The 57,671-nt window shown below is 46.0% G+C and carries 50 protein-coding genes, 3 tRNA genes and 1 pseudogene (1 of these 54 running past the window's edge); 33 read left to right on the forward strand and 21 right to left on the reverse strand.

The features are described 5' to 3' along the window. From QUB56_RS19895 to QUB56_RS19935, 9 genes are all read left to right on the forward strand, one after another. On the forward strand, positions 1-2,670 hold a 2,670-nt coding region (locus tag QUB56_RS19895), incomplete at its 5' end, for a WD40 domain-containing protein (protein ID WP_332957498.1). Between the two features lie 515 nt (positions 2,671-3,185). Continuing rightward, positions 3,186-5,069: an RICIN domain-containing protein gene (locus tag QUB56_RS19900; RefSeq protein WP_332957499.1), complete on the forward strand. Its 1,884-nt coding sequence runs from the start codon at positions 3,186-3,188 to the stop codon at positions 5,067-5,069. A 228-nt stretch (positions 5,070-5,297) separates the two neighbouring features. After that, a complete protein-coding gene (gene sph / locus QUB56_RS19905) occupies positions 5,298-6,767 on the forward strand; it encodes a sphingomyelin phosphodiesterase (protein WP_332957500.1) in 1,470 nt (489 codons plus the stop codon). Between the two features lie 2,521 nt (positions 6,768-9,288). Further along, positions 9,289-9,513 (forward strand): hypothetical protein, encoded by a 225-nt coding sequence (locus QUB56_RS19910; protein ID WP_006635912.1) that lies wholly within the window; start codon positions 9,289-9,291, stop codon positions 9,511-9,513. Positions 9,514-10,170: 657 nt separating this feature from the next. Continuing rightward, positions 10,171-10,422 carry a TIGR02450 family Trp-rich protein gene (locus QUB56_RS19915; RefSeq protein WP_190742582.1) on the forward strand — a complete coding sequence of 84 codons (252 nt, stop codon included), beginning with the start codon at positions 10,171-10,173 and terminating at the stop codon, positions 10,420-10,422. 65 nt (positions 10,423-10,487) lie between these two features. Continuing rightward, the gene (locus QUB56_RS19920; protein WP_332957502.1) at positions 10,488-11,159 is read left to right on the forward strand and encodes a hypothetical protein; all 672 of its coding nucleotides are present in this window, start codon (positions 10,488-10,490) and stop codon (positions 11,157-11,159) included. A 364-nt stretch (positions 11,160-11,523) separates the two neighbouring features. Further along, positions 11,524-12,375, forward strand: coding sequence for an ABC transporter ATP-binding protein (locus tag QUB56_RS19925; protein WP_332957503.1), 852 nt, complete (start codon positions 11,524-11,526; stop codon positions 12,373-12,375). A gap of 374 nt (positions 12,376-12,749) precedes the next feature. After that, a complete protein-coding gene (scpB, locus tag QUB56_RS19930; protein WP_332957504.1) occupies positions 12,750-13,265 on the forward strand; it encodes an SMC-Scp complex subunit ScpB in 516 nt (171 codons plus the stop codon). Positions 13,266-13,307: 42 nt separating this feature from the next. Then, the gene (locus QUB56_RS19935) at positions 13,308-13,655 is read left to right on the forward strand and encodes a DUF760 domain-containing protein (RefSeq protein ID WP_332957506.1); all 348 of its coding nucleotides are present in this window, start codon (positions 13,308-13,310) and stop codon (positions 13,653-13,655) included. 313 nt (positions 13,656-13,968) lie between these two features. Here the strand turns inward: QUB56_RS19935 and QUB56_RS19940 are convergent, their stop codons facing one another. Further along, a complete protein-coding gene (locus QUB56_RS19940; RefSeq protein WP_332957507.1) occupies positions 13,969-15,189 on the reverse strand; it encodes an HhoA/HhoB/HtrA family serine endopeptidase in 1,221 nt (406 codons plus the stop codon). 316 nt (positions 15,190-15,505) lie between these two features. Between QUB56_RS19940 and QUB56_RS19945 the strand changes: the two genes are divergently transcribed. Then, positions 15,506-16,420, forward strand: coding sequence for a M23 family metallopeptidase (locus QUB56_RS19945; protein WP_332957508.1), 915 nt, complete (start codon positions 15,506-15,508; stop codon positions 16,418-16,420). A gap of 65 nt (positions 16,421-16,485) precedes the next feature. Here QUB56_RS19945 and QUB56_RS19950 read toward each other — a convergent pair. The 4 genes from QUB56_RS19950 to QUB56_RS19965 form a co-directional block, all read right to left on the reverse strand. Then, positions 16,486-16,557, reverse strand: a tRNA-Thr gene (locus QUB56_RS19950). Between the two features lie 79 nt (positions 16,558-16,636). Then, positions 16,637-16,721 (reverse strand) — tRNA-Tyr (locus QUB56_RS19955). 206 nt (positions 16,722-16,927) lie between these two features. After that, positions 16,928-18,748 carry an ABC transporter ATP-binding protein gene (locus QUB56_RS19960; RefSeq protein ID WP_332957510.1) on the reverse strand — a complete coding sequence of 607 codons (1,821 nt, stop codon included), beginning with the start codon at positions 18,746-18,748 and terminating at the stop codon, positions 16,928-16,930. Positions 18,749-19,037: 289 nt separating this feature from the next. Continuing rightward, a complete protein-coding gene (locus QUB56_RS19965) occupies positions 19,038-19,178 on the reverse strand; it encodes a hypothetical protein (RefSeq protein WP_332957512.1) in 141 nt (46 codons plus the stop codon). Between the two features lie 218 nt (positions 19,179-19,396). On the opposite strand from QUB56_RS19965, the gene QUB56_RS19970 reads away from it, so the two are divergent. From QUB56_RS19970 to QUB56_RS19985, 4 genes are all read left to right on the forward strand, one after another. Beyond that, positions 19,397-19,468: transfer RNA gene (locus tag QUB56_RS19970), tRNA-Gly, on the forward strand. Between the two features lie 262 nt (positions 19,469-19,730). Next, the gene (locus tag QUB56_RS19975; protein WP_332957514.1) at positions 19,731-20,135 is read left to right on the forward strand and encodes a hypothetical protein; all 405 of its coding nucleotides are present in this window, start codon (positions 19,731-19,733) and stop codon (positions 20,133-20,135) included. Positions 20,136-20,139: 4 nt separating this feature from the next. Next, positions 20,140-21,405, forward strand: a complete 1,266-nt coding sequence (locus QUB56_RS19980) for a glutamate-5-semialdehyde dehydrogenase (RefSeq protein WP_332957516.1) — start codon at positions 20,140-20,142, stop codon at positions 21,403-21,405. A 932-nt stretch (positions 21,406-22,337) separates the two neighbouring features. Next, complete coding sequence (locus QUB56_RS19985) at positions 22,338-23,468, forward strand: fatty acid desaturase (protein ID WP_332957518.1); 1,131 nt, start codon at positions 22,338-22,340, stop codon at positions 23,466-23,468. A 59-nt stretch (positions 23,469-23,527) separates the two neighbouring features. Here QUB56_RS19985 and QUB56_RS19990 read toward each other — a convergent pair whose 3' ends face one another. Together QUB56_RS19990 and QUB56_RS19995 are read right to left on the reverse strand one after the other, a co-directional pair. Continuing rightward, a complete protein-coding gene (locus QUB56_RS19990; RefSeq protein WP_332957520.1) occupies positions 23,528-25,243 on the reverse strand; it encodes a lipoxygenase family protein in 1,716 nt (571 codons plus the stop codon). 543 nt (positions 25,244-25,786) lie between these two features. Then, positions 25,787-26,695 (reverse strand): class I SAM-dependent methyltransferase, encoded by a 909-nt coding sequence (locus QUB56_RS19995; protein ID WP_332957522.1) that lies wholly within the window; start codon positions 26,693-26,695, stop codon positions 25,787-25,789. Positions 26,696-26,951: 256 nt separating this feature from the next. Between QUB56_RS19995 and QUB56_RS20000 the strand changes: the two genes are divergently transcribed. From QUB56_RS20000 to QUB56_RS20050, 12 genes and pseudogenes are all read left to right on the forward strand, one after another. Next, entirely contained in the window at positions 26,952-27,110 is a 159-nt protein-coding gene (locus tag QUB56_RS20000; protein ID WP_332957523.1) for a hypothetical protein, read from the forward strand. A 250-nt stretch (positions 27,111-27,360) separates the two neighbouring features. Continuing rightward, positions 27,361-27,666, forward strand: coding sequence for a hypothetical protein (locus QUB56_RS20005; RefSeq protein WP_332957524.1), 306 nt, complete (start codon positions 27,361-27,363; stop codon positions 27,664-27,666). A 33-nt stretch (positions 27,667-27,699) separates the two neighbouring features. Then, a complete protein-coding gene (locus QUB56_RS20010) occupies positions 27,700-27,933 on the forward strand; it encodes a hypothetical protein (RefSeq protein ID WP_332957526.1) in 234 nt (77 codons plus the stop codon). Positions 27,934-28,863: 930 nt separating this feature from the next. Next, entirely contained in the window at positions 28,864-29,076 is a 213-nt protein-coding gene (locus tag QUB56_RS20015; RefSeq protein WP_332957527.1) for a hypothetical protein, read from the forward strand. A 48-nt stretch (positions 29,077-29,124) separates the two neighbouring features. Continuing rightward, positions 29,125-29,322 (forward strand): annotated as a pseudogene (locus QUB56_RS37340) (glycosyltransferase 61 family protein); the annotation flags it as partial. Next, complete coding sequence (locus tag QUB56_RS20020) at positions 29,274-29,510, forward strand: hypothetical protein (RefSeq protein WP_332957528.1); 237 nt, start codon at positions 29,274-29,276, stop codon at positions 29,508-29,510. The pseudogene QUB56_RS37340 and the gene QUB56_RS20020, both read left to right, overlap by 49 nt. A gap of 62 nt (positions 29,511-29,572) precedes the next feature. Next, a complete protein-coding gene (locus QUB56_RS20025; protein ID WP_332957529.1) occupies positions 29,573-30,166 on the forward strand; it encodes a serine acetyltransferase in 594 nt (197 codons plus the stop codon). Positions 30,167-30,187: 21 nt separating this feature from the next. Next, positions 30,188-31,201 (forward strand): glycosyltransferase family 2 protein, encoded by a 1,014-nt coding sequence (locus QUB56_RS20030; RefSeq protein WP_332957583.1) that lies wholly within the window; start codon positions 30,188-30,190, stop codon positions 31,199-31,201. A gap of 497 nt (positions 31,202-31,698) precedes the next feature. Then, a complete protein-coding gene (locus QUB56_RS20035; RefSeq protein WP_332957530.1) occupies positions 31,699-32,247 on the forward strand; it encodes a transposase in 549 nt (182 codons plus the stop codon). A 379-nt stretch (positions 32,248-32,626) separates the two neighbouring features. After that, complete coding sequence (locus QUB56_RS20040) at positions 32,627-33,682, forward strand: adenylate/guanylate cyclase domain-containing protein (RefSeq protein ID WP_332957531.1); 1,056 nt, start codon at positions 32,627-32,629, stop codon at positions 33,680-33,682. 36 nt (positions 33,683-33,718) lie between these two features. After that, positions 33,719-34,144 (forward strand): NUDIX domain-containing protein, encoded by a 426-nt coding sequence (locus QUB56_RS20045; protein WP_332957532.1) that lies wholly within the window; start codon positions 33,719-33,721, stop codon positions 34,142-34,144. 183 nt (positions 34,145-34,327) lie between these two features. Further along, positions 34,328-34,783, forward strand: coding sequence for an HD domain-containing protein (locus QUB56_RS20050; protein ID WP_332957533.1), 456 nt, complete (start codon positions 34,328-34,330; stop codon positions 34,781-34,783). 61 nt (positions 34,784-34,844) lie between these two features. Here the strand turns inward: QUB56_RS20050 and fabG are convergent, their stop codons facing one another. Further along, entirely contained in the window at positions 34,845-35,609 is a 765-nt protein-coding gene (fabG, locus tag QUB56_RS20055; protein WP_332957534.1) for a 3-oxoacyl-[acyl-carrier-protein] reductase, read from the reverse strand. Between the two features lie 73 nt (positions 35,610-35,682). Here fabG and trxA point away from each other — a divergent pair, with 73 nt between their 5' ends. After that, the gene (trxA, locus tag QUB56_RS20060) at positions 35,683-36,000 is read left to right on the forward strand and encodes a thioredoxin (RefSeq protein WP_332957535.1); all 318 of its coding nucleotides are present in this window, start codon (positions 35,683-35,685) and stop codon (positions 35,998-36,000) included. Positions 36,001-36,229: 229 nt separating this feature from the next. On the opposite strand, the gene QUB56_RS20065 is transcribed toward trxA, so the two are convergent. Next, positions 36,230-36,385, reverse strand: a complete 156-nt coding sequence (locus QUB56_RS20065) for a hypothetical protein (RefSeq protein ID WP_332957536.1) — start codon at positions 36,383-36,385, stop codon at positions 36,230-36,232. Then, entirely contained in the window at positions 36,366-37,244 is an 879-nt protein-coding gene (locus tag QUB56_RS20070) for a hypothetical protein (protein WP_332957537.1), read from the reverse strand. Before QUB56_RS20070 ends, QUB56_RS20065 begins: the two co-directional genes overlap by 20 nt. 138 nt (positions 37,245-37,382) lie before the next feature. Between QUB56_RS20070 and QUB56_RS20075 the strand changes: the two genes are divergently transcribed. Then, on the forward strand, positions 37,383-37,976 hold the full coding sequence (locus QUB56_RS20075; protein WP_332957538.1) for a hypothetical protein: 594 nt from the start codon (positions 37,383-37,385) through the stop codon (positions 37,974-37,976). A 54-nt stretch (positions 37,977-38,030) separates the two neighbouring features. Here the strand turns inward: QUB56_RS20075 and prmA are convergent, their stop codons facing one another. Then, complete coding sequence (gene prmA, locus QUB56_RS20080) at positions 38,031-38,921, reverse strand: 50S ribosomal protein L11 methyltransferase (RefSeq protein ID WP_332957539.1); 891 nt, start codon at positions 38,919-38,921, stop codon at positions 38,031-38,033. Between the two features lie 184 nt (positions 38,922-39,105). Then, the gene (gene serA, locus QUB56_RS20085) at positions 39,106-40,689 is read right to left on the reverse strand and encodes a phosphoglycerate dehydrogenase (RefSeq protein WP_332957541.1); all 1,584 of its coding nucleotides are present in this window, start codon (positions 40,687-40,689) and stop codon (positions 39,106-39,108) included. A 289-nt stretch (positions 40,690-40,978) separates the two neighbouring features. Here serA and QUB56_RS20090 point away from each other — a divergent pair, with 289 nt between their 5' ends. Together QUB56_RS20090 and QUB56_RS20095 are read left to right on the forward strand one after the other, a co-directional pair. Beyond that, positions 40,979-41,485: a hypothetical protein gene (locus QUB56_RS20090; protein WP_332957542.1), complete on the forward strand. Its 507-nt coding sequence runs from the start codon at positions 40,979-40,981 to the stop codon at positions 41,483-41,485. A 77-nt stretch (positions 41,486-41,562) separates the two neighbouring features. Next, entirely contained in the window at positions 41,563-42,153 is a 591-nt protein-coding gene (locus tag QUB56_RS20095) for a Uma2 family endonuclease (RefSeq protein ID WP_332957543.1), read from the forward strand. Positions 42,154-42,228: 75 nt separating this feature from the next. On the opposite strand, the gene QUB56_RS20100 is transcribed toward QUB56_RS20095, so the two are convergent. Both QUB56_RS20100 and QUB56_RS20105 read right to left on the reverse strand, forming a co-directional pair. Beyond that, entirely contained in the window at positions 42,229-42,960 is a 732-nt protein-coding gene (locus QUB56_RS20100) for a PaeR7I family type II restriction endonuclease (protein ID WP_332957544.1), read from the reverse strand. Next, entirely contained in the window at positions 42,957-44,003 is a 1,047-nt protein-coding gene (locus QUB56_RS20105) for a site-specific DNA-methyltransferase (RefSeq protein ID WP_332957545.1), read from the reverse strand. The genes QUB56_RS20100 and QUB56_RS20105 overlap by 4 nt, the downstream gene beginning before the upstream one ends. Positions 44,004-44,174: 171 nt before the next feature. Between QUB56_RS20105 and QUB56_RS20110 the strand changes: the two genes are divergently transcribed. Next, positions 44,175-44,954 carry a photosystem II S4 domain protein gene (locus QUB56_RS20110; RefSeq protein WP_332957546.1) on the forward strand — a complete coding sequence of 260 codons (780 nt, stop codon included), beginning with the start codon at positions 44,175-44,177 and terminating at the stop codon, positions 44,952-44,954. Between the two features lie 290 nt (positions 44,955-45,244). Here the strand turns inward: QUB56_RS20110 and QUB56_RS20115 are convergent, their stop codons facing one another. The 4 genes from QUB56_RS20115 to QUB56_RS20130 all read right to left on the reverse strand — a co-directional run bounded on the left by QUB56_RS20115 (position 45,245) and on the right by QUB56_RS20130 (position 51,295). Next, entirely contained in the window at positions 45,245-46,453 is a 1,209-nt protein-coding gene (locus QUB56_RS20115) for a hypothetical protein (RefSeq protein ID WP_332957549.1), read from the reverse strand. Positions 46,454-46,555: 102 nt separating this feature from the next. Beyond that, entirely contained in the window at positions 46,556-46,699 is a 144-nt protein-coding gene (locus tag QUB56_RS20120; protein WP_332957552.1) for a hypothetical protein, read from the reverse strand. A 90-nt stretch (positions 46,700-46,789) separates the two neighbouring features. Continuing rightward, positions 46,790-49,723, reverse strand: a complete 2,934-nt coding sequence (locus QUB56_RS20125; RefSeq protein ID WP_332957554.1) for a CHAT domain-containing protein — start codon at positions 49,721-49,723, stop codon at positions 46,790-46,792. A 783-nt stretch (positions 49,724-50,506) separates the two neighbouring features. Then, positions 50,507-51,295, reverse strand: a complete 789-nt coding sequence (locus QUB56_RS20130; protein WP_332957556.1) for an SDR family oxidoreductase — start codon at positions 51,293-51,295, stop codon at positions 50,507-50,509. A 205-nt stretch (positions 51,296-51,500) separates the two neighbouring features. Between QUB56_RS20130 and QUB56_RS20135 the strand changes: the two genes are divergently transcribed. Continuing rightward, positions 51,501-52,835 (forward strand): hypothetical protein, encoded by a 1,335-nt coding sequence (locus tag QUB56_RS20135; RefSeq protein ID WP_332957558.1) that lies wholly within the window; start codon positions 51,501-51,503, stop codon positions 52,833-52,835. A gap of 119 nt (positions 52,836-52,954) precedes the next feature. On the opposite strand, the gene QUB56_RS20140 is transcribed toward QUB56_RS20135, so the two are convergent. The 3 genes from QUB56_RS20140 to QUB56_RS20150 all read right to left on the reverse strand — a co-directional run bounded on the left by QUB56_RS20140 (position 52,955) and on the right by QUB56_RS20150 (position 56,377). Continuing rightward, positions 52,955-53,191, reverse strand: a complete 237-nt coding sequence (locus QUB56_RS20140) for a 2Fe-2S iron-sulfur cluster binding domain-containing protein (protein WP_332957559.1) — start codon at positions 53,189-53,191, stop codon at positions 52,955-52,957. A 62-nt stretch (positions 53,192-53,253) separates the two neighbouring features. Further along, complete coding sequence (gene cobQ, locus QUB56_RS20145) at positions 53,254-54,720, reverse strand: cobyric acid synthase CobQ (RefSeq protein WP_332957561.1); 1,467 nt, start codon at positions 54,718-54,720, stop codon at positions 53,254-53,256. 157 nt (positions 54,721-54,877) lie between these two features. After that, complete coding sequence (locus QUB56_RS20150; protein ID WP_332957563.1) at positions 54,878-56,377, reverse strand: Ycf66 family protein; 1,500 nt, start codon at positions 56,375-56,377, stop codon at positions 54,878-54,880. A 925-nt stretch (positions 56,378-57,302) separates the two neighbouring features. Between QUB56_RS20150 and QUB56_RS20155 the strand changes: the two genes are divergently transcribed. Next, positions 57,303-57,671, forward strand: partial view of a DUF6918 family protein gene (locus tag QUB56_RS20155; RefSeq protein WP_332957565.1) — the 5' portion only. 72 nt of this gene lie beyond the right edge of the window; only the first 369 of its 441 coding nucleotides appear in the window; the start codon lies at positions 57,303-57,305; its stop codon lies beyond the right edge, outside the window.

Consider the following 57,671-nt stretch of genomic DNA (forward strand, 5'->3'; position numbering starts at 1 on the left):
GAACACCTGAGAACGATTCGCGATCGCATTGAACGTAACGGTCAGCGGGCTGGTAGAATTCTCGGCATTTATCAAAAGATTTTGCAAGAAATTGAAATAAAAAGTGATGATAGTCAAGAACAGATTGAATTGTTACTTAGTGGCTTAGTAGTTAGAGACGAGGGAATATTAAAGGTAAAAAATCGCATCTATCAACAAGTATTTAATCTCCAATGGGCTGAAAAAAAATTAGCGGCATTGCGCCCTTACTCGCAGGTGTTTGATGCTTGGGTAGCTTCTGGGCAACAGGATAATTCCCGCCTCTTGCGCGGACAAGCCTTAAAAGACGCTCAAATGTGGGCGCAAGGTAAAAGTTTGAGCGATTTGGACTATCAATTTTTAGCGGCTTCTGGCGAATTGGATAGGCGGGAAATGCAGCAAACTCTAGAAGCAGAACGGCTCAAAGAAGTGGAAGCGCGACTGGCAGAGGAACAAAAAAGGTTAGCACTAGAGAAAAAAAGTTATAGGCGGCAAAGGCTTTTGCTTTTAGGAGTAAGTATGGCATTAATTCTAGCCTGTGCATTGGGGCTAGAGGTTTATGTTCAGTATCGACAAACTGCTGTCAGCGAAATAAAAGCGATCGCTCAATCTTCCGAAGCGCTATTCGCCTCAAATCAAAAATTAGACGCATTAATACAAGCCATCAGAGCAAAGCGACAACTGCAAAAATTAGGTGGTGTAGAACCAGAGCTCGAAGGCTCAGTTAAAGAAGTTCTCCATCAAGCTATTTATGGAGCAGTTGAGTATAACCACTTATTGGGGCATAACAATGTGGTGAATGATGTAACTTTTAGCCCTGATGGCGAACTCATTGCCTCAGCTTCTGCCGACAAAACGATCGATCTTTGGAAAAAAGACGGTACAAAGCTGGGGACGCTTCAAGGGCACGACAAGGCGGTTTGGGGAGTTAGATTTAGCCCCAGAGGCGATCTAATTGCTTCTGGTTCTGGGGATAACACAGTTAAAATTTGGCGCAAAAAAAGTACAAATTCACTAAAGGTCGAGCCTAGTTATACCTTGTTGCAGACATTAAAAGGACATACCAAAGAGGTTACACAAGTAGCGATCGCTCCTAACAATCAGATTATTGCATCTGCTTCTAAAGATAAAACCATTAAACTCTGGACTACAGACGGAAAACTACTGAGAACTCTCACCGGGCATACAGATGAAGTTGACAGCGTTGCCTTGAGCCCGGACAGTCAAATTATTGCATCTGCTTCTAAAGATAAAACCATCAAACTCTGGAGTACAGACGGTCAACTGATCAGAACCCTGACGGGACACACGGATAGAGTCAAGAATGTTGCCTTCAGTCCTCAAGGAAATCTCATCGCCTCGGCAAGTTGGGATAAAACGGTCAAACTTTGGCACCTTGATGGAACTTTAGTCCAAACCCTAACTGGACACAGCGATGCAGTAGGCAAAATCGCTTTTAACCCTCAAGGTGGTTTGCTTGCATCGGCAAGTCTTGACAGAACAGTCAAACTTTGGCAGCTTGACGGGACTCTGGTAAAAACCCTGCCAGTCGCTAAGGATGTTGTCTCTGGATTGGCTTGGAGTCCTGACGGGCAAATCTTCGCCTCATCCAGTTGGGATGGTCCGATCGCACTTTGGAAACTTGATGATAGTTTGCTCAAGACTCTTAACGGACATCAAGCATCAATTTACACCATCAAATTTAGTCCTGATGGTAAGACAATTGCCACCGCCAGCCGCGACAATACCGTTAAACTTTGGCGGCTTGATGGTAGCTTAATTCGCACTTTTCCCAAACAAGCTGATAAAGTTTTCGGAGTAGATTTCAGCCCAAAGGGAGACACGATTGCTACAGGCGGTTATGACAGCACTGTTCGATTGTGGCGACTCGACGGAACTTTACTCAAAACTTTTACTGGACATCAAGGCAGAGTCTTCGCCGTTGATTTTCATCCAGATGGGCAGTCACTCGCCTCGGTGGGTGAGGACAAAACGGTCAAAGTCTGGAGGATTGACGGTACCCAATTGGCAACTCTCAAAGGACATACCGATTACATTAACGGAGTTGCCTTTAGTCCCGATGGAAAGCTCATTGCTTCTGGTAGTGTGGACGGCACTGTCAAACTTTGGCAGTGGGATGGTGCGATCGCCTCTGGAAAGCCCAGTTACAAGCTTCTACACACCTTAAAAAGCCATCGCCGTCAGGTGGCTGGAGTCGCATTTAGCCCTGATGGCAAGACTCTAGCTTCAGCAGGGATGGATAGCATGGTGAGACTTTGGCGGCGCGACGGTACAGAAATCAGAGCCTTGAAGGGACACAAAAATGGGGTGTTCGCAGTGGCATTTAGCCCTGATGGAAAGTTAATCGCCTCGGCAAGTTTTGACGGCACTGTCAAACTTTGGAGGTACGACGGTAAAGAAGTTGAAACTTTAACGGGACACAGTGATGGGGTGTTCGGAGTGACATTTAGCCCTGATGGGAAGTTAGTCGCTTCAGCCAGTCAGGATAGAACTGCAATTTTATGGAATTTAGAGCGAATTTTCCAGCTCGATTTTCTCAAGTATGGTTGCGACTGGGTGCGGGATTATTTGCGGACGAATGCTGATGTGAAGGAAGAGGACAGGCATTTGTGCGATCGCTCTCCCCAATAGACAGTCCAGATAGTTCGACTATAGCAACTGCCTGCTTGGATTACACTGTCAAACTTTGGCGCGGGCGATCGCACTACAGGGTAGGGGCACGATATGTTGTGTTTCTACATTGTTTATGTACTCTATCAATCGTGAGAACCGATATATAGATGTGCGATCGCACAGCAGCCGTGAGCGATCGCCCGATCGCAACGTTCAGGGACATTAGTCATTCAGCTCCCCTGAGCCTCACAATTTTTGCTTTTTGTCGCTCTGTAATTCCTACTAACAACTTTTTTCTTCTTCCGCTCTTGAATTAGTATCTGTAATTCGCGATCGCGCCTCATGTAACCAACTTTTAGCTCTAGTTGGGGCATTAATTGGCTAATTTAGTATATTGACAAAAGCAACTAATTGTGAATTTTGGGACTCATAGCAATATAACTTTACACAAGCATACCAACTTTATCTATTTCGTGTTGAGCTAAAGAACTGAATAATTGATATGTTGTCAAAACTAAAAAAAGGCAGTTTCTATGTCAAGTTCAAGTTCTAACTTAAAAGAGAAAGGAATCAGTAGTGAATTTACTGTTCTTGGTCAACTTAAGGGAGCCTTAGCAGACGAAATTACATCCAAAGCTGGTGAAACCCGAAGCCTTGTCAAAGACACTCAGGGAACGCCAATTATCATTGCTGGAGAATACGTTGCAAGTTTGAATGAGCAAGAAACTGAAGCCATCAAGAAAGCTTTTAACTCGGGCACTCCACTTGCTTTGCTCAATGTTGAGAGAAACCAAATTCGTCAATTTACCAACCTGTTGGGGCCTGATGTACCAGACTCTGTTGGAGATGATTTTACCTACCTGGAAGCTTATGCAGTTCACAAAGACAAGGATAGAGTGGTATGGCAATCCACTTTCTACCCTCCAGTCAACCCAACCGAAGTCGAAACCTATCAACAGACTATACACAGATTTGACGATGGCACTCAACGTGAGTCTTCTGTTCGGGTAGATACGGCATCACAGCCGACAGGTAAAAACAAGGAAGCAACGATGGTTCTGGATTCGCCAGAAAGTGTTGCTCAACGAGCAGGACAAGTCCTGCAATGGCTTACTGTTGATGCTTCCGGAAAAACCCGATCTCAGTCTGTCATGGAGGAGTATGGTGAAGCGCAGTCGGCAAGAATACGAGAACTAAAGAGTGAAGCTCAAAATAATTTGGTTCAACTCGCATCAGCGTTCGTGCATGAAGCTAATTATCCCTGGGGTTGGACGATGGGCACAGCCAACTTTCAAGTCACATCTTTTGCTTACTCGTGTTACGTACAAGACACAAGAGAAAGTTGGTTTTATATAGAACAAATGGCTGTGTTAAATCCTTCTGTACTTTATGACACCAAGAGTGACCGGGAGCAAAGTTTGTATGTAGACTCTTACGAACTGGAGGCAAAACCGGGTGGGTATGAAAACAACTCTAGTGCAGTAACTATGATCCACTCAAGCCCTGGGACAACAACCGGTCAGAGGTCAGTTACCAGCGGTATTACCTGGAATATTGGTGGGAGCGTTAATGTAGGAGCAGATGCAACAAATGGTCCAAATGCGAGCATTGGCATTCAGGGAGGGATAAGCATTTCCAACAGTACTACCTTTGACATTCCTGATGTAAAAATAAATAACAAATCTAACGACAACGGCAATAATCCACATTGGGTCTACGAGATCCCTCGTGTTTATGGCGTGGAAGATGGTTGCGTAAACAGCATTTCCAATGCGGTAAACATTTCCCACAACACCTTTCAACCAGTTAACCACTGGCTCTGGAAAGTCAACGACTCTGTTCGTCGCAATAATTCTCGGCTAAAGGTGCGGAATACACTGAAAGTTCGCGCAATTCAATCATGGATTACTAACAACTGCAACTTCTTTGGCTGTAACTGTGATGTTGCTCATAACGAATACTTACACACAAAAAATTTTGATTTTTACCTGCCTTTCCCTGTGCCTTACTATGTAGAAATTGTCGCAAAACACAGTGGAAAAGCACTGGATGTTGATAATGCCAGCAGCGCAAGGGGAGCTAATGTCCAGCAATGGGAGCGGAACTACAGCCAAGCCCAACAATGGCGCTTGCAAGATGCTGGGGACGGCTATTTTTACATCATCAACAAAACCGGAAAAGCGCTAGAGGTTGAGGGTGGTAGCACAGAAAATTCAGCAAATGTCCGGCAATGGGATCTGAATAATACCAATGCCCAAAAATGGAAATTTGAAGATGCTGGGGAGGGCTATACCTACATCGTCAACAAAAATAGTGAGAAAGTGCTGGATGTTCGCGAAAGCGGCACAGGCAATGGAGTTAACGTTCTGCAATATCAACGGACTGGCAATGATAACCAAAAATGGAGAGTGCAATAGGTGCAGTCAAGTTGACTAACTAACCCTTGAAAGAATTGTTGGTTGGGTTAAGCGACAGCGAAACCCAATCAATATTCCTTTAACCCCTTAGTCAGTGTGAACGCTGATCTTGGAAGCTTTTGGAATTGAACCATGAATAACTTGTTGAAAAGGGTAGCGTTAGCTGCCACATTGTTGACGTTGACCTTCCTTCTTCTGTTTCTACCCCCTTTCTCAGGAAACAGAGCTTTGGCTCAGACCAATAACTATCCCGATGATTTTAAGCTATTGTCGCATAACGTCTATATGTTGCCTGTGACCAACTGGGGGCAAGCCCAGCGTGCTGATCTAATCGCCCAAGCCGACTATATCAAAGGCTATGATGTGGTAATTTTACAAGAAGCTTTTGACAACCCTGCATCAGATCAGCTACTTTCAGGGCTAAAAGGTAAATACCCCCATCAAACTCCAGTCCTTGGTCGCAGTCAAGATGGTTGGGATGGGACATTGAATTATGGAGAAGTCTTTGATGGCAAGGTTGAAGATGGTGGTGTTGCCGTTGTTAGCCGCTGGCCGATTGAGCAAAAAGTGCAGTATGTCTTTGATAGAGGCTGTGGTTTTGATGCAACAGCCAATAAAGGGTTTGTGTACGTCAAGGTAAACAAAGAGGGACGCTTCTACCACGTCATCGGCACTCATACTCAAGCTGAAGATAGTTTGTGTGGGAGCGGTAAAGCTGCCGAAATTCGTAGGTCACAATTCAGGACAATCAAGAAGTTTATTGAGGATAAGAATATTCCCTCAAATGAAATCATCTTCATTGGTGGCGACTTAAATGTAAATCGCAACAACCGCAGCGAATACTCTACCATGTTAACTGATTTGGAGGCTAATGCCCCAAATGCCTATGCTGGTTGGACGGCAACATGGGACCCAGCAACTAATGGTATTGCCAACGACAACTACCCAACATTACCGGCGGAATACTTAGATTACATCCTAGTTGCCAAAAAACACGCTCAACCAAGCTTCTGGCACAATCAAGCGTTGGATGTGCCTTCCCCAAGATGGAGGGTTGAGTCTGTAGGTGAACTCTATGAGTACAAGGACTATTCCGATCACTATCCAGTTGCCGCCTTTGCCTATGCTGATGACAAAACGCCAACCCAAAGCTTCAAGGCAATTAATAAACCCTATGGCTACATCACCTTGAAAAACGTCGGCAACAATCGCTACGTTCAAGTTGATTCTTCAGAGAAAGATGGCTGGCTGACAATCCAGGCTGACAGTTCAAGTGAAGGCAAAACCCACTTCAACTTATCTAATTGGTATTACCCCAGCAGCTCCTGCATTAGCTCGGAAGACTACGTCAAGGTAGAGTCTCTATACTATCCGGGCTATTACTGGAACTGGTACGGTCTTGGTACAGGCACGGGCGGATACTACCCTAAGGAGGGCGATCCCTCCAACCGCTTGCGTTTAGAAATTATCAATGGCAGTGGCAGTTGCCTGGAAGACGGCGATACTGTGGCATTTAAAGATACAGACACATTAGCTGGATTCAAAGATAAATATGTCAAGCGCTGGCCTAAGGGTTCTTGGCAGGACCACCTCTTCCTCTGGTCTGGGAGTGTTGGCAACGATCAAAAGTTTGTGGTGAGCGTCTCCCAACCCCATGAATATCAAAAGTGGTTGTCTAACTTGCACTATCCTAGCTGAAGTACTGCGATCGCTGGTAGGTAGGGTAGAGGGGTAGCTCTACCCTACCTACAGTTGTTTTGATTGAATTTTAGGGATAGGAATGCGATCGCGGCCGTGTTCGATCGTATGGCTGGAAAATCAAGGGTGCGATCGACCGTTTATCGATCGGGTACAGCAACTGTCTACCACTTAAAGCGTTTCAACCATTTTAGTCATAGGTGAGAGTGGTGATTAGTTTGATTTGACACTCACCTGCCTTTAAGCGAGATGACTCTTGGGGCGATCGGGCCCTTAGTTGCTTCCCGTCGAACCGAGTATACTTTCTCTTTCTGGACACTCCTCAAGCTTAAATTCCCGTGGGGCAAACGGTATTTGTGTGGCGAGTCCTTCCCCATGTATCAAGCTGCCTTCACTCTTACACTTGATACAAATTTCAATTCTCTTGCTTCGTTAAAGGGGAGTATGATTAACTTTAACATTTTTTTTATGTGAAGCCAAACTCATCTTGTATTATTATATTAATATACCATACTATCAAGATGAAAAATGGAAACTTTTTAAAAGTTTTCCGACTGGATAAAAAATAAAACTCAAGTCGTCAAGCTTATGACGAGGCTCTGACCCCTAATTTCTGGTAGGGGATACGGTAATTCGTCATCGCGCCTCTGGGAACCAACCTTTAGCTCTAGTTTGGGAATGAAATTACCCATTTAGATTATGGACAAAATCCACTAATTGTGAGTTTTGTGGCTGACAGCAATATAAATATACATAAATCTAACAACTTTATCTATTTATCGTCTATCTAAAAGACTGAACAATGCCTAGTGAAGTTAGCGATAAATAAACCTCCCCTAAATAAAAAACGATAGTGCGATCGCCGAGAGTATAAAATTTGATTTTACCGATTAAAACACATACAGCATTTTTTAGGTAAGTGAGGTACATAGCTTTCGATAGAGGACACGGCAGTGCCGTTTCCCTACAGCGATTGAACGCTTGACTTGCGTACTTGATCAACGTGGAATAGGCTGTATGAGTCAGCTTCAATAACTCATGCCCGTTCACAGTAAGGTACATAGCTTTCGATAGAGGACACGGCAGTGCCGTTTCCCTACAGCGATTGAAGGCTTGACTTGCGTACTTTATCAACGTGGAATAGGCTGTATGAGTCAGCTTCAATAACTCATGCCCGTTCACAGCCGATGACAATAGTTTCAGAACTAAAACCATTTTATGGAGACGCACTCATTCACAGCTATTGGCGCAATTAGTTTCAACAAACTATGGCAATTAATGACATAAGATGTTCTATAAATGAGCTGGAATTGTCGTATTTATTGAAATTTTTTATGTCTTAAAATAGGGATCATATCGGTAGTATCGATCGAGGAATTACGCGAACCTAAACTAGCATTAATTTTGCCAATAATTGAAACTTTAGGTGCAATTTTTATTTCTTTATTCTATAGTCTCTCATATTTTAATCACCTTGAATAAGGGTTGTCACCACTCATTTTTTTTCGCTCTCACTACCATGTACATGATTGTATTAATCATTGCACTTGCCCTCAATAAACATGAATCTTCAACATCTAAGAAATTGGGAAAGCTAATTGCTGATACTGTACCTCATAACAGCACGAACTGCTGTAATTGCTATCACACGAAAAGTGGGAAGGCAAAATCGAATTGACTACGCTGGTATGCAGAGTTGATTTGTTTTACCCCTCTCTTTGGGCTATTAGGATCGATCGACGGATGGAAGACTGTTTAAACTTGTGCTGTTTGTAAATTCTTAGCATTTACCGATATGTTATTAATTATACAAAATGAGCCGTTACTGGCAATGCTAGCCGAGGAGCGATCGCCCCCAATGAATTAAGAAAACAGATTCAGCGCCACACAGCGCAAAATATTTAAATTCGCAAGCTGCGAGTCTTCATTGGCGCGGACATTACAAAGCTGCCTTAATTAACACAAATCAGGGCTTTGCCAGAAAAGAAAAAAAATATATCATTGAGAAACAAGAATAAAAACTTGCTCGCTTATGGTAGCCCAGGTAACAACACGTATTCCTAAAGTTATAGTCCACAGCTAGACATACGGCAGATCTAAATCAATAGGGTGAGGTGGTTGTGTCTGAATGTTAAGAGGGGCGATCGAAGAGGAATATTAACAGGGGCGATCCCTTCCCAATCGGGGAGGGTAAAACCTAGGAAGGCAAGGAGCTGGAGAGAATGCTGAACTTTTTGAGTTCAGGAAAGTAGCGTTAGCACTAAACTCTGCCGTATTGTCGGAAGCGAACCAAATTTGTAACAGTTCTTAACTATGAAGAATTCTGCCAAAACTGGTAGCATAGTGACACTTTTGTTAGCAAAAACAGATAAAGTAAATAAAGTTGGCTAGCTCTAGACGCCTCGATCCCCATCCAGGGGAGGTTGAATCAATTTGATTCCTACCAAGTGGTTTTAGAGTTACAATCGAAACCAAAGCATCGCTATTTAACTGAGTTCTTTACTTACTTTTACTTTCAGCTATGAACGTGGATTTTATCAAAGCCCAAGTCAGGTTGCTACAGGGTGCAAGTTCATCGGAGCGAGAAACCCTTATTAAAAACATCGGCGTCTGTGCTGGCGTGATCAGGCCGGGAGAGTACGTGACTCCGCAGCGGAAGCACGCCATAACTCTCTGGCTGCAAACAAATGCGGTTCGGCTCCGGCTTCCCCAACTTCCTCTGGATTTATCGGGCCAAAAGCCTTAACAAGGAAGTAATCAAGGGGTAGCAACAGAATCAAAAAAATTAGTCAATCTTGCCTAAAAGTGTTTTTTTATTGAGCTGTACAGGATCAATGAAACACGATTAAGATTGAAAAAATGTTTGTAGGGAGAGTTGAGCTCGAAAAGACGCCTGCAGACAAGAAGCGGGTGACCGCCTTGCCAGAAGCAGGAAGTGAACGTCAAACCTGCTCGAAAAGTAGATTTGAGTAAGTTTCACTGAACGGATTATTGTGCACAACTATAACCAGGGTTATTTGCTTTTAGATTTGAGATTCACGATTTAGCTCGTGCTGCATAAATTTCCTATTTGTGGATCGAGTGAAAAATCATCCCTATTCAATAGGTATAACTAATTACAGGGGCAGTCATTGAACTGCCCTTACTTTTGAACCAGGAAGCGAATGTACTGCAACTTACAATAAACGCATCTACTTGGAGATAGAGTTTAGGTGAACTCTCATGTAAGCTGCAGCGCCTCTATATTGTTTGTTATGTTTGAGAGGGGAGGGGGAGAAGGGGATAGGGGGAGAAGGGGATAGGGGGATAGGATTTGACGAGTTTTGATAGGGTATTAATACGATCGAACAGAAGGAGTTATTACCTTAACTTGCTTTCTAATATATTTGTCAACCAAAATACTGTGCCGAAAAAACAAAAATTTCCTTATTTAGTTGGTTCGCGATGGACTTCACACCAAAAAACTTGGGGGTGGCGGCACTTTCAAGTAGTCAACCGAAAAAACGAAGGTAAATGGGTATTTGCAGAAATGGTGGCGGCTTGCGATCCCAATGTCCGTTTCTGGCTGAACGCCGCACAGCTCAAAGACCGATCGCTCTGGCAAGCTGGATGGCAGTCTACGCAAGAATTAGAGGAATTAGAAACAGCAGACTAAAAGACAGCGCTGTGGGGTAGAGTGAGGTAGGCATGGGTAATGAGTAATAGCAACAGGGTAAAATAATGAAAAAAAAAGTTGGGTTATTGGTGTGTTTGCTAATTAGTGCTGCATTGGGCGGTGGATTTTGCCAAGTGTCGATCGCAACTAAGGCGATCGATCGCAGCAATATTTTGTCAGCAGATATTCCTGAGCCGGCAGCGGACTTGTCCGGCCTAGTCCTGACTTTACAGAATTTGCCACCAGGTTTTACAGAGATGCCACCTGCCACTCTCAAAAACCTAGTCAGCGGTATCCCTAACTTTAAACCAGCAAGCGTGTTTGGTTATTACAAGAACGATGACCAGCAGTTTCAAGTAGTCACAGGATTTACAGCGCAACTGCCCAATCGGCTCGATCGAGCTAAATTTGATGCGGAAATCCGTGAAGGGAGTTTTGCACAACAGTTCTCCCAAGGTTTAAAAAGTAGTAACAAGGAATTTCAGTTTGCTAATCTTAGCGCTTTAACCTTAGAAGACAAGATTGGCGAGGTATCGGCTGGGTGGACCACTCAAGGAAAAATACAAGGTGTAACCATGAATGTCGAACTCGCGCTGTTTCGGCGGGGAAAAATAGGAAGTTTTATGGCGATCATGTATCTCGACGGCACTAAACCGACTATCACGATTAGCGAAGCAGCGCGCAAATTAGACAGCCGGATGCTGGAATTGAAACCCGACTTAACTCAACCGCAATAAGTGGGTGGTGCAAGCTGTAAAAAAAATCATTTTTCTACCTGCAGATGACACTCTGATTAGTTACACTAAAAAAATCGTCCACACATAGCAGATAAACTAGGTTTTTCTGCTGTCAGTACCGATGAATATCACCAGATATTTTACTAGATCGAACCCGGCTTCTGCGTCCAGGAATGATATCATGTTTGTTGAATTGCCCGTTATAAAATTTTGTCGCCCGGTTGGGGCGGGTTTATAAATATTGTGGATGTGAATTACCGATTGTTGGTGAAACTAGCCGCAACAAGTGTTGTGGTTAATTTACCGGACATGATATGACTGAGAAGAAAGAGCTTTGTTGCCAGTAAATTATACCGAAATACCTATGCCTGTCTCTGTTTCCCTGCAAAACGCCTGCAAGATTTACAACAAAATCCCCGTTGTCAATGACCTTTCGTTCACCATTGAAGCCGGAGAAATGTTCGGTCTCCTAGGCCCCAACGGTGCCGGCAAATCGACCACAATTCGGATGCTGACTACCCTGACTAAGCCCAGCAGCGGTCAAATCCAGGTAGCTGGATATGACGTGATGCGGCAAAGCTTGCAAGTGAAACAGTCTATAGGCGTCGTACTTCAACAAATCAGCGTCGATACTGAGCTTTCAGTATGGGAAAATATGGAGTTTCACGGGCGGATGCACCACATCCCAAACCCGAAACGGCAACAGTTAATTAAACAGTGGTTGGGATATGTAGAATTAGCAGAAAGGCGAGACGACTTAGTAAAAACTTTGTCGGGAGGAATGAAGCGGAGGTTGCAAATTGCCCGAGCACTTTTGCATGAGCCGCAAATCTTATTTTTGGACGAACCGACTGTAGGGTTAGACCCGCAAACGCGGCGCCGATTGTGGGAAATAATTTTAGATTTGAACAAGCAGGGAATGACAATGCTGTTAACAACGCATTATATGGATGAGGTGGAGTATTTGTGCGATCGCATCGGCATTATGGACGGCGGCAAGTTAATTCAACTGGGAACGTTGGCCCAACTGCGGCAGCTACACGGCCAAGGGTTAGTGATGAAACAAATAGGCGATCGCTGGGAATACAAGTTTTTCCCTACTCTGGAAGAAGCTAATTTATATCTGGATGCCAAAGATGATAAGACGGGGATGATGGTTCGTCCTTCTAATTTAGAGGATATTTTTGTAGAACTAACTGGCAGACAATTAGATTGAGCAATCAGTAATTGCTAATAGCAGTCCTGGGATGTTAGATTTTAGATTTTAGATTTTAGATTCCCCAAGCGGTGATTAAAACGGCAAAATTATTAATCAATAATCCTAGGATTAAAATCAAAAAATGAAAACAGAAAGAGTTTTGTTTTTTTGATAAATAACCCATACTATCAATCTATTGTGTAATGAGAAGGTTTTTTACAGATTCCCTTGATTCACGATCGGGAAGTCGCGGATAGACGGAGAGTTTTTTTGGTGCTGATTCCTTCTTCTTTGTTCACCCTTGACTTATTCCCTCAACATCCATCCGTTAAATCCCGTACACTGCTCGTTTCCGAACTTTAACGTCCCAATTTCTAATTACTAATTCCCCAATGACTCGCTTAGCCACAACAATAGAAGCCATACTTTACCTAAAAGGTCAGCCGGTCTCAATAGCAGAGATTGCCGAGATTGCCAAGTGCGATCGAGCCGAAGTGGAAGACGCCATCATCGAACTCATGTCTGACTCATCCCGCCGCGACAGTGCATTAGAAGTCGTAGAAACCCCCACGGGATACAGCCTGCAACTCCGAGAAGAGTTTGCCAGTTTAATGCAAACTTTAATACCTCCAGAATTAGGTGTTGGAGCTTTGCGAACGCTGGCGGCGATCGCCCTCAAAGGCGGCATCGCTCAGCCAGACTTAGTTAACTTGCGAGGTTCAGGAGCTTACCAACAGGTGCAGGAACTTGTAGAAATGGGTTTCGTCCGCAAACGGCGACCGAGTGAGGGGCGATCGTATTGGTTACAAGTTACCGATAAATTTCATCGGTACTTTCAAGTAGACCAACTGCCAAAACAATTGCAAATTGACTTCCAGGCAAATTTGTACCCAAGCAAAGACGAGTAGTTTAAAGTACAATGTAACAAGCCAGAAATTAAGAATCGCCAAATGGTTTTTCACCCTGACTTTGACAATTCCAATGCGCAACAAACCGCAGTCAATCCACTGCTGAAGTACCTCCAACACCAATCCCCGGAGGTTCTAGCCCACATCGCCAAGTCCGCCAGCCCAGAAATCAGAGAAATTATCTCTCATAACGTTCAAGGACTTGTCGGCGTCTTGCCTTCAGAACATTTTAACGTCGAAATTACCACGAACCGCGAAAACTTAGCAGGTTTGCTAGCTTCAGCGATGATGACAGGCTATTTTCTGAGACAAATGGAGCAGAGGATGCACCTAGAAGAAAATTTAGCAAGCACTAGCTCGATTCAACCAAACTCTCCCAAAGACAAGTAAAAAGATCGAGGGGTTGGGGAAGCCAGAAAGATGAAAGTTGTTCAAAAAAAATAAACAGTCCTGGAGGCACAGGGAATTAAGAAACCGGGTTTTTAACCGGCTATCCCTCGCCCTACACCTAGGGTTTTGGTGAAAATACCGGGTTGCTAGGTCCAGGACTATAAACCATCAGATTCATCTTTCATCCTCCACCGTTTGCAACTAATACCAGTTTCCCAAAATAATGCAACGGTAGGTAAGCTCCAAATCCTTATGCAGTAACTAATCCCCAATTCTTTAATCGAAAATCGATTTTCGAAAATCGAAAATGGTATTACCCACCCGTGGGGCTACCCGATAGGGGAAAAGCACCCGGACGTACTTTAACTATCTGAACTTGACCCAAACGGTTAATTTCCACTTCTAGTTCTTTGCCCACAACAGTGCTTTCCACCCGTTCTTGCACGTCCCCAGGAGTGTTCACCGCAATTCCGTCAACTTTTTGAATGACATCTCCGGCGCGCAAGTCCGCTTTTTGAGCGGGGGAATTTTCCACGACTCGCGTCACGGCTACGCCTCGATCGAGGGTAATTTTATTATTATCGAGCTGTTTATTGAGTTCGGCCTTGGTGGCTGCAGTCAAGCTGACCATTTGAATGCCGAGATAGGGATGTTCGGCTTTACCTTTGGCGAATAACTGATCGGAAACTCGTTTGGCGGTTTCGATCGGAATTGCAAATCCCAAGCCCTGAGCATCCGCGCGGATAGCGGTGTTGATGCCAATTACTTCGCCTTGGTCATTGAGTAGCGGCCCGCCAGAATTGCCGGGGTTGATGGCGGCGTCGGTTTGGATGAAGCGGACTCGCTTGTCGGGGATGCCGACTTGGGAACTCGATCGACCTGTAGCGCTGATAATGCCCACAGTCACGGTATTGTCGAGACCTAAAGGATTGCCGATCGCGATCGCCCACTGTCCCGGTACAATATTGTCCGATCGGCCCAAAGCCACCTGCGGCAGTTCCTTAGCATTAATCTTAACCACAGCGACATCCGTCAGCGGATCGACTCCCTGCACCTTACCCTCAAACTCGCGGCCGTCTTTGAGCGTCACCTTGACAGTATCCGTCCCGGAGACAACGTGAGCATTAGTAACGATGCGGCCGTCAGGAGTGAGAATAAACCCCGAACCCGTACCTCTCTTGACTCGTTCTTCCGGCTGCGGCAAATTCTCCCCAAAAAACCGACGAAACAAAGGATTTTTGAATGCTTCGGGCACTTGATTCGCCACCTTACTCGATGCGTCAATCCGCACTACAGCAGGGCCTACTTTTTCGGCTGCTTCAGCAATAAAATTGGGATTGCTGCGATCGACCGCCCGATTTTCCAGAACTGGAGGAGACGCATAGGGGGGGATTTGCTGGCGCACTACTGGCAAAACCAATCCGGTTTCCAGATTGTTCGAGCCTTGCAGATAGCGATTCCCCAACCATCCCACGCCTCCCCCTATAGACAGCAAAGTCACATAAAGGGTCGTTTGCTTAAAAGATAAACTCATTTAATAACTCCCGCTAAATACCTCATCCCCGCAGACAGGTTCCCAATCAAGCATTTTTGTCTTGGCGACGTGAAGGAAGCGGGGCGGGGCGTACCGCTTCCTCAAGAACATAGCTGTTAACAGGCAGGCGCTGATAGGCATCACAGGCAATTTTTGCCTGATTTTCCAAGAGCGACTAAAACTAATAATTCTCATCCTAACTTGGCTTAGCCTGGGATTTACAGTTTGGGGGGCGGCTAGAGCTTGCAAATATGCACCCCCCCACTCGGTTAGACAATTGTCAATAGTCCGAAATGAATACTTTTTTCTGTACGTAATGATTTTTAAACGCTTATTACCGCTGATTTCTGCACTACTTTGGTCCATCGCGCCCGTTGGGAAAACGGCGGATTATACCGAAGCCGCACCTGCAAATCTTCCCTCAGGTACACCTGTAGAAAACCCCGACCCCGGCCGCGATTGCCCGAGTCCGGCTATGTCTCGGTTGCGCCGCCACACAGCGGCCCAGGGCGAAACAATAGAAAGCATCGCGCGGCAGTACAATGTGAATCCTGCGGCGCTGATCGGCATAAATCCGATGTTGCGGGGAGGTCGAGTATCTGCCGGAAGTGCGATCGTGATTCCTCCATACAGTGGCATCGAGGTAGAAGTGCCTGCGGGCTGGAATTGGCAAAAACTGGCAGAAGCTTACAAAGTGCGCGCAGATTTGCTATTTGAGGCGAATGGGTGCAGGCCTTTGGGACAAACCGTGTTTGTGCCTGCGGTGAATAGGTCGCGAGAGTCTTCTGCAAATCCCGATGCAACGCCATCGGTGCAAGGATTTCCCCTACCCGCTGCAGCGGTTGAAGCTTTGGGTTACGGGCGGCAATTCCATCCTATGCGCCGCGAGTTTTTTTTCCACAGCGGCGTAGATTTTTTGGCGTCGGAGGGTACGCAGGTTTTAGCAACGGGCGAGGGAACTGTCGCCTTTGCCGGGCGGCAGGGAGATTACGGGAATTTAGTGGTCGTAAACCATCATGCGGGGAAGCAAACGCGCTACGCTCATCTGAAAGATATTGCCGTAAAAGTCGGTCAAAAAGTCCAGTTTAAAGAAGTTTTGGGAACAGTCGGGATGACGGGAAAACCGGACATTGCCCAAGTTCATTTGCATTTTGAAGTTCGGTACAATTCGGGTTTAGGCTGGGTTGCTGAAAACCCGCTGCTTTATTTGCAAGCTGCTGTTAAAAAATAGGATTTGCGGTGGAATTACTTCTTCAACCGCAAATCCTATTTTTAGGTATGGCATAATTTAGCAAAAGCCCGTGACGAGATTTGAACTCGTGACTTCCTCCTTACCAAGGAGGTACTCTACCACTGAGTTACACGGGCATAAAAAATTAATAATGTTAAATAAAAGTTTTCAACTTTTTATCTTTTTATTTTTAACTTTTTATTTTTATTTAAATTGTGGTGGGCCGGGCTGGATTTGAACCAGCGTAGGCGTAGCCAGCGGATTTACAGTCCGCCCCCATTAACCGCTCGGGCACCGACCCATTTGTACCCACAGTTATACATCCTAGCAGGTTCTTCTTTTTTTGCAACAATACATCAGAAACTCTAATCCCAAGTTGTGAATGTATAAGTTAAACCTGGGTCGGGCATCGGGAATAGGGCATCGGGAATGGGGAATTGGTAATTGGTAACTCTTGATAACAGTCAACAGTCAACAGTCAACAGTCAACAGTCAACAGACAACTGACTAATTCACTAATTCCCCGGTTTCTTGCAGGGAGTGCAGGCGGCGGTAAATGCCTTGTTGACTCAAGAGTTCGTCGTGGCTGCCAACTTCGACGATTCTACCGCCGTCGAGCACGACGATCGCATCGGCTTCGCGAATTGTACTCAGTCTGTGGGCAATAATTATCGTGGTGCGCGTACCGAGGATATTCTGCATGGCTAGCTGGATCGATCGCTCGCTTTCATAATCCAAACTAGAAGTAGCCTCATCAAAAATTAACACATCCGGCTCCACCAACAGCGCCCTGGCAATCCCCAACCGCTGGCGCTGACCGCCGGACAAGCGCATTCCTCGCTCCCCGACAACGGTATAGTAACCTTGGGGCAACAACCGCACAAAATCGTCTACTTTGGCAATGCGACAAGCATCCTCAACTTGCTCGAAAGTTGCATTTCTGTTTCCGTAAGTCAGATTTTCCAGCAAAGTACCGTTAAAAACGTCTACTTCTTGGTGGACAATCGCTAAACGCTGCCGGTAGCGAGTCACGTCTAAGCTGCGAATGTCTTCTCCGTCGATCAGAATGCGGCCGGAGTTTGGTTCAAAATAGCGAAACAGGAGTTTCACTAAAGTCGATTTCCCGGAACCCGATCGCCCGACTAATGCTACAGTTTGACGGGGATGAATCAATAAATTCACATCCTGCAACACCGGTTTTTGACTGTCGTACCCGAATGTCAAACCGCTGATCTCAACTTTGCCGGTAAATTTATAAGGTGGCTGTGCCGCGCGAGCATTTTCTGCTAAATTGACCGCATCAACACCGTCTGGCGTTTGCATAAACTCGTGGAAGCGGATCATGGAAGAATAGCGCCGCGCCAATAATTCGGCGATAATGCTAATCGGACGCAGTTGGGAATACGCCATGCTTGCTAACGTGTAGACGGTAACAAAATATCCGAGGGATATTTGGCCTCCTACGGTTGCTGCTAGGCTAAAACCGAGAACAGAAAACAAACACAACTCGACGATTGTCTGCTGGTATGTCCCCATGATGACGTAGGCTTTGTGAATGCGGTGGATCACGACTTTTAATTCGCGATCGAGTCTGGTTGTTTGCCTTTTTAGTTCATGGCTTTCAGTCGCAAAAGCTTTGACTGTTTTGATGTTGGTGATAATTTCCGAGTTGCGACTTTCGGTATCTTCGATGTATTCATCTAGAATTTCTTCTCGCGCAGTCACCCCTCGCAGGCTTTTGAGGGTGAAACTGAGGATAAATAGGAATGAAACCAAAATTATTAAGCCAATCCGCCACTCAATTAACCAGATAACGGCAAAAATGCCGATTAAGCGCACGACTTCGGGGATGAATTCGCCGGCAATTTCTGGATATGTCCAAGTATGGTTGGCGATACCTTTGGCTATGCGGCTGGCAATCCGTCCGGCGTTGTTTTCGTCGTAGAATTCTAGGGGTAAGGTGAGGATTTTCCCGATCGCACCTCTCATTCGATCGCGCCTCGCCCTCAATGGTATCGCCCAGTGGAACCAATTTCCTATCCAAGGTTGGATCGGTGCTTTGGCTACTGTTACCAGAAAAATTATGCCCAGCAAGACGGATAGCGATAATATTTTGTTGGGTGAGTGCTCGGTAAAAGAGGCGATCGCTGCTATCAGTTTTTGGGTTGTGGTATCTGTAGGTTGACCCGACAATACGTTTAATATTTGACCGATCGCGTAGGGAACAAGCAAATCGGCTAGTGCCAAAACACTGGATGCCGCTATGCTGTAAACTGATATTTTCCAGTAGCGGTTGTAGTATTTGAAGATGTCCTGAAAGCTGGCCATAAATTTTTGTTGAGATACAACCCTTGCAAACACTTGCATTTAACACTGCGCTCTCGACGCGCCCTGTAAACAATTGTACTACAAAAGTAGTTGCTCGGGGAGTCATCTGGGATAGTGCTAGCGACTCGCCCGATCGGATGATTTATGGCAATCATGCGCTCGTGAGCGCTCGCTCCGCAGTCCTGAGCAATAAACTCAAGACTAAGGGCAAAAAAATGCAGAAGACAGAATTTTTCGGGAATTCTGCCTTCTGAGCAATACCTTCTAGCTTTTAGGTTCGAGCAGTCTGTTAACTTAAGGCGTAGGCTGATTGTAGCGCCCACCAGATCAAGAAACTGATTCCCGAGGCAATGACGATCGCCGAAATGGCGATCGCTATAGGACTGTCAGCTCCCTTGAACTTCATGATTCCGCGATTTAAATCTGACATGACAGTGTTCTCTCACAATTCCAGCTTGATTGTAGCTTTGCCGTCGCCGGATGGCAGTCCCTCTTCACGGCAATTACTGATTTGGTTAATAATCTCGCTGCTGCAATTTCAGGTGGGGAGTGCCTTTGGGGGTTTTTATGGGGTTTGTGAAAAAAACTTACTAAAAAGACTTGACAGATTCTCGGAATTAAGACAATATTGTTAATACCGCAGGAAATGCGGGTGTAGCTCAGTGGTAGAGCGTCACCTTGCCAAGGTGAATGTCGCGCGTTCGAATCGCGTCACCCGCTTTAGAAAAGCAAAAAAAGCTCAAGAAAACCGGTCAAGAAAACCGGAAAGTACAGCAAGAAAGTTTTCGGTATACTTCTAAGGATGGTTGAAAATACTTAAGTTAGTGGTAAAGTGGAGTAGAAAACTTGCAAGTCAAAATTGCCACTTGGGCGCTCGCTCGGAACAGGCAGTTGAAATCCTCGATCGGGCAGAATTGACAAGTTTGATTAAGTGCATATTAACGCTTATTTTTGCAAAAACGCTTTTTTTATCCGATCGCTCGTGCCCTCTCAAAAACCTCCAAAGATTGACTTAAACGATGAGTACCCCTGTCCTTGCCGGCGGCGGGGTCGTCTCGTGCCCATAACGTTGACAGAAGCCTTTGGCTGCAACCGCTGTCAGCAAATATTTGTATTGGAGGAAAGCGGACACGTCATCGAGCAACTATCAACAAACTATCCTTACAAGCAGGCTTGGCGGTGGACGGGCCACCAATGGAGCAGAGCGCATCCGGGTTTGAAGGCCCATTACTTGCCACTGGCTTTGGGTATGATATTGGTGCCGCTAGTGATTTGGTTGCCCTTGGCGCTGCACTCGCCGGGCCCGAATATTATTCTGTGGGCAATGGTCGCCGTGCTGCTAGCAATGCTGCCGGCGCTGATGGTATGGCTGGCTTACAGGCGTTAGCTAGATGATAATAGAGGATTTTAGCCATTCATCAGATGCGGCAAATGTCGCCCGCCGGGCTTATCAAGCTTCTTTGGATCTGGCCGCGGCAAAGAGTACGGATCGCGCTGCGGCTTTGCAGGCGATGGCGGGTTCGCTGAAACGTCGGCAAAATGAAATTTTAGAAGCAAATACTCTGGATCTAGAAGCGAGTAGGGACATGGCGATTCCCGACTTGATTGTGGAGTGGCTGAAGCTGACGCCGGAACGGATCAAGACAACTGTGCAAATTCTGGAACGGTTGGGGGAAATGCCAGATCCGATCGGCAGGGTGATCAATGCTTCTTATCAGGTCGATCGGTGTCAGGTTTACTGTCAGTCGCTGCCACTGGGGGCGATCGCTCTAATTTACGAGGCGTTTCCGGAGTTGGGGGCGATCGCAGCCGGTTTGTGTCTCAAAAGCGCTAACAGTTTGATTCTCAAAGGTGGCAGCGAAAGCTGGCAAACTAATGCTGTAATTGGAGAAGCTTTGGTGTCGGCGATCGATGAGGTCGGTTTGCCGTCAGGATGTTTGCAGGTACTGCCGCCGGATCGGGGCGCTGCGATCCGAGAATTGGTCACTCAAGACCAATATCTCAATTTAATTATTCCCTACGGCAGGCCGAGTTTGGTGCAGCAGGTTGTAAGGTTGTGCACAGCACCCGTGTTGAGGTCGGCAATGGGCAATTGTTACCTCTATTGGTCGCCGACTGGCAGTTTGGAGATGGCAAGGTGGATGATTTTGGACAGCCATCAAAGCGTGCCCGATCCTGTTAACGCGATCGAGAAAGTGATCATCGATCGCAACCAAAAGCCTTCTTCTTTAGTGAGGCTGTGGAACTCTTTAAAAGAAAAAGGCTTTCAAATTAGCGCAGATGCGGATCTCGTCGCAGATTTCCCAGACTTGAAGCTGGCGGAACCATACGAGTGGACTCAACCTTATTTAAACAAAACCATAGCCTTTAAAGTTGTCGATAGCTTAGAGATTGCGATCGGCTGGATCAACCGCTACAGCAGCGGCCACGCTGACTGCATCGCCACTGAATCTTACTTAGAAAGCCGCCAATTTGCTCTGGATGTTAACAGCGCCTCAACTTTTATTAATGCCTCGCCTCGGTTTTGGCGTTATCAAAATCGGGGAGATGCGATATTTTTGGGAATGTCCAACCAAAAAGGTTATCGTCGGGGATTGATCGGGTTAGATACCCTGACGACAATTAAAGAAATAGTTCAAGGTAACGGACTATTTTAGTGAGTTAGGCCTTGCGGTTTGGCTTTTGAATTGAATTTAAGTATATGGAACCTTCGTGGGAAATTAAAACCGCGGCTGTATCGGTCAATTGCATGACTTACGCAGAAAGAGTCAGAAACCGGGTTTTTCAACCACAATATCGGGTTAAAGCCGTCAATATCTTTAAAAACCCGGTTTCTTTGTTCGCAGTGCGTAAATCATACAATTGAAGACGATGATTTAATATTAATATCAACTCCGGTAGCATCGGAATTAATATTACTCACAGTCAGGACACGGCACTGCCGTGTCCCTACCCCCATTAATTGTAGGGACTAAGGCACTCGCGGTGTCCTCTATATCATTCCGATGCTACCGGAAACAATATAACTTCCTTCTACAGGCAGATTTAAACATTTTTTTAAACAGCTAAACTAAAAAAATAAATGCAGAACATACATAAATATGATACATTTTAGCGTAGTAATTTAAGCGGGAAATCCTGTCATACCAGGTACACAGCAATCACATAATCCTGTCATTGCAGGCACACAGCAATTACATAATCCAGTCAGATCGTGTCTGTCTAAATACTTGTCGGCAGCGCCGCGTTTGCAACAGCAGATAAAAGCAGTCTCAAATCCCTGCGATTACTTGACTTAAATGCGTTGTGTTCTCTTCGGACATATCAGAAATTTCCCCGACATGATATAAAATGCGGACTTACGCATCAAGACATTAATAACTGGGTTTTTAAAATTCGGCGGGCTATGACGAAGTATTTTCGTAAAAAAACTCGGTTTTTGGCTACCCGTGCGTAATTCCTAAAAATGTCGGGTTCCCAGTTGTAAATATCTTCAACAAATATTTTTATAATCTTAAACAACCTCCAAAGCGCTATAATTAATATAGGGAAAATAATCTGACTGACAGTAGGGTGTTATTAGAAAAAAATGAATTCAGCAAAAATGCTCATTTCTTTAGACGAGACTGGAGAGGGGGAAACGCTAACTCATCAATCGGTATATGTTAAAAAATTGCGTCCGCTTCTGCCCTCAGATGCCTTTGAACCCGATCCTAGCAAGTTAGCAATACTGTTAATCAATATAGGAATTTTATTGCTGGGATGGGGAATTGCCGATAATCTCGATCGCTGGCCTGTGTATCTTTTATGGCTTTACTTACCTTTAGCCGCGATTATGGGCAATAGTATCATAGTTTTGCTATTTAGCTCCCACGACCTCATGCACGGCAGCGTGCAGAAAAAGTCTCCCCTGACTTATCCGATCGCCTTTTTAGGGCTAAGTATGCTATTGATGCCACCTACTCAGTGGAAATCTCTGCACAACCTTGTACATCACAATAACACCAATTCCTTAGCCGATCCCGATCGCAATTACCTGTACCAGCAGACCGATACTTGGGGAAAATGGATTCAAAATCTATTTGTACCCTCGGTGGAAGTCAATCCGCTGTGGTTAATTGTAGGAATGGCGGGCTCGTGGGCAGTACATAATTTTCGCAACCTGTCCTCGGTACTGTTATTTAATGATAAATCCGTAGATTACGTACCGGCTGCCTTTACAGTTAGTCCTAAAGATAGATTGAAGATCGCCCTGGAATGTCTGGGAATCTTAGGAATTCATCTGGGCGTCTTATTCTACCTAGAATTTAACCCGATTAAAGTTGCTCTTGCCTACATTTTGCCGATCGCAATTGGTCATGCAGGAGCAATGTTTTACATCTATACCAACCACATGGGTTGCCGGATGACTAGCATTAATGACCCGCTGATCAATAGTGCTTCGCTGCGGGTTCCTAAAATAATTGACCTGCTGCACTTTAATTTCTCTCACCACACAGAGCATCATATTTTCCCCAGCATCAACTCAAACTATTACCCAAGGGTGCAAGAGTTGTTGCAAATTCACTATCCCGATCGGATGAATTTAATCGATGCTGGCCAAGCTTGGCGGTTACTGATGGAAACCCCACGACATTATCAAGATCAAGTCACCTTCACTGATTCCTCTGGTACAATGGCAGTGAATTGCTCGATTGTTGAAGAATTCAAAAACGGCTAATACATAGTAAGGTGCGCAGTGCGCACCTTACGGTGAAATTTTGTGCTGAACTTTTAATTCTAGATACTGATGCTATTGAGCACCAACGAAGGCTTGAGAGAAAAGTAAGGGATTACTCGTTTTTGATTGTTGGCATCAATGTTTTGTTCTGCCATATTCAAATTTTGCTGGAACTCTCTGGCTAAAAGTTCGATCTGCGTTCCCTCAAAAACTTCCTCGAAGCTCATGCGGTAGAGTTCTCGGAAAGATTTATCGTAATAACCCAAACGGTCATATCGATAAGCGGATATAATAAACAGAATTTGCAGTTGGTCAGCGGCTCGTTTATGTGGAGGAAGCAACCGTAAAATGTCCTTTTCCGTAATCACTTCTAGATTACCCGACTCCGTAATTCTAGGAATATCTCGGTAGGCTGCCAAGGGCATATTGGCGGCAAAACTCATGTAGTCATACTGGGGAAAATTGACTGCTGAATGCTGGGGGCCGCACGTAAAAATTACAGTTGTGACAATTTCAATTAATTGTTCAACTGTGTCGATGTGGTCTGGCATTCCTTTGACTTTACCGCCATTATCAGACGCTAGTTCTTTTGCCCAGGTTTGCAGTTCCACATCTTGTGCGATCTCTTCTTTCGTCGGGTAAAAGAATTTGAGATAGCCCGAGACAAAGGTTTGAATCGCATTCCACAGCAGCAATCCATCATCTCGGTAAGGGTAGTGAGGAAGTTGATTTGGGTCATCCATTCCCCGATTTTTCAGTTCAGTCGGAAAGGCAAATTGATCGAGACTCCAGGTACTGTACGCCTCTTTAGCCAGTTCCATGCTCTCTAACAAGGTACCGCCTAGCAATTCATCGACGGGCCCGCCGGGATTGATCAATCGAGTACGTGCCAGCTCGTTGTTGGTTAACATAAAGCGAAAGTGCGGTTTCAGCAGTAGGCTAAGGGGATGATTTTTAGCCAACTGTCGGGCGGTGACGATCGCAATTGGTTCCATCACCAGATGAGTTCGAGCTAAATGCGTGCTCATTTCGTGGTGATTAGCATCTGCCACTTGTACGCAGAGTTTCGCAAACAGCCAATCGATAGGAGGATCTAATGGGGTATAGACATGGCTATCTGGATTCGGATCTAGTTGAATGGCCATAGGTGTCATTTCACCCCGATCGCGGACTCCCGTCCACCGCCAAGCGAAAAAAGCCCGGGGTTTTGGCAAGAATTTTCTGCCTTTTTCATAGGTTCCGCCTCCAACGCGAGCAGGCGCGCGATAGTGTTCGTCAGTACCTGTGTAATCGGCAATGTAAATGTTGTTATCCTGCAACTCTTGGCGCCGATCGACTAATGGGTGCAAAGTCGGAAGGTTCAGCAGTGTTTGTGCCCGAGGATCCCTCGCATCTAACAGGCGAAGCATCATCGGATTTGCTCCAGACAGGCGTTGTTCTGCAAAAGAGCGATCGGTTTGGTAAATTCTGGCAACGGCCGGTAGCCGCAGCACAGTAAAGAAGTCTTCATAGTCTTGGAGATCGTCAAGAGGATCGAGAAAAGATCTCGCATCGGAGGCCAACATATTTGCTGGAAGTTCCGATGTTGCTAATATCCGTTCTCCAATATACCTGCTCGAAAAGTTCTCCCCTGCAGGCACATCCTTCAATAATGCCAAAGGTGATAAACTCCCATAGTCAAACTGATAAGCTGTTTGCTGGCGATTCAAGTAATCTTTGCGCTCGTCTTGGTTCGGGTCGTTTTGAGGAAGAGAAGGTCTCACATTGTCTACCATTGTATAAATCTACCTTTTTTTTGTAGTAAAAGCTCGGAGATAGTCATTAGCGATCGACGATGGGATTTAAAAAGTATTGTGCGGCTAGAATCAGGCTTGACATAGAAATTCTTCGCCGCTCGATCGTCCTATTCCGGATTTTTTTGAACTCCGAAAAACTCCTCAAAAGAAGGCAACACTTGTCTATAGCCCTAAATCGACATAGAACTGTTTCATGCTCCAGATAAGTAGCTCGCACTTGATAACCCCGACTTATTTAAGAAGTCGAGGTTCCGGGTGTTCGGTTTTTTGAGCTTTTTGAGCTTGGCCTACTGATTAGCGGTTAGGCACGAACCATTAAATATTGACCGTTGCCGTTATATTCACCATCACAACTTGCGAAATTAGCCACAAACCACATCAAGTAAAACCGCCAGATGCGGCGAAATTTGGCATAGTCGATGCCGTAGTCTAAATCTTTGACTATTGCCTGAGAATCATCAAAGTTTTTCAGCCAGTTAGCAAAGGTTGTAGAGTAATTATATCCGTTGAGATACCATTCTTTTATGGTCCTGAGGTCTTTGTTGTGGCTGGAACATCGTATTTCCAGTAACGGCCGTGAGGGAAAATGTATTTGTGGGTGAAAACGCTGGATATATTGTTGGGAGTGCGAACTGTGATGATGTGAATGAAAACTTTGCCGTTATCCTTCAGGAAAGAGGCAAGCTTTTGGAAAGCTTGCGTTAAATTACCTACATGACAAAAAACGCCTATCGAGAGAATTTTGTCAAATTTTGTGTCAAAGTGGGCGTCGTTCAAATCGCCTTCATATAGGGTAAATCGACCGGAACTGAGGTAGCTTTCGGGGTCTTGCATCTTCTTACGCATATACTCGCATTGGTTGTGGCTCAAGTTAATCCCCGTAAAGGTGACATTGGGAAATTTGGCAAGAATGTAATTGGGGACGCAACCCCAACCGCAGCCAAAGTCTAAAATTCGATCGCCATCCTGAATGTCTAGCTTCTCAATCACATCATCAATCATCTGCATTTGCGATTGTTCAAGGTTTGCCGCTCCTTTTTCCCACAACCCCATGCTGTATTTAGGATAAATGAGTTTGCCGTCGCCTAACATCCGATTCAGCATTGCTTGAGGTAAGTCGTACTGAATTTTCATTAAATCCCGGGGCCCTTCGGCGGTACGATCTGTTTCTGTCAGTACCCATTCGTAGGGTGCAAGCAGGGAGGGAAAATGCTTAAAAAACACGGGCATACAGGTATCAAAAAGCGATCGCAATACTGAATCCGGTACTTCTAAGCCGTTGATGTAAGACTCTGCTACTGCCATTTGCAGCGTGTTAACTGCACTGACGGCGAGGCGGGTTGCTCCGTAGGCGATCGGACTTTTGGTATGCACATCTCCCACGATGGGAATGTGCTTTTCGATGCTTTGTAGGACGGTTGATGAACTCATGTTTATAGTCGTTTTAAAGATGCTGCTATTATCTCATTAAAATTGGCTTGTTTGAGGACCAAAAAGCTGAAACTATTGCCAAGTAAGGTTTGCACAGCAAAACTCCGCAAAATCATATCAAAAACCAGTAAGCTGTTCATCATTTAAATTTTCGAGGCTATCTAAGCAAGTATAGGGTTTCCACCTCTGAAACACGCATTTTAAATGCACAACAGCTTACACGCGAGAACTCCTATTCTCCAGCATCGTAGATTTAATGAGCCTGGTAGTATGTGGCATCTATTTTTCTGTGAATGCTGCATACCTAGCCAAAGCCTCATCCCTCAATGTTAGTCGAACTGCTGTCTATGGCAAACTTAATGGCATTTACCTGGTGTTAGTGCTGCGGTGTTACGAGAAACTCCCACATCTATGACTACTTTGATGCAGCTTGTGGGAGGTTGTCCACCAAAGTTACTCGCTTCTTAGGAATGAGAATTAAATAACTTCCACTCTTGAAAGTGGGATGGGCGTCCCGCCCGTCCTTTTTGGACAGGCGGGACGCCCATCCCACAATAACAATTAAAATTGTAAGTTATTTAATTCGCGATCCTTATCAACGAGCGAATCATTGATGGTAACTGTGAAAGCTGCAACAGATTATCGTCTAGAAACCCTCAAACCCTATGCTTCGATTGCTTTACCGGGACAGTATGCCGGTGGTACTAGACCCCGAATTACCCATGGCTATTGATGTGTTTCCCTGTGAAGATGGTCATGCTCAGGAATCTTCTTTATGTGAGGCGGTGTTCCAGACTGTCAAAGCTGATGAATTATGGATTGCCGATCGCAATATGTGTACCCAAGGGTTTCTCTTTGGTATATCTACAGCCTCTTCTGACTTTTTGATTCGAGAAGATAAAACTATGCCACCGCAAGCAATCAGTGAATTGCAATTCCCAGGTGATGTAGAAATAGGAGCTATTGAGTGAACAAACAGTTGCTCTGTCTTATGGGGTAACTGTTTGAAAGTTCGACGGGTGGTAGTGCGGTTGAAAACAGCTACTGGTGAGGCCGAGCGAGAGATTGCCCTACTCACAAGTCTATCTCAAACTGTTGCCCGTCCTGAATATGTAGCTCTGTTGTATCGGGTAGGTTGGAGTGTTGAGACTTGGTTTCCCACCGTAACTAAGAACTTTGAGGGTGAATTTTTTTCCTTGGGTTATCCCAAAGCTGAAAAATTTTATTTTTTGCCATAAAAAGGTTTCTTACAATATTTTAGTGGTTGTCCGAAGGGCTTTGGGCAGTGTACACGGTGTCGGTAAAATAGAGTCCCATCTATCGGAATTCTAAGAAAGTTGATGAAATTCAAGGAACTTATGGAAGAATGACGATCGCCTGTGACTCTGATATAGGGCAGCATTTTCAGGCTTGGTCACTGTCTCAAGAGCCCGATTTTCTGTTGGAAGCAGGCTGCACCAGTGAATTTGAAGTCTTTCCTCAAGCAGCCACGTTCGCCTAAGAAGAAAAAACCACCGGGGAATTGTAGACTTGCACCACCGTCATCTTTCTACAGCCAGACTTCGCTAGACTAGGCTCGGCATTTATCAAGACGCGGGCTGGCTATGCACACCGCACCTTACCACGTTAGACTAGCGTGTCAAACAACTTTTTGCGCAAGTCCTGTCGGATAATGGAAGACAGTTTCCGAGTTGAGTAAAATATACACAGAGACCGACCAGCGAATTCAGATGAACAGCAAACCAGAAAAAAGCACTTTATTGCACAATCCACCCATAACCGTAGCAGCATCAAAAATGTTTACCTACTCAAGGCGGTTGGCCAACGCGTGGAAACCACATTATGGAAATTAACTTGCCGGAATCTCAATTAAAAAGACCCGACTTAGAAATCAGCATCCGGCAATAATTAACGCGGACAGTTCCCAACAGCAGTAGCAATATTTATCGGAAAATATACAGAAAATTGGCAGCCCCGATGCAAATTGATGGAGAATACATAGCGGTTCGCGGAAAGATGAGGTATTCACCAATTAATTAACAATTCCCCAATCCCCCAATCTAAAATATAAAATCTAAAATCTAAAATCTCAACTTGTACCTCATTTATTTGAGAAAGGCTATATTTTAGATTGCCGGTACGAAACAGCGGGCAATATAGCCCACATCATGACAGGCGTAGTCCCCAGACTGTTAGCAGCGCAAAAAATTTGCGATAGAGTAACGCTGCTTTTGTGCTCGAACGGCAACCACATGGCGAAAAACGTCTACAAACTGCTGGGCTTATCCATACTTTGCAGGGACAAAGACATTAACGGCAAGCTGGTCCTCGCAGACGACCAATCTCAGGGCGCTTACGAAGCGTGTTACAATGCTTTATAGGGGGAGTTAACTTTTGAGGGATTTAACCCGTAGACTCCTGAAAAAGTCTTTATCTCTCGAAAAGACACCAGAAGTTTAATCAACCAAAGTGAAGTAGAACAGACTTTGCAAGCATATGGATTTAAGAAATATTACTTTGAAGACATACCGATTAGCGAACAGTTGTCGGTAGCAAGAAATGCTAAAGTTATTTTGGAATGCACGGTGCAGCGCTGTCGAGCTTTGTATTCAACAGCAACAAAGTGAAGCCGAGCGAATTATTTCACCCCGGTTACGTAATGGATATGTATCGCAACATGGCAAACGCTGTGGGCGGAATTTGGTGCGGTATTAGCGGTCAAATTACAGAAGATGTAATTGGCAAACTGGAGTTCAAGCAAGAAGCAAGAGCTTTTGCAGGGAGTCGCACCCAAATCGATATAAACTCTCTGTGAATGGCACTAGAATATTTGGGTGAATAGAAAATCAAATAAGTAAAAAAATAGGGCAATAACTTATGGTAGCGCCGCCGCAACTGACAGAAACGGCAACTCAAATAGAAACGCCAGAATTGGGACTGTGGCAACAAATAAAAGAAGACTGGAACGCTCACGGACGCGACTGGACAAAACCGGGATTTCGGGCCGTAGCAGTTCAAAGGTTCGGCGTCTGGAGGATGCAGGTAGAACCAAAACTGCTGCGGGCTCCGTTGAGCATTCTGTACAGATCGCTCTACCGAAAAGTCCGCAATACCTACGGCATAGATTTGCCGTACACTGTGAAGCTCGGCCGCCGGGTGGTGATTGAACATCAGAGCGCTATTATCATCCACGGAAACTGTACGATCGGTGACGACTGCATTATCCGCCAAGGCGTAACCCTGGGAAACCGCTATTTGGACAAACCGCTAGAATCGCCTCAATTGGGCGATCGGGTCAACGTCGGCGCTGGTGCAAAAATCCTCGGAAAAGTAAACCTGGGAGACGACGTAAATATCGGAGCAAACGCCGTAGTTTTATCAGACATTCCTGCTGGTCAAACTGCCGTTGGCATTCCGGCGAAGATGATTGCAGCAAAAAAAAATCAACACCAGAATACTTACATTATTTAGATAGTATTGATTATGTCTCAATTGCACAAAGTGGGATTAGTCGCGATCGGGCGGAATGAGGGCATGAGGCTCGGAGCGTGCTTGCGGTCAGCGCTCAGCCAAGTAGCTCTCGTGGTTTATGTCGATTCCGGCTCAACAGACGGCAGCTTAGAATTAGCTCGATCGATCGGAGCCGATACAGTAGAACTCGACCTATCTACACCTTTTACCGCAGCCCGCGGCAGAAATGAAGGCTTTGCCCGCTTGCGGCAATTAGCTCCCGATATCGAATTTGTTCAATTTGTAGATGGCGACTGCGAAATAGTTGACGGCTGGCTCCAGAGAGCCCAGCAAGAACTCGCAGCCAAACCAGAATTAGCTGTAGTGTGCGGACGCCGCCGCGAGCAGTACCCCGAAGCCACAGCATACAACCGACTGTGCGACATCGAGTGGGACACGCCTGTCGGCGAAGCCAAAGCCTGCGGCGGCGACTCCATGATGCGGGTCTCGGCCTTCGAGCAAGTCGGTGGCTTCAACCCCGCACTGATAGCCGGCGAAGAACCGGAACTCTGCGTGCGGCTGCGTCAAAAAGGCTGGAAAATCGAGCGCTTAGATGCAGAAATGACCCTGCACGACGCCCAAATGACACGTTTTGAGCAGTGGGCGAAGCGCTCTCAAAGAGCAGGTTACGCCTACGCCGAGGGTTTCTGGATGCACGGGAACACCCCCGAACGCCATTGGAGGAAAGAAACCGTCAGCATCTGGTTCTGGGGATTCGTTGTGCCAGTCCTAGCATTCGGTACAGCCTGGTTCACCCACGGGTGGAGCCTGTGGTTGCTCGCCGGCTACCCGCTACTTACTTACCGAATTTACCGCCGGATGAAGCTGCAGGGGAACTTGCCAGCCCAGGATGCTGCGCTTTATGCTCTATTTTGCGTGCTGGCGAGATTTACTCTATTGCAGGGTCAGATTCTGTTTCACCAACGCCGATTGCTGGGACAGGGCAGCAATTTGATTGAATACAAGACAGCTAACCAGATTAAAATAATTAATTAGAATTGCTGAATCTTGGACGCACAAACTCTATCTGTAGGATGCAATGCGCACCTCACCCCTACAGATAGTGTGAAAAATTATCGCGCCGCCTACGCCTAAGTCATATCGGTCTTAAATGCAGCGTGTTTGCTGTTTTTGAGAAGGTAGGAACGACTAAAAGTAACTTACATCCCAAGTTGAATGTACAGTTGTCTGACTTGAAAAACACTAAAAACTAATTTCCTGATTACAAACTTATGGGGTTTGCAAGTTTTACAAAATGTAGTAAATTCTGTAGAAAATTCCTTCTCAAATTTGACGATTTTCGAGAAAAATGGCAATCGTAAAGCCAAGCCTAAATTCCCGGCTTGACCTTACTACAAATCTCTTACTTATCCTCAACTAGATAATTTGAATAGTATCAAAGATGAGCCTTCATAGGATGTGTATTGACTAGCCCGAAAGTAGGTCAAGTGCCAATGGTATTCCATAGACCAATACCGAAAGGATTCAACGTTATGACTGGAACGGTTATCCCAGAAGCAGAGGTCGGGTATATTTTCCTAACGCTCGAAGCTCAAACGGTTCCAGTAACGGTTGCAGAAATTCAACCGACAGCAGAAAACAGTATTGGTATAGACTTAGGAATTACCAACTACGCCTACCTATCCAAGGGAGAACAAGTCGAAAACGCGAGATGCTTAAGGGAGTATGCTCAGAAGTTGGCAAGACGACCGTCGAAGCTAGCTAGCAGGGTTAAAGGTTCTAAGCCCTGGAAAATCCTCAAAGGCAAGATTTCTAAGCTCGCTCAATTTGTAGCTAGAGCGAGACTTGATTCGCAATTCAAAACACCACATAAGTTATTTGATAAGTGTGATGTTTGGGTTGTAGAGGATTTGAGTCTTAAGAATAGGAGTAAACGCGTCCCAGCCAAGACTGATATTGAAGATGGCACTTTGGTTGACTTGCCAAATGGTCAGGGGGCTAAGAGCGGTTTGAATAAATCAATACTTGATGCGGCTCACGGTCAATTTACTACGGTACTCAAATATGTCGCTGGGAAATGAGGTAAAAGCGTTGTATTGCTTGACCCCAAGGGAAATTCTTAACCGGGTGGGAATTGTCTCAAGAAAGTGCCTAAAGAATGGTCAGATTGATGGCATTATTGTCAGTGTGGGGAGTTTTTGGAGCGAGAGGAAAATTTAGCCAAACTTATCAAAATAATTGGCTAGAATTACGAAAAGGGCGGTGCTTCTACGTCACTCAAAAAAGCTCTGGCATCGAGGGAGTAATCAGCCTGGGGTCTAACGGTACGAGTTGACCGTCAGGTTTGTTCACGCAATCAGGGGATGCAGAAAAGATGCCGAGAAACCGGGTTTGCATACAGGTTCGCTGCAATAACAGATATCCGCGAGATTCCTCGCTAATTAGCTAGACGCGCCACATATGTCACAGATTCACTATCTGCCGGACGATCGCACGATCGAGATAGACGACGACGATATAATTCTCGAAGCTTCGCTGCGTGCAGGCATTCCCCACACCCACATCTGCGGCGGTAGTGCCCGGTGTTCGACTTGTCGCGTATTAGTTGTCGAAGGTTTAGAATTTTGCTCTCCCCGCACTTCGCCGGAAGAGGAGCTCGCCAAAAAATTGCGCCTAGAGCCGGAAATTAGGCTAGCCTGTCAGACGCAGGTTGCGGGCGGCAAGGTGATTTTGCGCCGGCTGGCAATCGATTCTGAAGACTTGGAATCATTTACCGACGAAATGGCCGGAAAGTTGATTTCTAATCCGGTGGGTCAAGAGAAGAAAATTGCAATTTTGTTTGCCGATATTCGAGGCTTTACTGCATTTTCAGAATCGCTGTTGCCCTACGATGTAATTTATGTTTTAAATCGCTATTTCCAAAAAATGGGTTATGTAATCAACCGCAACGGCGGGATGATTAATAATTATATGGGGGATGGTTTTATGGCGCTGTTTGGGTTGGAAAATTCAGACAAGGCGGCCCAACAAGCGGTGAGGGCTGGGGTGGAGATGCTGGAGGAACTAGACAAACTCAATCCCTATTTTGAGACTTTATACCGCCACCGATTGCGGATTGGGATTGGCATTCACTGCGGCTGGGTGGTTGTGGGGAAGTTGGGCGCGTCGAAGAGTCAGACAGTGACGGCGATCGGGGATGCGGTGAATTTGGCGAGCCGGATTGAAGCGGCGAACAAGCAAGTAGGAACAAGTTTTTTGATTTCCGAGGACACTTATCAGGAAGTTAAGGATTTGGCGATCGTCAATCGGTGCGTATCCGTGCCAATTCCGGGGAAAAGTGGCGAATATCCGCTGTATGAAGTAGTCGGGATGCCGCCGCTGCCCGTGGAAATCGAAGAAGTTTCTGAGATAAGGGAAGGTTCTATTTGGCAAAGTTTTGTCAATAAATTGTTGGCTTTGTATGCTGCGGCGTACAATTGGATTAGGAAAATTTGGATTCAAATTAGGAAACTCTAGATCGAAGTTTTTTAGTTTTGTTATTCCCTGGATCAGATGAATATTCCTCAGTCAATAGTTCGCATTTTTCTCATGCTCCCCAACGGTCAGATTGGGGCCCAACTGCGAGATAATATTCCCGGTATTGCCAGTCAAGGAATGCTTTCTACTTTTGGTGGTGGCGTGGACATTGGAGAAAGTCCACAGCAGGCAGCCCTGCGAGAAATTGAGGAAGAAACTTGCCTCACAACCAATTATTACAAAATGGAGTTTATCACAACTTTTACTCACCAAAAAACCCAAAAAGATAGAAAAATTTTACAAAAAAACCACCTTTTTTTGGCCAGAGTGAGCGATTGCGATAAAATAGAAATCAAAGAAGGTGTGGGTTTGGTAGTTTTGAGAAAAGATGTAGATTTTGAAAAAGTCAACGCCGGGGAAGGTACTCAAATCGCTTGGAAATTGTTGCAGGAATATTTATAGCATTTTTTAGGTAAGTGAGGTGCATAGCTTTCGATAGAGGACACGGCGCCGTGCCGTTTCCCTAAAGCGATCGATCGCTTGACGGGTGTACTTCATCAACGTGAAATCTGCTGTAAAATAAAAACTCCCACACTACCTTTTCCCCGCGATGAGACTGCAATTTTAATAGAGAACTTTTTTACGATGCTGTCAAATACGAATTCAGAGTACGAAGCATTACTGCAACGAGCGATCGCGATCGCAGCAAAAGCTCATGAGGGGCAAGTAGATAAGGCAGGCAATCCCTATCTCGATCATCCGCTGGCTGTGATGGAAAATGTAAATTCTCTAGAGGAGAAAATCGTAGCGGTTCTACACGATGCGGTCGAAGATTCTGAACTTACACTGGAGCAACTTAGAAGCGAAGGTTTTCCTGAAGTTCTAGTCTCGGCGATTGCAGCGATTACCAAAATAGAAGGAGAAGCTTATGCAACTTATTTAGAGCGTGTGATTGCCAACCCGATCGCATTGCAAGTCAAAATCGCTGATGTTACTCATAACCTCGATCTTCGTCGCATCGCCAATCCGACAGAGGCAGATTTTCAACGCATTGCCAAATACAAAAAAGTCCTCAGTCAGTTGCGTGCCGCCCTAAAATAATTATTAACCGCAGATATCCGCGTTAATCCGCGTGCATCTGCGGTTAAAAAATTCCCCAATCCTAAGCCATCACCATCCCCCCATCCACATTAAAGACCTGCCCGGTTATATAAGCAGCCGCCGCATCTGCCGCCAAAAACTTCACCATCCCGGCAACTTCCTCAACTTCCCCATATCTCCCCAGGGGAATATACTTCAAAATCTCATCAGACTTGACATCCTTAGTCATATCTGTAGTGATAAAACCCGGTGCAACTGCATTCACAGTAATCCCGCGACTCGCCAACTCTTTCGCCACAGTTTTAGTAAACCCAATTACCCCAGCCTTCGCCGCACTGTAATTAGCTTGTCCCGGATTGCCCATTTGCCCAGCAACCGAAGCAATATTAATAATTCGGCCGCTTCGCTGTTTCAGCATGATTTTACTGGCAGCTTTCGCACACAAAAACACGCCGGTTAGATTCAAATCAATTACCGCTTGCCAATCTTCCAACTTCATCCGCAGCAGCAAAGTATCGCGAGTAATGCCTGCATTGTTCACCAAAATGTCAATCCGTCCCCATTTTTCCATGACATTACTGGTGAGTAAATCTACTTGGTCAGTTTTCGAGACATCTGCTGCAAGTGCCACAGATTCTCCTCCTGCGGCGACTATTTCTGCTACCACCTCATCAGCAGCAGCACTCGAACTCGCATAGTTTACGGCGACTTTAGCGCCCTCTGCCGCTAGGGCTAAAGCAACGGCGCGGCCGATTCCCCGCGACGCACCGGTCACGACAGCAACTTGACCCCGCAATCTCTGAAAAGTCTCTGGCAATAGTTCCATAATTGTATCCTCGCAATCTACCAGAGAATTTTGCACTAAAATCGAGCCAGAACCAAAAAAATTATTTTGTCTTATGGCAGTTCAAAAACAGTTCAGCAGTTTTGATGAGTTAGTATCGGGCTCTGACTTGCCGGTGTTGGTAGATTTTTATGCTACTTGGTGCGGGCCTTGTCAGATGATGGCAGGGATTTTGGAGCAAGTTAGCGGTCAATTGAAAGACAAGCTGATGGTTGTCAAAATTGACACGGATAAGTACGACCAGTTGGCGTCGCAGTATCACATTTATGCTTTGCCGACTTTGGTGCTGTTCAAAAATGGCGCTGAGGTCGATCGCATTGAGGGAGTGCTGCAACCGGCGCAGTTGATCGATCGACTGCAACCTTTCTTGTAGTTAGGGTGTTTTACCTTAATTAAGACATCCGCAACAAATAATCTCAAGCTTTTAAGCGAGATGTAGGGGTGAAGCATTTGGGCGACAATTTATGTTGAAAACATCTTGTTTTATGTCCAAATGCTTCACCCTCCCAGCAGATGCGCTCGGGGCGCGAGCTTTTATTTTTTGGAGATGTCTATTGTTTTACCGCAGCACGAGCCGAAAAGTAGGGCTGTTTCATTAGGCTTCAACGGACGGCATTGCACCTGTGAAGCACATCCATAAAGTATTGCTCAGTTCCGTTTCCAGCCAGTGTTAGGCTCGCGGTTCTTGTTGTGTAGCCGATGCCGCCACCACCAGCGACGATCGCATCAGTCTTAGGTTTAGATTTGGAGCATTTCACCTGTTGTTATCTCCTCTATTCTTACTGGTGCTTTAAATGATTTAACTTTAAATTCCAGCTCATCCCAATTTTTGCCATATGTACGGTTAAAGTAATCTGCTATGGTATCTCGTTCCTGGATAAACGATTTCTCAAGCTGACGAACCTCGGTTTTTATGCGATCGACCTCTCTTTTGATGGGACTGCTATTTCCAGCACTTGTGATTCCCCCTCCCATCTGGCTCAAGACGCGACCGCCAGGAGTTTGAAGAATAGGGTCTATACCAGCTTTCCGAAGACGCTCAATATCGCTGTCAGAAGCATTGTATGGCAACCGGACACAGCGCTTTATAGTGTATGGAGCCAGAATTTCAGGCCAATTCTCTTCGAGAATTCTTAGTAAGTCTTGATTTGTAAATCCTCCCCCGTGTGGATGGATATCGATTAAATACATCCTTGCCGTATGGGAGTCTGCAATAGCAAATAATAGATCGTGTGTTCGTTCAACAAATCCCTGACGCTTTGGATGAGGATTAGTACCTAAATGGAAGTGAAATATTCCCCAGTCGTAAAACATGAGGTCTTTGTAGTCTGGCTTATCTATCAGTGTGCTGAGATGAGGTTTTAAATCTTGACCAGACTCAGCTTTCTCAATCAACTCCTGCAAACCTAATGTAATTTCCTGTGGAAGAATTTTGTTTGCCAATTCTTTAGACTGCCTAACAGTCCATACAATAGTTGGTGGTATTCTTAGCGATAAATTGAGATACCTTTTCAAAACGGTATCAAGGTCTTGTTCATCTTTTGGAGGATGACCTAAACTGCAAAGATATTGGGTAATTTTTTCTTTAAAATCCGCAAAAAAGTTTATTTTTGCCACGATCTACTGTCTTCTCTAGCTAACTTACCAGCTAACTTATAATTATATCGGAGTTGCCCTATAGTTACCATTGGTGAAACCAGCGCGCTTCTCTTCGGTTTATTTAAGTTGTTTTACTTACCATTTTAACCGTCAATCATGAAAACACCAAGCCACGCAATTATCAATCTGGCAATTCTCGGTAGAACCCAGCATTCTGAGTTGAATTTGCTCATCGTTACGGGCGGAATTTTGCCGGATATTCCGATATTTTTATTTTACTTTTGGGCGAAATACATTGCTCGCTTGCCCGAAGCTACAATTTGGTCAAAAGCATATTATGAGCCTTTTGTGCAAAATATTGTGGCTCTGTTTCATTCAATTCCCCTTGCGGGTATTGGTTGGCTAATTGCTTATTACTTTGGCTGGCCAAGCGTGCAAATTCTGTTTATTAGCACGATCCTCCACTCTCTGGGAGATTTGCCAGTCCACAATGACGACGCTCACAGACACTTTTTTCCCTTCAGCAATTACCGTTTTATCAGTCCGTTTTCTTATTGGGATAGGAAGCACTACGGGTCAATTGTTTCTTTGGTTGAAATGTTGTTAGTGCTGCTGTCAACTTACCGCGTTTTTGGTTTGGTTAATTCTTATGCTGGTAAAGGATTGTTGATTTTGGTCAATGCTTTTTACTGGGCTGGCGCGGTTTATTTTCAGGTTCGAGATTTATTTAAATTCACTTCCCAAAGATGAAAAATGAACACAAAATTATCAATTAGCAATTAGGAATTACCAATTACCATATTGTTAACTGCGCCGAATGTTAAAACAGCACCAATCTTCGCGCTTCCAGAGAGTAGCGACAATCCAGCCGTGCTGTTCGAGAGTGTCAGCAATTGGCTTAGCTTGTTCGAGCAAAATGCCGCTGAGCACGGCCCAAGTAGTGGGTTTGCTAATTGCGGTGAACTGGGGGATTAAATCAATGATTACTTCTGCTAAAATGTTGCACATCAAACCGTCGAGCGGCTCATCTACCATTTCTTTCAAGCGATCGATACTGCCGAGCTCTGCAACCAACTGTTGAGAATTAACGCGGTTGAGTTGTCGGTTGCTGATGGTCGATCGCACTGCCAAAGGATCTGTATCCAAAGCATAAACTTTTGTAGCGCCCAACAACACGGCGCCGATCGACAAAATACCCGATCCGCAGCCGATATCGGCAACTACGCACTTGCTGTCATCAAAACCGAGCCGCATTTCCAGCGACTCCAGACACAGTTGAGTAGTGGCGTGAGCACCGGTACCGAAGGCCACACCGGGATCTAAACGCAAAATGAGGCGATCGGTATCATTCGGTACCGGCAGCCAGGCCGGATTAATTAAAAAGCGATCGCCCACTTCTTGAGGCTGCCAGTGATGCTTCCAAGTGCTGCCCCAGTCTTCATCTTCAATCAAATCCCACTGCATCGCAGGTAGGGGCAAACCTGCACACAGAGCATCTTGGCGCAGCCACAGAGACAGAGCGGCCAAATCCAGCAATCCTGCCTGTTCTTCGGGCAAATAAGCCGACATCAGGCAAGAATTGCTTTTGATCTCAGTAGCAGTTCCCCGACAGCTAAACCGTTCCAGACGCCAAAAGATGATATCTTCCAGCGCCGGATCGCAAAGAATTCTAATTTCCCACCAGCTATGTGCCATAACGATTTTAGATTTGAGATTTTAGATTGTAGATTGGCCCCGGGGAACTGGAGACTGGGAACTGGGGAGTGAGGAATGAGGATTGGCTAATCGAAAAATTCCCGCTTTCTGGCCAATTACCAATGACCAATTGCCCATTACCAATTATCAGTCCTTGCATCCAAAATCTAAACTCCAAAATCCTTCAAAGATTTACCGTGTAAGCATCCCGAATTCCAGGAACTTTTAGGATCTCGGCGAGTATGCCTTCTGGTAGGGGGTCATCGAGGCTCAAAACCATCACGGCATCGCCTCGCACGATTTTACGGCCTACTTGCATACTGGCAATATTGACATTAAAACTGCCCAATTGGGAACCAATTTTGCCAATAATCCCCGGCATATCGCGGTGCAGGGTAAACAGCATGTGGTGAGTGGGGGAAACGTTGACGGGGAAATCGTCAACGCTGGTAATCCGAATTTCGCTTTCGCCGAGCACTGCACCCGTGACTGTGTGTTCGCCTAGGGTTCCCTTGGCCGAGAGGTGTACAGAGCCGGTGTAGTCGCGAATTGAGGCGTCTCTGGTTTCGACGACGCGAATTCCGCGTTCTTTTGCTTCGATGCTGGCGTTGACGTAGTTAACGCGCTCTCGCAGGGCTTGGGAGAGCAGGCCTTTGAGGGCGGCGACGACTACGGGCTGGCTTTGGTTGCTGGCCAATTCGCCTTGGAGTTGGACGTTGAGGTAATCGACTCGGCCTCCGGCTAGCTGGCTGACGAGGTTGCCGAGGGTTTCGGCGAGTTGCAGGTAGGGTTTGAGTTTTTCGATCGAGTCTGGGAAAATGCCGGGTATGTTGACAGCCGAGCGCGCCGGCAGCCCCAACAGCACGTCGCGAATTTGTTCAGCAACATCGATCGCCACATTCACCTGAGCTTCCGCTGTGGATGCTCCCAAGTGGGGCGTCAGCACGATGTTTTGGCCGACACTCCGCAGCGGGGAATCGGCTTGCAGCGGTTCCTGTTCGTAAACGTCTAAAGCTGCGCCGGCGATCTTGCCTTCTTTGATGGCTTCTGCGAGGGCTGCTTCGTCGATGATGCCGCCTCTGGCGCAGTTTATGATGCGGGCCGTGGGTTTCATTTTCGACAGCACTTCAGCGTTAATTAAGTGCAGGGTTTCCGGCGTTTTGGGGATGTGCAGGGTGATGTAGTCGGATTCGCGCATCAGCAGTTCGAGTTCTACCAAGCGGCAGCCCAACTGGTCGGCTCTTTCGGTGGAGATGAAGGGGTCGTAGGCCAGCAGTTTCATGCCCATTGCTTTGGCTGCGGTGGCGAGGTGCGAGCCGATTTTGCCCAAACCGACGATGCCGAGGGTTTTTTTGTAAACTTCTACGCCCATAAAGCGGTTGCGTTCCCATTTACCACTTTTGACGGATGCGTTGGCTTCCGGGATGTGGCGGGACATCGAGAGCATCATGGCGATCGCGTGTTCGGCTGCGGCGATCGTGTTGCCTTCGGGGGAATTGACGACTACAATTCCTTTGCGGGTAGCGGCGGGTACATCGACATTATCTACGCCGACGCCAGCTCTGCCGATGATTTTGAGTGAATTCCCGGCTTCTATGATTTCTTTGGTAACTTGGGTGCCTGAACGGATCATTAAAGCGTCGTAATCTGGAATAATTCGTACCAGTTCTTCGGCTGAGAGTCCTGTGTTTACGTCAACTTGCGCGACTTGGGAGAGGATGTCAATTCCGGCTTGGTCGATCGGATCGGATACTAGAACTTTAGGCATAGCAAGCAATTGAGTGGAATCAGTAAAAATAGGCAAGCGTGTTGGCGAGCACAATGTTGAGGCTTAAACAGGGGCAGTATCTCACGGCCCGGCTCAAGTTTGCGTTTGTGCAGTTTGAATTGTATCTGGATTCGGTCTTGACCGAGCGTTTTTGCTTGAAATATTTTAGGTTTCGGGGCGATCGCACTCTCGGATGGTCTGGAAATCGCCGAACTGCTTAGCTAGTATGTCTTTTCCGACTATAATTATTTCTAGGTGTCCGAGCCTAACCATCAGGAATTATTGTCAAATGAATTATCTTATCGCCGTACTGCCCGATCGAATTAAAGCCGAAGCTGCCTACTTTGCTCTGGAAAAAGAAGGCTTGCCCATGAAGCAAGTGAGCATTTTGGGCCGCGGCTACAAAACTGCTGATGAATTTGGCTTGATCGACCCCAACCAGCAAGCGAAGAAACAAGCTAAACTCATGGCTGTTTGGCTGGTGCCGTTTGGCTTTATTGCTGGGGTTACTTTCAGTCTGATGACTCAGTTGAAGACTTTTGCCTGGGCGGGCGAAATTGGCGATCACGCGATCGGCGGCGTGCTAGGTGCGATTGCCGCTGCGATGGGCAGCGTTTTTGTAGGAGGCGCCGGGGGCATGGCTTTTGGTAGCGGCGATGCTTTGCCCTACCGCAACCGTTTGAATGCGGGTAAATTTTTGATTGCGGTTAAGGGTACTGACGATTTGACTGGGAAAGCTGCGAATATTTTGCGGCAGTTTGAACCGGAAAATATCCAAGGTTATACAGAGACTTAGTTATTTGTTGACTGTTAACTGTTGACAGTTAACGGTTAACTGTTGACTGTCAACTCGTGTAATATTTGAAGGCAGTTATGGAATTACAAACTATCCCCCTACATTCTCCCCTCGAATTAACGCTCGAATTAACTGACGAGCAGTTTTTTCAGTTGTGTACAGACAACCGGGATTTGAGGTTTGAGCGCACTGCAACGGGAGAATTAATTATTATGCCGCCTGCGAGTAGCGATACAGGCAGACGGAATGCGGATCTAAGTTTTCAACTTCAATCTTGGAGCAGACAAAATAAGCATTTGGGAATTGCTTTTGATTCTTCAACTGGATTTAAACTGCCCGACGGTTCAGACATTTCTCCCGATGCTGCTTGGATGCGGCGCGACAGGTGGGATGCTTTAACTGCTGAAGAAAAAAATAAATTTGCGCCGATTTGTCCGGATTTTGTGGTGGAATTGCGATCGACCACTGATTCCCTAGAAAAATTGCGGGCTAAAATGAAAGTGTATGTGAAAAATGGAGCGAGGTTGGGATGGTTGCTCGATCGCAAAAATAGAAAAGTAGAAATCTCCCGTCAAGGTTCAGATGTGGAAATTTTAGACTCGCCTGCAACTCTGTCCGGCGAAGATGTATTACCGGGCTTTGTTTTGGATTTAAGCGATATTTTGTAATAAGTAAAAACCGCATTTTAGCGGGTATAAAATCTAGAACAGCCCTTATTTGCGATCGTCAATCTGCAACCAACACTACAGCGCATGACGAATAAGCTGTTCTAAAAAGTTAGCGGCCGACAGTTCTAAACATGGTTCGGTATAATTTGGAGTTTGTGCTACCTGTTTGCGATCGGTCACTAAAAAGCAAGCAGCCGTGAAATGCCTTTCCCGCACCATCTTCTGACAAAACAGTTCATAGCGTTTAGCATAGCTGGCCCCTCTAAACTCTGGCAGAACCGCGAAATGCGGTTCAGCAACCTGTACCGGGGCGCGCGAGGCAGGACAGTCTTCCAAAACAAACAGATATCCTAACCACGGTGGCGGAGGTGCTGCACCAAACACCCCTTCCCGGTAAGCTGTCCAGATGTCGAGAGCAGCCCCCATCGCTTCTTCTGTGCGGTTGTTGAAGTTGTTGCCAAAGCTGCCAACCTGGCTCTTCAACTCGATGACTACTTTGAGTTGCCGTTTTTGAGGGTCTACCACCAAAAAGTCGTACATCTTCGTCGGGCGAAAGAACCCCGGTATAACGGTTAGGCTTTTTTTAACGTGGATATGGTTTTGAGGCACACCTGCAGCCAGCAAGAAATTAGTCAGCGTCAGGATGAAACCGTCCAGGTGCTTGCCGCCTGTCGCCTCACTGCGGTTCCCCTGGTCCACCTTGCCAGCTAGCACCTGGGCTTGTGCCTGGGCGATGCGGGTATCCCAGAAACCCTGCACCGCTTCCTGGAACACATCAGCGGGGATGATGGGTGTCTGTCCCGTCATTCAGCAACCTCCCCCATCGTTCTGTCATAGACAACGCGCAAGCCATAGGTCTCCTGCATCCGTTTCAGCGCTAGGTGATGGTAAGTTGGCTCAACATCTACCCCGATACTGTTGCGCCCCCAATTGGCGGCGGCGACGCAGGTTGTTCCTGTCCCCATAAATGGGTCTAGTACCGTGTCCCCTGCAAAAGAAAACATCCGCACCAGTCGTTCTGCCAGTTCCAAAGGATATGGGGCGGGGTGTTGCTTGGTGGAAGCGCCTTTGATATCCTGCCAAATCTGTTGAAACCACTGTCGGTGGAGAGTTTCCGGTATTACGGACAATACCCGTGCTGTGAGGGTGGGACTGCGGTAGCCGCCCGGTTTGCGCTGCATCAGGATAAATTCGATGTCGTTTTTGATGACACCTCCGGGCTCATAAGGTTTGCCGAGAAAACTGGTGCCATTCCCCGCTGCTTCCAGGGAAGCATTGGCGATTTTGTACCAGATAATCGGTGCGAGGTTATCAAATCCCAAATGGCGGCAGTGTTCCTGAATACTCGCGTGCAGGGGAAATACCATGTGCCTGCCAAACCGCCTGCGGGCAACACAGACATCGCCCACCACAATCACCAGCCGTCCGCCGGGGACTAAAACCCGCCATACCTGCTGCCATACTCGATCGAGCTCCTGCAAAAACTTTTCGTAGTCTGCTATTTCGCCAAGCTGGTTGAGATTTTTGAGATATTCTTTTAAATTCCAATACGGGGGCGATGTGACTACCAGATGTACGCTTTCATCGGGAATATGTATCAAGTTTCGACTATCGCCCTGTAGCAGGGAATGGAAAGATGGCAACCCCTGGACCCGATTCTGAATTTCCTGGATCAACGCCTTATTTTTGCTGATGACAGGAATGGCGCGTTGCTCGTCTGCTGCTAGTAATGCCGTTGCTTCCTCGGGTACAAGGCTTTTATCCTGTAGCGCTTGTTTCAAGGGTTCGGCTGCTTCCTGACACAGCAACCGCGTTGAAATATTAACCTTGCTTAAACTCGAAGACTTCATACATTTGGTACAATAATCATGTTCATCATATCAGCTTTGCGATCCACAAAAATCATAAGAGCGTTATTTGATGCTCTTAGACTATAATTAAAGTAGTGTGACTGTTAAAAAAGTAGACTTTTTAGTTACAGCAATTTTTGGCAATTTCCAATTAGAATCTAACATTAACTGATGTTACAAAGAGAAGAACTGTTAAAAAGCATCGAAAACCGCGAATGTGTGGCGCGGGCCCTCGACCAAGCCGAACAAGCAATTAAAACTTGGGAAGTTACTCAGACTGATTTTCTGTCGCCTCCAGAATTGGCGGACACTCTGACGGTATTTAAGCGCTTAACAGACGTGGAATTAGTGGCTTGGGGCGGCTACCCGCAAGCTGAAAGACAAAGAATTGCGATCGCGCGATCGGATATCCCGATCGACTCTGCTAGCGTTAGCATTGCTGCGGTAGAAATCGCTGGCAATTTCTTGTTCGATACAGCTTCTCACCGCGATTTTTTGGGGGCGATGTTGGGTACGGGAATTGTCCGGGAGAAAACTGGCGATGTGATTGTTTTGGGAGAACGCGGCGCGCAAGCCATTGTCATGCCGGAGATGGTAGAGTATTTGGAGATGAGTTTGCAGCAAGTGCGATCGGTTCCTGTAAAAACTCAGCGCATTGAGTTGAGCGAACTCAAAATTAGAGAACCCAAAAAGAAAGAAATGACAACCGTTGAAGCATCCATGAGATTGGATGCTGTCGCCTCTGCTGGATTCGCAATGTCTCGCAGCAAAATGGCCGATTTAATTGACAGCGGCGACGTGCGAGTTAACTGGAAAGACGTTACTCAAGCTAGTTATAATGTCAAGTCTGGAGATTTAATTGCTGTTACGGGCAAGGGAAGATTGGAAATTGGGGAAGTTGCTGTTACTAAGAAGGAACGCTATCGAGTCCAGTTAACTCGATATTTGTAATTTATAGCCCAGAAACCTGGTTTTTTTAGCAGCAATTGAAAACAGGGCAATGCAGTTTCCCTACCCCAAAATATCGTAGCACGGGCGAGAGTTCGCCCGCGATCGCCCTTGCGAGGATAAAACCATCGCCCGAGGATTAATTGTAGGGAAACGGCACTGCCGTGTCCTGATTTCGCCTAACTTACAGCAGATTCCACGTTAATGAAGTACACCCATCAAGCGCAAGCTGTAGGGAAACGGCACTGCCGTGTCCTCTATCGAAAGCTATGCTTACCTAAAAACTGCTGTATTTATCCGAGAAAAGTTTTCCTTACCAACACGGCGATACCCAGAGTTAACAAGCCAAATCCTAAACCAAACAGCAGACTAAAGATAATTGTCGCAGCAAAGGGATGCAGCGGTAGAGAAAAATCGGGTAGCCATTGAATCGGTGTATCCTTGATTAGAGGATAGGCGGCGGAAAAGATTTGTCCGCCGCCGATCGCAGTTCCGACAAAAAAGATGATATTCTCAAGCTGGCGATCGCGCTTTTTCTCCCTGCCTTCCTGTTCGCTGTCCAATTCCACCTGTTCGATTTCCACCATCCCCCGCACAGTGGATATCGACTGCTGGAACAAATTTTGACTAGCAAGCAGGTAGTTTAAATCTATTTCAATTTGCCGCTGATACTTATTCTCCGCTAAATCTAGAAACCTCTCCCAAAAATCCAGATTGTCGCCTGGGATGGACAAACCTCTAATTCTTGTCAACGCCTCCCCATAATTTTCAGCATTAGTATCAATAGTATTTCTGTCTTCTTGCAAATATCGCACCTGCTGAGCAAAAGCCAACATTTTAGTGGGAACTTCAGCCAGCAACTCCTTTAACTTCTGCAACTTAACTTGTCGGTTTGGTTCGCTTTCTATTGCACGCAATTCGGGAAGCTTCTTTTCTAACTCGCCCACTATTTGCTGTGCTTGGCGATACTTTTTCCCAGCTTCGCCATACACAAATACAATTTTAGCGCGAGAGCACAGCAGATTCCTCAAGTCAAAGTTAAACGTCGAGGTTGCGAATTTTAAAGTTTGGGGATTGTCTTGCAACCATACTAAAATGTGACACCGCTGAGGCGCATCATCTTCTCGGCTGTCATACTCAAAAATCGGACTCCCAAATAACTTTCCTTCGGCGCGAAAGTCTACTGATGCTGGCTGTTTATCCTGTACAAAAGCTTTAACAGATTCGTCAGCTAGTTTCCGGTAAGTATTATAAACTGCTGGTGCCGCGTATAATAATAATGTCTGTCCCAGTGACGGTTGAATTGCATTTGGCAACAAGCAACCTTGGGGATTTAATCGAGTTAAGTCCGCTACTTTTATTGTGACATTTTTATAGTAAAATGTCAAGTCTGCGGTGTAAGTATCCTGAAGTCGCAGAGCATAGATAAAACCATCAAGGGTCTGGTTATCTGGCTGAGTAATTGGCTGAAAATTCAGAGTTTTTCCATCTGGTATTAGCAATTTTACCAGAGTCAGATTTTCCCCTTCGGCGTCTGGATAATAGACGCCGTTTTTGTAGCAAATTAGCTTGTCTCTGAGCGATTTTAGTTCGTTGATGTTAAATTATTTGCCGACATTATCTGCTAGATTTTCCCACAAAATTTGGGCATTTTTTGCTACTTGCTTATAGCCTTCGTCGCTATCATCCCGTAGGTGAAAAGGAAAGAGGGTAATGTTCGGATTTTTAATTTGCCATTCTTGGCTCATAATCAAGTTTTTGAGATGTTTTCGAGTATTTCTATCAGATATTTGGGGCGGGCAAGATGCCCAGCCCACAAGATTTTTATGGTTTCTATCTTAGGAAGGTGTTTGTGGATTATTTGTTGGTGGTGCAGGCGGCGCAGACGACGGAGGTAAACCGGGTCGAATCTTATTTTCCTTCAGCCTTTCGCAAAACTCCCTCCGGATTTCTTCCGGTGCAGCGCTATCTGTACCGCCCGCACCTATTTGATAAATTTCGTTCTCTAAATTCTCTTCTATTTGAGGTCTAGTTTCGCACCAATCCTTGATTGTTTGAGCGATAATATTGAGATTATCGGTCGAACCAACATCAATCGCTGATAATTGTTTGACAAATTGCGGCTCGGATATTTTTAATAAGTTAGTGAAAGCCGCCACAATTTCTTGGGGTGTGGCATCATCGGGAAGTGACATTACTAATCTCCTTAAATCAATGTTTTCAGTTGACAGCGGCAAAGTTTCGGTTTCGCCAATTAAGGTAAATGCAGCCCAAGCTTTAGGATTCTGAAATCGAGCTTTTGTGGTTAGCATAGCACACCGCAAGGCGGCTGCTCGATTCTCGCCCCGTGCTAAATTTTGGTAGAATTCTGTCATTAATAATTTGGCTGAAATCGCTCCCATATTCCACAGGGAAACGATGATGCTGGGGACTCGGGCGAGGATGAAGCAGCGCGACAATCCGATGACTCCATCTCCGGTGATTTTACCGCCTCCGGTGCTGCAGGCGCTTAATACTACGAGTTCGGAATCGAGTTTTAATTGCAGGATTTCTGCGGCGTTAAGCGCGCCGTCGTCGGTGTCTCCTGATGGTGCTAAAATAATCGCGCCGGGGATGCCGGAACCTTGGAAATCGTCGAGGAGTCCGTGGGCGGATAAATGCACGATGCGCGTGTTTGGCATCCTGTCTAAAATGGCGACTTTTGTGGCTTTTTCTCCGCTAATTGCTTCGGTTCCTAAAGTTGCGGCAATGGCTTCGGCGGCTTCTTTTGCCCTGGGGATTTGGCGGAGTTTGTAGGGGTTTTCCTTGAATTTTGGGGCGAGAGTTGGATCGCCGACAATTAGGGCGGCTTGTCTCAATCCTCGCACTCGGTTTTGATGTTCGCGGGTGATTTCTAATACTTGGATGGATGGGCTGGTGAGGATGGTATGATTTTCGATTAGGTAGCGATTGTTGCTATCTTGCAAGGCGGCGAACGGAACTAAAAATAAGTCGTAGTGGGGGACGAAGATAATCGGGGAATTGGCATCGGTGGGAAGTAAATCTAGGATGGGTTCGATCAGGATTTGATGGAGGAGTTGCAAGAGGGGAAAGCGGCCTCTTTCGTCTCGATTGTACTGGGATTCTAGCTGAATTTTGTTGCCTTCGTCGTCGGTTTCATTGGTGCCGATAGAGACGCGGGTTTTGAGGATGATTTGTTTGAGGGTTTGGTTTTGTTGGTTGAGGGGTTCGAGGTTGGCGGCGCGATGGGTGATGTTGCCGTTTGGTTGGATTACCCAGATGTAAAGGTTGTCTGAATCGATAATCGAATACTCAACTATTGTGGAGTTTCTGTCGCGGGCGATTTGTTGGATTTGGGGAATTGATAATTGATTTTTTTCGTCATTCGCTGGCACATTATTTGTTAATAAGGTTTGTCGCAATAACTCGACGAAGGCACGGGTGCGGGACATTTCAGATATTTCTAAGGCTTCATCAAATCTAGTTTGAGCGACTAGGACTTGTTGTAGGTTGCGATAGGCATATACTTGGGTTTCAAATATTGAGGCTTTATGGTCATTATTGACTAATTCTGAACGCAAAGTTTCACGAATTTGGATTGAGGAACGAAGTGCTGTTTCAGATTCAGTAAGTTGGTTAGTTTTTAGTAAAGCCTCTCCCAAATTGTTTAGAGCAATTGACTCTCCTTGGCGATCGCCTATTGCTCGTTGAATCTCTAAAGACTGTTTGTAAAAAGCGATCGCTTCCTGGTATTGCCCTAGGGATTGGTAAGCATTGCCCAAATTGCCGAGGGAAATAGCTTCTACTTGGCGATTTCCGATTTCCCGTGAAATCTCTAAAGACTGTTTGTGAAAATCGATCGCTTCCTGGTATTGCCCTAGGGAATAGTAAGCAGCGCCCAAATTGCCGAGGGAAATAGCTTCTCCTTGGCGATATCCAATTTCCTGTGAAATCTTTAATAACTGTTTGTAAAAATCGATCGCTTTGTGGAATTGCCCTAGGGAATAGTAAGCATTGCCCAAACTGCCGAGGGAATTCGCTTTTGCTTGACGCTCTCCGATTTCCCGTGAAATCTCTAATTGCTGTTGGTGAAAATCGATCGCTTCCTGGAATTGCCCTAGGGAATAGTAAGCAGCGCCCAAATTACCGAGGGAATTAGCTTCTCCTTGGCGATATCCGATTTCCCGCGAAATCTCTAAATACTGTTGGTGAAAATCGATCGCCCTCTGGTATTTCCCTAGGGAATAGTAAGCAGCGCCCAAATTGCCGAGGGAAATAGCTTCTCCTTGGCGATATTCGATTTCCCGCGAAATCTCTAATTGCTGTTGGTGAAAATCGATCGCCCTGTGGAATTGCCCTAGGGATTGGTAAGCAGCGCCCAACTGGCCGAGGGAAGCGCCTTCTCCTTGGCGATATCCGATTTCCCGATAAATAGTTAATGCCTGTTCCCAAGAGTGCAAAACTTCTGGAAATTGACTGATTGTAGCCTGATTGCCTTGTTCAAACAGTCTGTCTGCTTCTGCTTTTCGGGTGACTGCCACTGAGGTGTTGTCATTCATCCCAAGCAGTATCCCGGCACAATTCATCAACCGATTAGCGTTATTTAGTTGCCCAAATCTTCTAAGATTCTCTGCCTCTTCTAGCATTGCCGGCACCAAGCCATCATCCAGCAATTCCGGGTGAGTCTCTAATACCTCCGCTTCTTCGCCGCTGGGACAGGTTAGCAGTTGATTTATCAGGTTGAGATAGGCTTGTTCGCGTTCTGAGTTCATTGCGATTGGGGATTTGGGATGGTGCGATCCATTAATTTATTATCGGTGAAACTCATCTGTTTTGGGCGGGTGATGGCAAGATAGTTGTAGGTGTGGCGAGAAACCGGGTTTTTTCCGAGAATATCGCGCGGAGGCGAGAAACCGGGTTTTTTCCGAGAATATCGATACCCCCGAAGATATTGCGAAAAACCCGGTTTCTTTGGTATTTATGCGTGGGGAGAAACCGGGTTTTTTCCGAGAATATCGATACACCGCCTAAAAACTGCAAAAAACCCGGTTTCTTTGGTTTTGGGTGCGGCGAATCCTCAGGGTTCGTTTGTTTTTCCGCGATTCCGCCAGGGGTTGAAACCCCTGTCTCATAGCTAAAGTCGGTTTCAACCGACTGAAGAATGGTGAAAAATACTCGATTATGGTGGCAAATACTTGATTGTTTATTTAATGTGCTTTTCAGTCCTCTTGAGAGGACTTTTGCTATGAGACGGGGGTTTCAACCCCCGGCGGACTTGTGGGATAGCGTGGGGGATTTTGGTGCCCCGAATGTGCGATCGACCTTTTGGGAAAATTGGGGAACGTTCATCTCTCTGTGGGTCCGATGATTTGTCCAGCAGGGGGTTGTTTGTTTGTCCGCGAGTCCGCCAGGGGTTGAAACCCCTGTCTCATAGCTAAAGTCGGTTGAAACCGACTGAATAATGGTGACAAATATTTGATTGTTTATTTAATTTTCTTGGAAGTCTTCGGAAGCGCGGACTTTCGCTATGAGACGGAGAGAGAAACCCCAGGCGATTATTCGTCTTTCGCCCCAAACAGCTTTCCTACCGACTTCACCAAAAGTTCTCGCGGCATCAATCGAGGCATATTTACGATGATTTGATTGGGAATTCCCCCTGTCACAACATTAGACTCATTTTTGTCTAAAGCTTTCAAAGCATCTCGCACTACTTCCGCTGCTGGAACGAGTTTTTGCCCGCTGCTGGATGCCAGAGATTTCGGAAATTCAGCTACTGCAAAAAAGTTTGATTCTGTCGGTCCTGGACAAAGGCATAAAACGCGAATTCCTAAATCTTTGTTTTCCGCCCAAAGCGCCTCGCTGAAACTCAAAACAAAGGCTTTAGTCGCTGCATACATTGACAAGTACGGCATCGGTTGAAAAGCTGCGATCGACGCAACATTGATAATACTGCCTGATTTTCGCTGCCGCATTCCCTGCAAAAATAAGTGCGAAAGTTCAACTAATGCTACAATATTTAGTTGCACCATGGTTAGTTGTTTCGCAAGCGGGCGATCGGCAAAAGCACCGTAATCCCCAAAACCCGCATTGTTCACCAACAAATCAACCGTCCAACCTTTTTTAACAACCGCGTCAAATACAGCATTTGTTGCTCCTGGTGCGGTTAAATCTTGAACGATAATTTCGACCAAAATATTGAATTCCTGTTGCAGTTGAGCAGCTAGCTGTTGCAATTTGTCTTCGGAACGAGCTACCAAAATTAAATTGTGCTGGCGTTGGGCTAATTCGGCGGCAAAGGCTGCACCAATTCCGCCAGAAGCACCAGTGATTAAAGCAGTCGGCATGAAATTAATTCGGATATTTGAGCTAGGCTTTATATATTTTAACAATTATCTGGACTTACGCATAAATACCGAAGAAACCGGTTTTTTTACTTTACTTAAACGCTCGGATGCAGTATTTTAGTAAAAAAAATCGGTTTCTGGATCCCAGACTCAATTATTTTGACGGGGAACTTGTAAAATAATTAAAAGGGAATAGGTGAGTTTTATGGCGCGTCTTACCGATCGAGCTTTTGAAATTTTGCGGGCCGAAGTTGACAAGTGCGCGGCGGCTGATAGTGTAGCGGGTGAAGTCTACCGACGGATGGTAATCAAGCGGTTGGAGAAGTTACGATCGCAAAACGGCACTTTCGCCTCAACAGAAGAAATCCGCGATACCTTCAAAGACGAATTTCCCAACTTCAGCGAACAAGCTCTCAAAGCTGCCGTCAAAGCCAACCGCCCGCCCGGATTGTTCGGTAAAATCATCTTTGCTGGGAGTTTGCTGGGAAGTGCGGCGGGGATAATTTGGCTGATTAACCTACCTTTTCCCATGATTCGCTTGCCCGTGGCCAAAACAATGCCGATATTGTTGCTGCCGAGTTTTATCAGTATGGATCACAATTACCGGCAGGCGATCGCCCTTGTGGAACAATCCGATCAACTCGTGAATAAAGCCACTGCTGTAGCTGATTTTGACTTGGGCGAAATAAAAGCAAAACAAGCGCAAAAACACCTCGACGCCTTACCAGTGTGGTTCCTCGGCTATTACCCAAAGAGGTACTGCTCGCTTTTTAGCTGCAGTTGGCGGTTTACAGTCGATGAATTTGAAGCCGCCCGCAAAAATGTCGGGCGCATGGAGGCTCAGATTTTCCAGCAAAAAAATGCTTTTACTCAGTTAAATCAAGTCGAACAAACTCTCAACGCGGCGAAACAGGAGTATCAGCAAGCCAAAACCGCTGCCGACAGACAAAAAGCCACCGTAAATTGGCAAAGTGCGATCGACCAACTAAATCAAATTCCCGCCGAAACCCTCGCGGGAGAAACGGCGAAGAAAACACTCAAAGCAGCAGAAAGAGACTTTCAAGCAATGGGCGGCGTCGCCACCGGTTCTGTACGGGCCGACAACTTAATTGAAGCTGCTAAAGAATTTGCTCTCTCCGCCTCCCTCGCCTCCCAAAAACCGCCGCATCCCGCCGCACAGTGGGAGCAAATAGCAGAATTGTGGCAAGAAGGTATTAACAGACTGAAATTGATTTCTGTCGATAACCCTGGCTATCTCGACGCTCAAACCAAACTCGCTCAGTATCAAAAAAATTTAGGAATTACCCAGATTAGACTGGAAGCAGAAAAAGATTCTGCAAAAGCTTTGCAAGAAGCTAAAAGCTTGTTTGCCAACTTGCAAAATGATGTGAATTCTCAAAATCCCGGTAACTCCCTCAGCCAGTTGCAACAAATTATCAATCAATTAGAATCCGTTAAACCCGGGACAACTGTTTATCCCGAATCCCAAAAATGGCTGCAATCTGCTCGCAAGAAACAGCAAGAATGGCAAAAAAATTAAAGATTGGGAATGGGGAGTATGGCATTGTTAGCTGTTGACGGTTGACGGTTGACGGTTGACGGTTAACTAATGACTAATGACTAATGCCAACAACCAACTGCCAACTGCTAAGTGACAAATTACCAAGTCGGGTCAACATACAGATTAATTGTCACTTGTTTTTTCCCGGAAGGGATGCCGGAAATACAAGCACAAATCGGATCTCCGCCGTCAATTTCTACTTCGCAAGCGTGACAAGAACCCATGAGACAGCCAGTAGGAATAGAAAGTCCTGCACGTTTGGCTACATCTAATAAAAGCTCTCCTGGTTCAGCTTCAACTGTAACGTTATCTGGTAAAAAACAAACTTTTGTCATTAACTTTTTAACCTCAACTCTAACAAACAACAGTTAACAGTCAACAGTCAACTGTTAACTAATTAACCTAAAATATGGTTGATATCTAAATGCTTTTCCACTGTATCTGCTAGACTGTTTAACAGAGCTTCTCGGTGTTGCCGGTAATTAGGAATACCAGTAGGCAATGTGCGGAGTCCCCGCTGCTGCCGCAAGTGATTTAACCAAGATCGCCGCCAAGCTCCGTTGTCAAAGATGCCGTGCAGGTAAGTACCCCAAACTGATTGAGAAGTGTTGACAATTCCTAAACTCTCATCGTCAAATAGCGGTTTAGTCAAATTTGACTCTAGCATTTCCGTTCTTCCTTGATGAATTTCGTAACCGGAAACTGGCAAACCCGGTTGAGGATAGTTAGATGTTACAATTCGTTGGCGGGCAATTTTATTCGGTGCCATCACTGTTTTCAAAGGCAGCAATCCCAATCCTGGAAATTCTCCCTTTTCTCCCTCAAGTCCTTCTCTATCCGTGATACTTTCTCCCAGCATCTGAAAGCCGCCGCAAACTCCCATGACTGTACCGCCAGCTACTAAATAATTTTGAATAGCTTTTGCCATACCTGTTTGGCGCAGCACCTGCAAATCGGAAATTGTAGTTTTAGAGCCTGGTAAAATCACGGCATCTGGATGGCCTAAATCGTCTTTTGGGCTAACATATTTGACTGTGACGGTAGTTTCCGACTCCAGGGGGTCAAAGTCGGTAAAATTAGAAAGTCGGGGCAGGCGGATGACCGAAATATTTATGTCGGTTTGAGAATTGGGAGAACGCCTTTCGAGCAAATCGAGAGAATCTTCTGAGGGAAACACTTCGTCTATCCAAGGAATCACCCCAACTACCGGGATTCCCGTCCTTTCTTCTAGCCAAGTCAGGCCCGGATCTAAGATGGATTTTTGTCCTCGGAACTTATTAATAATGAATCCTTTAATTAAAGCCCGTTCGTCTGGATCGAGCAATTCCAAAGTACCGATAATGTGAGCAAAAGCACCACCGCGATCGATATCAACTACTAGCAAAGTCCGAGCATTTAAATATTTAGCTACCCGCATATTTGTTAAATCGCGGTGTTTGAGATTAATCTCAGCAGGACTGCCGGCTCCCTCACACACAATCATGTCAAATTCTTTGCCGAGAAATTCTAACGATTCCCGAATAACTTGCCAGCCGAGATCGAAATACTGCTCGTAATATTGAGATGCTCGCACATTTGCGATCGCCCGGCCTTTGACAATTAATTGAGAAGTCATGTCTCCTTGTGGCTTGAGCAAAATCGGATTCATTTCTACCCAAGGTGGGATACCCGCAGCCCAAGCTTGCACTGCTTGAGCGTAGCCTATCTCTCCGCCGGCCGCTGTGACATAGGAATTCAGTGCCATATTCTGACCTTTAAACGGAGTTACCCGCCAGCCTCGCCGAGAAAAGATTCGACACAAAGCTGCAACGAGTAATGATTTCCCTGCGTGAGATGTTGTTCCCACGACCATAATTGCTTTCATAATCTTAACAAAGAAGGCAGAGGGCAGAAGGCAGAAGGCAGAGGGCAGAAGTAAGAAGTAAACAGAAAACAGTAAACAGTAAGAAATAAACAGTAAACAGTAAGAAGGCAGAAGGCAGAATCAAAAAAATTCTGGTTTCTACCTTTTGCTTTCTGCCTCAAGATGACGGTTTATCTTCGCCGGATACATTCTCCGACTTGGATGGGGCCGCCGGTTTAGCAGTTTCGACTAGATCCGGAGGAGGGGGATTCGGGCGAATCAATTCGGGTTTTTCTCCCTCAGAAGATGGTTTTTGATCGGTGGATTCGATCGACATAACTGCTACTGAAACCACTTCCACCTGCGGGTTCAACTCGGGTTCTCCCGATGCTTCCATCTCCACAGGCGCGACAGAAACCATTTCCACCACAGTCATTTCTATAGATGCTGCGGGGGCTTCTGCTTCCGGTTCACCAACCTCCGGCGGCGGTGTCTCGGTTTGGGCTGACGATGGCGAGTCGATCGCAGTTTCCCCTATTTTGTCAGAACTGGCGGTTTCTGCAGCGAGCAACTGGGCCATTGCTTCAACATCCGTCGGAAACGGCACTCCCAGGCTGGTTTCAACAGCAGTGTTGCTGGTTTCGACTGCCACTTCCTCGGCCGCGGAGGCTAATTCGGATTGGAGAATCTGGTCGATCTCCGGTGCAGGAATTGCCGTTATTTTAGATTCAGGTGCGATCGATTCTGGAGTCGTTGAAGGTTTTGGCGTCTGGGGAGTTGCATCAGACTTGTTTTTATCCCCACCCCGTCCCAACATACCGCCGAGACTATTTTTGATATTGCCGAACAGACTTGCGAAACCGCCGGATTTTTTAGCTGGTTTGGCAGTAGTTGGGGCCGCCGCCGCCTGCGACTCTTTAACGGCTTTCCTCCATTCTGTTTCCTCGTCGTCAAAATCATCGGCTTCTGGCTGCTGTTGACGCTTTGACTGAGCCTCTGCTGGAGAGGCAATTTCTGAAATTTCTAGAGGTAGAGGTAGAGGAGTGAAGCTGCTGGCTAATTCTGCTGGGGTTGGTGAAGTCTCAGCAGCAGGAGTTCCGACTGAAGAGACGGGTATTTCTTCAGTTGCAGGTTCACTCGAGTCGGGAATTGTCAAGTCAGGGGCGATGGAACTTTCGGCCCTTGGCTCTATCGAACTTTCGGCAATAATTTCAGCTATTGGGGGAATCGCCGGCTGTTCCTCTAGCTTTACCTCGCCCTCATCCACAGCGGGTGCTGGAACCACATCAGTTTTCGGTTTAGTCGAGCGAACAAACTTAGGTTTTTTCGCTGCGGGTTCTTTTTTCTTGGTAAACAAGCCCCCCAACACCCCACCGGCAGCCCCCGGCAAATTCACCGACTCAGGAATCGGCGTTTGCTGAGCAACCGGCGTCACCAGCCTGCGCAAAGTCAGAGTTTCCCAAGCAAACCAGCCCAACATAGCCACGCCCGCCATTTGACCAAGCAGGAGAGCACCAGTAATTCGTCCCGCACAAGCCCATAAAATTAACGCATAAAAAAGCCCTACCCCGCTCCAGGTAAAATCACTTTTGCGGTGAACTTCTGGAAAAAAGAAGGCCGCCATGTAAATACTGAAGCTGCCTAGACCGACCGCCAACGCCAGAAAGTATGCAAGCATATTGTCGGTACCTCCGCTGTGTCAAATAACTTCTACGCGCTAATTCTACCTTTGAGAGAGACTCAACGGCTTCTTTCTATCGGACAATTCTCGATTTGGAGGGAAGTTTGGCAATGAAGCAGTGTAGGGGATTTAACGGATTGAACGGATGTTGACGCCATTCGTCAAGGGTCAAGATTTTCCCACTCTCCCTCTCCCCACTCTCCCTCTCCTCCCCTCTCCCTCTCCCTCTCCCCCCCTATACCCATCACCCCTCCCTCCGTCGTGATATGTATCACTTAAGTGCGGCCGTGCGATCGCACCAAGTGACTGAGGGTGTTTATATGTTGTAGGTGTAAGAGGTATTATGCCCTAGGGCATAGTATGTATTGGAGACAGTGCCATGTATGAAAAACTGTTGTTATCGGCTGCCTTAACCTTATCGCTCCAAGTATTTCCCGGACTTAGCACTTCCGCGAAATTACCAAAAAATTTGGTATTGCGAGCGAGCGATAGCCCGGCTCAAACCCTGAAACTTCCTCTCGTTTCAGTACCGGCCGCCCTCAGACCTAAAGTCCAATCATAAGGATACGTGCAAGTGCGATCGAACTTACGCAGAGTCTCTCTCATATTTTTTCTAGCTGTTCTCTTTTCTACGCGACTGTTCACAACTCATCAGTTTGTTGTCAGGGCTTTAGTCCTCATTAATATCAGCTAATAAGGACTAAAGCCCTTACTACAAACCCGGTAGTCAATAACGAGTAGCAGAGCCGACATTAATTCCCATAACATACTAGACCAATCTCAACATCAGGCTGTCTAGTACAAACATTCAAACCTTAAAAAACTTGTGTAATCCTCAGTAAAGGATCAAAATAGATATATACTTCTCAGATGGAGTTCAAGACTAATAAGCACATTGACTATTAAATCAAGGAAAGGGAAAATGGGACTGAGCGATATTCTCTTGAATGAAAACAACAGAGAAACTTTTGTTGATGACTGTGTAAAGTTGATAGACAAACAAGTTGCAGCAGCGCCGGGATTAGGTGGTCTGGCTCTTAAAGCTGCCTACTCTACTGTCAAGGGGATACGGGCTGACTATTGCGCCCAAGTCGTCGATCAACTTCTGCCAGAAATCTCGATAGCACTCGATCCGATGTGGACTGAAGCAGTAAACAATGGCAACCCAGTCGAATATCTAGCCCAAAGAAAAGCTACAGTGGCAGACGAATTGCTCCAACTCAGCGACAAAAGAGCCGAGAAGAGCACAAGAGCAGTTGTTAAAGGCGCCTATGCCAAACTCCGCCCCTCA

Origin of the sequence: Microcoleus sp. AR_TQ3_B6 (assembly GCF_036702785.1) — a bacterium.
Classification (GTDB): Bacteria; Cyanobacteriota; Cyanobacteriia; order Cyanobacteriales; family Microcoleaceae; genus Microcoleus.

Coding starts and splice junctions, on each gene's coding strand:
- trxA (WP_332957535.1), top strand. CDS start 35,683: ATGGCAGTTCAAAAACAGTTCAGCAGTTTTGATGAGTTAGTATCGGGC.
- QUB56_RS20020 (WP_332957528.1), top strand. CDS start 29,274: ATGCACGGTGCAGCGCTGTCGAGCTTTGTATTCAACAGCAACAAAGTG.
- QUB56_RS20050 (WP_332957533.1), top strand. CDS start 34,328: ATGCTGTCAAATACGAATTCAGAGTACGAAGCATTACTGCAACGAGCG.
- QUB56_RS20140 (WP_332957559.1), bottom strand. CDS start 53,191: ATGACAAAAGTTTGTTTTTTACCAGATAACGTTACAGTTGAAGCTGAA.
- QUB56_RS19925 (WP_332957503.1), top strand. CDS start 11,524: ATGCCTGTCTCTGTTTCCCTGCAAAACGCCTGCAAGATTTACAACAAA.
- QUB56_RS20005 (WP_332957524.1), top strand. CDS start 27,361: ATGCTTCGATTGCTTTACCGGGACAGTATGCCGGTGGTACTAGACCCC.
- scpB (WP_332957504.1), top strand. CDS start 12,750: ATGACTCGCTTAGCCACAACAATAGAAGCCATACTTTACCTAAAAGGT.
- QUB56_RS19980 (WP_332957516.1), top strand. CDS start 20,140: ATGATAATAGAGGATTTTAGCCATTCATCAGATGCGGCAAATGTCGCC.
- QUB56_RS20045 (WP_332957532.1), top strand. CDS start 33,719: ATGAATATTCCTCAGTCAATAGTTCGCATTTTTCTCATGCTCCCCAAC.
- QUB56_RS20110 (WP_332957546.1), top strand. CDS start 44,175: ATGTTACAAAGAGAAGAACTGTTAAAAAGCATCGAAAACCGCGAATGT.
- QUB56_RS19935 (WP_332957506.1), top strand. CDS start 13,308: ATGGTTTTTCACCCTGACTTTGACAATTCCAATGCGCAACAAACCGCA.
- serA (WP_332957541.1), bottom strand. CDS start 40,689: ATGCCTAAAGTTCTAGTATCCGATCCGATCGACCAAGCCGGAATTGAC.
- QUB56_RS20075 (WP_332957538.1), top strand. CDS start 37,383: ATGAAAACACCAAGCCACGCAATTATCAATCTGGCAATTCTCGGTAGA.
- QUB56_RS20040 (WP_332957531.1), top strand. CDS start 32,627: ATGTCACAGATTCACTATCTGCCGGACGATCGCACGATCGAGATAGAC.
- QUB56_RS19995 (WP_332957522.1), bottom strand. CDS start 26,695: ATGAGTTCATCAACCGTCCTACAAAGCATCGAAAAGCACATTCCCATC.
- QUB56_RS19990 (WP_332957520.1), bottom strand. CDS start 25,243: ATGGTAGACAATGTGAGACCTTCTCTTCCTCAAAACGACCCGAACCAA.
- cobQ (WP_332957561.1), bottom strand. CDS start 54,720: ATGAAAGCAATTATGGTCGTGGGAACAACATCTCACGCAGGGAAATCA.
- QUB56_RS20000 (WP_332957523.1), top strand. CDS start 26,952: ATGAGCCTGGTAGTATGTGGCATCTATTTTTCTGTGAATGCTGCATAC.
- QUB56_RS19940 (WP_332957507.1), bottom strand. CDS start 15,189: ATGAGTTTATCTTTTAAGCAAACGACCCTTTATGTGACTTTGCTGTCT.
- QUB56_RS19945 (WP_332957508.1), top strand. CDS start 15,506: ATGATTTTTAAACGCTTATTACCGCTGATTTCTGCACTACTTTGGTCC.
- QUB56_RS19920 (WP_332957502.1), top strand. CDS start 10,488: ATGAAAAAAAAAGTTGGGTTATTGGTGTGTTTGCTAATTAGTGCTGCA.
- QUB56_RS20105 (WP_332957545.1), bottom strand. CDS start 44,003: ATGAAGTCTTCGAGTTTAAGCAAGGTTAATATTTCAACGCGGTTGCTG.
- QUB56_RS20100 (WP_332957544.1), bottom strand. CDS start 42,960: ATGACGGGACAGACACCCATCATCCCCGCTGATGTGTTCCAGGAAGCG.
- QUB56_RS19900 (WP_332957499.1), top strand. CDS start 3,186: ATGTCAAGTTCAAGTTCTAACTTAAAAGAGAAAGGAATCAGTAGTGAA.
- QUB56_RS20150 (WP_332957563.1), bottom strand. CDS start 56,377: ATGCTTGCATACTTTCTGGCGTTGGCGGTCGGTCTAGGCAGCTTCAGT.
- QUB56_RS20095 (WP_332957543.1), top strand. CDS start 41,563: ATGGAATTACAAACTATCCCCCTACATTCTCCCCTCGAATTAACGCTC.
- prmA (WP_332957539.1), bottom strand. CDS start 38,921: ATGGCACATAGCTGGTGGGAAATTAGAATTCTTTGCGATCCGGCGCTG.
- QUB56_RS20025 (WP_332957529.1), top strand. CDS start 29,573: ATGGTAGCGCCGCCGCAACTGACAGAAACGGCAACTCAAATAGAAACG.
- QUB56_RS19985 (WP_332957518.1), top strand. CDS start 22,338: ATGAATTCAGCAAAAATGCTCATTTCTTTAGACGAGACTGGAGAGGGG.
- QUB56_RS20125 (WP_332957554.1), bottom strand. CDS start 49,723: ATGAACTCAGAACGCGAACAAGCCTATCTCAACCTGATAAATCAACTG.
- QUB56_RS20015 (WP_332957527.1), top strand. CDS start 28,864: ATGACAGGCGTAGTCCCCAGACTGTTAGCAGCGCAAAAAATTTGCGAT.
- fabG (WP_332957534.1), bottom strand. CDS start 35,609: ATGGAACTATTGCCAGAGACTTTTCAGAGATTGCGGGGTCAAGTTGCT.
- QUB56_RS20035 (WP_332957530.1), top strand. CDS start 31,699: ATGACTGGAACGGTTATCCCAGAAGCAGAGGTCGGGTATATTTTCCTA.
- QUB56_RS19965 (WP_332957512.1), bottom strand. CDS start 19,178: ATGTCAGATTTAAATCGCGGAATCATGAAGTTCAAGGGAGCTGACAGT.
- QUB56_RS20135 (WP_332957558.1), top strand. CDS start 51,501: ATGGCGCGTCTTACCGATCGAGCTTTTGAAATTTTGCGGGCCGAAGTT.
- QUB56_RS20130 (WP_332957556.1), bottom strand. CDS start 51,295: ATGCCGACTGCTTTAATCACTGGTGCTTCTGGCGGAATTGGTGCAGCC.
- QUB56_RS19960 (WP_332957510.1), bottom strand. CDS start 18,748: ATGGCCAGCTTTCAGGACATCTTCAAATACTACAACCGCTACTGGAAA.
- QUB56_RS20120 (WP_332957552.1), bottom strand. CDS start 46,699: ATGAGCCAAGAATGGCAAATTAAAAATCCGAACATTACCCTCTTTCCT.
- QUB56_RS19910 (WP_006635912.1), top strand. CDS start 9,289: ATGAACGTGGATTTTATCAAAGCCCAAGTCAGGTTGCTACAGGGTGCA.
- QUB56_RS20090 (WP_332957542.1), top strand. CDS start 40,979: ATGAATTATCTTATCGCCGTACTGCCCGATCGAATTAAAGCCGAAGCT.